Genomic DNA, 57,671 nt, shown 5'->3' on the forward strand with positions numbered 1-57,671 from the left:
AAGTTAAGCTTCAACACGCCGAAAGTAGTTGGGGGATCGCTCCCTGCGAGGATAGGACGTTGCCACGCATTATTCCGGCATAGCTCAGTTGGTAGAGCACCTGACTGTTAATCAGGTTGTCGTCAGTTCGAGTCTGACTGCCGGAGTTATTAGTTAAGAAGTATCAGTTCGTAACTGGTGCTTCTTTTTTTATGCAATATTCTTTGAATATAATTATCAGACCGAAGTTAATCTTGCGAACAGTGACAAGAGCCTAGACATGGTTGTATTAATTTTTATATATTAAAAATAGTTATAATATTATCTTGGTGAATAGGGACAGTTCGTGCTTGGAAGATTATTAATGAGTAGTGATGAAAGGAAGGGCTAATATAATGATAGTGGCGTTTCTTTTTGGAATGGGAATTGGCTTATTACTGGTATGTTTAGGGTGGCAAATATATAAAGGAAATACTAAATATTATCAGCTTTTGTACGGGCAAGTACTTGGGAAAAAGAATAAGGATAATTATATTTCGAAAAATCATAAACGATTCGGTATTTTGTATATTATGTTAGGAATCATTGTTGATGCTATAATTCTTTGGTTCCAATTTAATTAGAAGAATATAGTTTAATTTAAATTAGGTGTTTTCACTAACTAATTAGCATGATATAATAGTACACGTTGATTGATTTGCCGACATAGCTCAGCTGGTAGAGCATCTCCCTCGTAAAGAGAAGGTCGGAGGTTCGACTCCTCTTGTCGGCATAATTAAACTTTACTAGAGATTGATAACCTTTGATATAATGGCATTTTGTCCATGAATATCAAAGGTTATTTTTGTTTATTATGCAATTAATGACCGAAACGGGATTAGATTGAGTAAATAAAAATTAAGTTAGTGGTTAAGATGCTTGCCGCCACCACTAATTACAATTTTTAAGTGTGAGGAAAGAAAACTATTAATAATGATTTTTAGTTATATTTTAGTTATACTAAACATAACTTGATTTCGAAAAGGAGTGTAGCTAAATGGAAATCACAATCAACGGTGAAAAGCATCAATTAGTTGGTAATCCGCCAACGATAGGCGACGAATTTCCTCACTTTAAGGTTTTTGATAAGGATAACAATAAGATCAAAATGAAGGAGCTACTTGGTAAAGTTACCTTATTAAGCGTAGTTCCTGATATTAATACACCAGTATGCAGCATCCAGACTAAGCATTTTAATTCAACAATGGACGAGTTTGACGAGGTTAACTTTTTAACTATTTCAACTAATACCATTGCTGATCAACAGAAATGGTGTGCTGCTGAAGGTGTTAAGAAAATGCAATTAGTTTCTGATAAAGAGGAATCGTTTGGTTATGAATCAAAGTTATTGATTCCAGATGAAGGAATTTTAGCGCGGTCTGTTTGGATTCTTGATAAAGAGGGTAAAGTTGTTTATCGAGAGATTGTTGATGAATTAGTTAATGAACCGAAATATGACCAGGCAATTGCAGCATTAAAAGAGCTATTAAAAAAGTAAAAGACTAAAAAAGCGAGGCTTCATTACATTAAAAGTGTAGTGGAGTCTCGCTTTATGTTAATTCCGTTGTGTTTTTTCCATAAGATTCTTTCCCCATTCAAAGAGGTCGCCCATTGTGTAAATTAGGTCTTTCCCTGTATCGGTTAAGTGATAAGTGACTGATGGCGGAACCGTTCCTTTTGATATACGTTTGAGTAAGCCGTCCTCTTCTAGTTCACGGAGACTTTTTGTTAACATGGTGTTTGTAATTGAACCGATGCTACGCTTTAGTTCGTTATAATGCTGACCATCATTGAGCATCAGGTACCACATTACTGGAATTTTCCACTTTGAGCCAATGATTTTCATTGAGTAAAGAATAGGGCATTGTTTGGGCATGTTTTCGTGAAAATATTTTATTTTTTTATCAAATTCGTTTTGATTCATATTAATCACTCCAAATAAATTTAAAGGAAGAAAAATGTGCGTACTTGTTCTTCTCTTCTCATCAAGATACAATTACTTTTGAACTTAGTCAAGAGGTAAAGGAGTGAATAAAATGCCATTTATCATGTCACGGGTAAATATTAAGATTGCCAAGAATAAGGAACTAATGCTAAAGAAAAGACTAGGGTTAGCGATTGCTAATGTTCCCGGAAAGAGTGAAGAGGTTTTAATGGTCGGTTTTCAAGACAATTATCCACTTTATTTAAGAGGAAATGGCAATGAACCTTTAGCTTATATTGAAGTAAGTATTTTTGGTACTGAAAGTCATATCGGTTACGAAGGACTAAATGCTGACATTACTAAAGCATTTTATGATATTTTAGGTATTCAGCCTGATCACCTATACATTAAATATGATGACATTAGCAGTTGGGGTGTTCAGGGAGAATATATTGATCGGCGAGATTATCTCTAGTAAGATACTAAATTTTTTTCGTCATTAAGGAAGAAAAATGTATATACAGTAAAAAAGAAATCTATAAAATAAAGGAGTTTCAAATTATGAACAAAAAGTATGAACCATTATTTCAACCATATACATTAAATAACGGTGTAGAGATTAAGAACCGTTTAGTTGTTGCTCCATTGACTGTGTATGATGCAGGGCCTGATGGAGAATTAACTCCTGCTTCAAGGAAGTTTTGGCATGACCGCTTTAATGGCTTTGGAATGTGGATAATTCCATTTACAAATGTTCACCCGAGTGGAATTGGTTTTGAATCACCAAATGCCTTTAGTGAAGACCACCTTGAGAACTTAAAAGAATATGCACGAATCTCACATGAACAAGGAGCAAAGGCGGTTATTCAATTAGCCCATGCAGGTGTTCACGCTGATAAGTCAATGACTCGCGGCAACGGTGTGTGGGGGCCAAGTGAGCTACCATATTTTGGTGCTCGTGAGATGACTGATGCGGAAGTTCATGAAATAGTTCATTCATTTGCTTATGCGACTGAACTAGCAATTCGTGCCGGACTTGATGGTGTCGAAATTCACGGAGCAAATGGCTGGTTGATTCAACAATTTGTTTCGGCAACCTATAATCATCGGACAGATCATTGGGGAGGAACAATGGAAAAACGTTTCAACTTCCCACTGGCAATAATTGATGCGGTTGATAAAGTACGGCAAAAGTATAATCGTCCTGATTTTATTGTTGGTTACCGCTTCTCGCCAGAAGAACCCGGGGCGGATGGTTTAACAATGAAGGAGACCCTTGCACTTGTCGATCGATTAGTTGAAAAGCCACTACAATATATTCATATCTCTTTGTGGAACTTCTACAAGAAAGTACGTCGCGGTGGTGATCAGAATATTACTCGGATGGAAGCAGTTCACAACCGAATCAATGGTCGGGTACCATTTATTGGTGTCGGTGACCTCTTTGCAGAAGAAAATGGGTTGAAGGCCTTTAATACTGGTTGGGCCGACTTTTTAGCTGTTGGTGGCGCAGTTGAATTAAATCCCCACCTTGTTCAAATGATTAAAGATGGCAAGGAAGATAAGGTTCAAAGTGAATTTGACTGGAATAAGATGGACCCTTACCGCTTTACACCAGCAATGCTTTATGGAACCTTAGCTGGTAATGCAATGTTTCCAAAGGTTAAGCAGCGATAGAAAGGGTTGAAGATAATGGCAAAGTTAACAATTACGACAGTTACTGACCCGATGATGGGGATGCTGTGGGAGACATGGCCGACAATGAGAAAGATCGAAACACATTATGGTGACCAAATTGACTTTAAATTCATGATGGGACAATTGGTAAAAAACGTGTATGACCTTGTTGATCCTAATGTGGTGCGGATGTATGGTAAAAAAGTTGCCCTTAACCAATACTGGACACGGCTAATGCAGATATATTTACAAGAAGAACGAATTGCTGGAATGCCAATTTATATGGGTGGAAACGAACGCCTCTTTGACGAAGAACACCTTTCATCAATTCCGCTTAACCTTGGTTTTCTGACCATTGCTGGCAATGATTTGAAAAAAGAAAATCAAGTTATCTATGAAATGCAATATGACACTGTTGTTGATGACCGACAAACAAATGATGGTAAATACTTAGCAGCTCTTACTAAAAAGTTTGGAATAGGGCAAGCGGAATTTGAACAACGGTATAATTCGACTGGCATTAGGGACCAGTTGGCGCGATCACAGCAAATTATGCAGCAAATGAATATTGACCGTTTACCAGCTTATATCCTTACCTATAACGGGAAGTCGTTTATCTTAAAGGGCCTTCCTAAATATGGAGATTGGCAAAAGTTGATTAAGCAGGTTACGGATGGCGAGGTAAGTGAACACGGGGTAGAAGCTAATATCAATACTATTAATGCTTTTATTGACCGGCATCCCCACATTTCAAGCCTTGAATTAAAAGAAGCATTTGATGTGGAAGAAAAAGACATTGTCGAATTATTAAAGGAAACTTCATTAGAAAAGAAGAAAGTTAAATCAACTATTTTCTACCGTAAAGCATAACGAAAGGAGGATAAGAGGATGAAACGATTATCACTTCCAACTAAACGGGGGAGTGTTTTAACGGGAGTGCTATTTGATGCTCCCGCGCATGTTATTCCCACCCCCTCGACCGTGGTGATTGCCATCACTGGAATCCATGGGAACTTTTATTCCAATCCTTTTTACGTAAACATTGGAAAAACATTATCAGCGGCAGGAATAGATTTTATCTACGCGCAAACGGCTGATGCTTTTGGTGAATTTCCAACTTTGAATGTCAAAACTGGTGAGCAGGAATTAATTGGCTCGTGGAATGAAGATTTTAATAATACTGATGAAGATATTGAAGCCTATTTGGATTATGCAAGCCAGCAGGGATACCAGAATATTATTTTAGCCGGGCATTCTCTCGGCGCTAATAAAGTTATTTACTACCTATCACGCCACCATGACTCGCGGATTAAACACTTTATTTTCCTGAGTCCAGCTAACTTGGCGTATTTGACCAGTGTCGTAACTGAAGAAGAAAAGAATGAGATTTTAATGCAACGAAAACGCGGTGAAGGTGACCAGCGAATGCCTTTTAATTTGCTTGGCTGGATTCCGGGAACTGCTAACACTGACTATCAGTGGGTTTTTGATAATATCCTGGATAATGTTCATGTCGAACCAGAAAAAGACTTTTCACAAATAAAAGCAATCACCCATAGTGGGGCATTAATGATTGGCGGATATGACCGCTTTACATATGGCGATCCGCAAAAGTTTCTTGAAAATATCAACGATCATATGCAGACTGCAAAGCAAAATAAATTAGTTGTTATCCCTGAAACCGGGCATACTTATCAGCAAAAAGAGCAACAGCTAGCTGATGAACTGCTTAAATTGTTAAAAACATGGGGATACTAGTAATTTTCGGTCTTAAGTAATTAATAATTTTAGTAAATAAAATTTAAAATAATTGTTTGCAATGACTTGTCGACATGATATAATATTTTATGTTGATGAGTTATTCCGGCATAGCTCAGTTGGTAGAGCACCTGACTGTTAATCAGGTTGTCGTCAGTTCGAGTCTGACTGCCGGAGTTTATAAAGATGTTAGCTGTTGGCTAGCATCTTTTTTCTTTTATCACCCTCTTATTATCAAAAAAATTGTATAAAATATGTAATAATAATATACTGAATTATAGTTAGACTGGTATATATTTTGGAGAACGGAGGGTTAATAATGCAATTCAAAAAGGCAATATTATTAGCGACAAGCATATTTACGCTTGGCATTTGTGTTAGTGGTTGTGGTAATGAGTCTAATGCAAACAGCAAGAGTAGCAGTTCCCAAATTTCGTCAGTAAAGAAACAAGAAGCACAGATTGTTGGCTCCTATCGTGACGATGCAGATGGCGCAGCAATTACGCTTAACTCGGATGGTACGGGAACATACGTGATGGCAAATCCTACCAAGGCAGATATTCATGACCAATTAACCTGGAAAAAAGAAAAAAACAATTACATCATTAACTTAAATGATAGTGATTATGATACGCCAATTGATGCACAACTAAATGAAGATAACTTAAGCCTAGTGGGCAATAATGAATGGCCTAACCAGTCGTTTAAGCGAGTTCATGGTGACTTTGACATTGATAATTTCTTAAAAGATCAGCACGCTAAAAATAGTGGTTCAATAACAACTAAAAGCGCCCAGCCTAAAGAATCCTCAACCCATGCCCGGGCAGTCTTGAAAAAGTGGGCCAGTGACCATCATAAAGACACAAGCAAAATCGATAGCTTAAAGGCAACTACAGACTTATCTGAGCCGGATGAGGGCTGGGCATTTGTTGATGATAATGGAACTGAATATGCAATTGTTCGAAATGGTAAAGTTTATCCGCGCCCTGTAATCGATAATGACACTTCGTCAAATTAATTTTCTTAATTTTAAACTTAAATAAATAAAGGATAAATCCTCATATATCCGCTTTCCTTCTCATCAAAAACTTATTATTTAATTGACGAGTTTTTGAAACACGTTTATAATAATACTATTCTGAATTTTATTGTTAAAGTTTTTTAATTTTTAGAATATGTATTCAATTAACGTTTTGCTAGTTGAAAAGTGTAATTATTTGGAGGAATTTTATGAGTAAACAAAGGGATTTGGATACCTCCTTCTTCGGACAACCACGTGGATTGTCAACATTGTTCTTCACTGAAATGTGGGAACGGTTTAGTTACTACGGAATGCGGGCTATCCTTTTATTCTATATGTACTATGCTGTTACTAAAGGTGGTTTGGGAATGGACCAAGCTACCGCAGCATCAATTATGTCAATTTATGGTTCATTAGTTTACCTAGCCAGTGTTGTTGGGGGATGGCTATCCGATCGAGTATGGGGATCGCGGCGAACGGTTTTCATCGGTGGTGTTCTTATTATGTTTGGACACATTGCCTTGTCATTGCCGTTTGGCGTATCAGCACTTTATGTATCAATCGCTTTGATTGTTATTGGTACTGGGTTATTAAAACCAAACGTTTCAGAAATGGTTGGAGGCTTATACAGTCCTGAAGATCGTCGACGTGACTCCGGTTTTAGTATGTTTGTTTTCGGTATTAATTTAGGGGCTGCGGTTGCTCCGTGGGCAGTGCCGTGGGCTGCTAACGGTTTTGGCTTAAACCTCTTCCATGGTGAAATGAACTTCCATGCTGGTTTCTCACTAGCTGCTATCGGTATGTTCTTTGGTTTAGTTCAATACGTTGTCGACGGTCGTAAGTATCTTTCAAAAGATAGTTTATATGCCGAGGACCCAATTGATAAAGAAAGCTTACGACCAGTAATTATCTGGTCAGCAGTGGGAGTAGTTGCTTTAGTAATTATTCTTGGATTGCTTGCTGCAATGGGACAATTAAACATCAATAACATTATTACATTGATTACGATTATCGCTATTGCATTGCCAATCTACTACTTTGTAATGATGCTGAATTCTAAGAAGGTTACAAAAGAAGAAAGATCACGGGTTGTTGCATACATTCCGCTTTTCATCGCTGCTGCAATCTTCTGGGCAATTGAAGAATCTGGGTCTGTTGTTTTAGCCCTCTTCGCTGAACAACGAACGGTCTTACACATTGGCGGCTGGCACTTTGCTGCTGCTAACTTCCAGACTTTAAACCCATTATTCATCATGATCTTAACGCCATTCTTCGTTGCGCTTTGGGATCACTGGAAGAAACAACCAAGTGCTCCTGGTAAGTTTGCTGCCGGGTTAGTCATTGCGGGGCTTTCTTATGTTTGGATGGCTCTTCCGGCAATGATTCACGGGACAACTGCTGGTCGGGTTAGCCCATTCTGGTTAGTTGGTTCATGGTTCATCGTTGAAATTGCCGAAATGCTGATTTCCCCAATTGGCCTTTCCGTAACCACTAAGCTTGCACCAAACGCATTTAAGTCGCAAATGATGAGTATGTGGTTCTTGGCTGACGCTGCTGGACAAGCAGTCAACGCACAGATTGTTAAGTACTACTCATCTGCTACCGAAGTTCCATACTTCTTAATCATCGGGGCAGTAAGTATCGTCTTCGGATTGATTCTTTGCTTGTTTGTTAAGAAGATCCATTCTTTAATGGACGGAGTAGAATAAATTTTATATATTAAGAGATTGAGAGCGTATCTTAATCTCTTTTTTTAGTAAATGGGGTAGATTATGAAAATTGCAGTGAGTAGTGACCTTCATCTAGACTTAAATCACACGAATGTTGACCGGTTTATTACCCAACAAGTAAGATATTTAACTGAACAGAAAATTGATTATTACTTTTTTGCTGGGGACGCATTTAATGATTTTAACCAAACGAAGGCATATTTTACGGAGTTACAGTCACGATTGCCATATACTAAGAGCTACTATCTTGCTGGTAACCATGATATGTTAAAAAATATTTCATATGAGCAGTTAGAAAATTTCCAAGATGATTTGTATTTCCATAATCATTGTGTAGATATTCCGAGAACAAATTGGCGGATTATCGGTAATAACGGTTGGTATGATTATTCATTTTCAACATATGAGGGCCGAGCGGATGAAGTAGCCCGCTGGAAACACGCGTATTGGGTTGATCGAACAATTACACAACCAATGAGTGACCAGCGCCGAATGGAAGTTGTTTTACAGGAAGTCAAAGGGGCATTGACGGAGGCACGGATAGCGCAAAAACGTGTTATCCTTATGACCCATTTTGTACCAATTAAGTTGGCCTTACCGCAGCCGATTATTGAATCCCCGCATCGCCAGCGTATGTGGGAAATGACAATGGCGATGATGGGGAGTAAACATCTTGGCGACTTGATAGCCGGGTTTCCAGAGGTAAAGGAAGTTTTTTATGGCCATCTTCATTATGCTCAACCCCTGATTACGGTGGGAAACGTTAATTATCGCAACCATGCAGTAGGCGTTTGGCGAAAAAGTAATGGTCAATGGAGACAAAAAAGCCTGTTAAATCAATGGATGGAGCGCTTATATATTAAAGACTTAGAACTTTTTTGAAAAAATCATAAAAAATGCTTGCAAAAGGATTGGAAATTAGTTATTATAATAAACGTTGATTGATACGAATTATTTAATCAAGCAACTTCTTGGAGGAGTAGCGAAGTCTGGTTAAACGCGACGGTCTGTAAAACCGTTCCTTCGGGTTCGGCGGTTCGAATCCACCCTCCTCCATCTTTATTATTGGGCTATAGCCAAGCGGTAAGGCAACGGTTTTTGGTACCGTCATGCGCTGGTTCGAATCCAGCTAGCCCAACTGTTATTGAAAGGCTAAGAAAAACGTTTGTTTTTCTTAGCCTTTTCTAGTTCAAAGTTTTATTAAGAATATATGGGAAAAGGAATGATAGTCAATGCCTAAACAAGGTCACTTTGCAAAAAGTACGCGAACCAAACAACTAAATGATTTTAAGGTAAAACGTGGGGCGACTGGCGGAACTATTGATGATGGGCAATTAACTGATTTCCTTGTTGTTCGTTTTGCTTTAACTGCTAAGAAACGAGTTCAGCCTTCATCACGCGAAACAATTCAACGGTTTTTGATTGAAATTTGCGATACTTTGCAAGCTGGTGATGGTGACCTTAACAAAATTATTCCTAACCTATTAATAAGTCTTAATGCACGGGTTCCATGGCAATTTTATCCAGTGATTTTAGAAGAATGGGATTTGCTTCAAGGATTCCTAAAAAAGGAATTACCTGCTGTTCCGCTAAAAAAACGGTTACGAATTAAGCAGGAAATCTCAACTCAGAAATTAAAAGATTTAATTGCAGAATTGTTAGCAAAAAAGATTACGGCAATTACATTCATTAATCAGTCTGAAATAGCCCAAAATAAAAAGGACCAGGTAATGGCGATGATGCTAACAACGATCTATCATGACCAAACGATCGAATGGGTCAAAGTCCGCCTTTTGTTGGCACCTTTTGATTTTAAAATCGCACCTGAACTAGATGAAGAGACGAAGAAATGGCTGCAGACACTGAAAACAAAATAAGAACGTTGACTTTTTTTCTAATTCCTTGGTAGAATTAAATCGTTATTGCGGAGCTGCGGTGGAGCGTTTATCACCATAGCTCTTTTTTTATTTTAATTTGAAGGAGGACGAGTAAAGCAATGGCACAAAAGAATTATTCGCGTATCTACCTAGCAATTGGGTCGCTTGCATTGCTGACGTTTATCGGAATTTTGAATGAAACGTCGATGAATGTTACTTATCCAGAATTATCGTCACAGTTTGGCGTATCGCTTGACGTTATTCAGTGGATTACGACTGGTTATTTACTAATGGTTACAATTACAATGGGGACAACGGCCTACCTATTGCGTCAGTACCAAGCACGCTGGTTGCACTTATTTGCGGTTTCTTTTTTTATCATCGGTGATTTGATGTGTGCTTTAACTGGCAATTTTCCTATTTTATTAGTGGGAAGATTAATCCAAGCAATTGCGACCGGCTTGGCAACCCCAATCATGTTTCACTTAATCTTTACGGAAATTCCGCGAGAACGGATTGGAATGATGACCGGGATGGCTGCGATGGTGATTTCATTTGCCCCGGCTCTTGGTCCAACATATGGTGGTGTCGTTTCAGAGATGTTATCGTGGCGGATGATCTTTTGGATTTTGCTCCCAGTTGTCTTGATTAGTCTTGTATGCGGTCAGCTGTTTATCCGCAATAAGCCTCTTGGTAATGATAAAACGTTTAGTTATGGGAGTTTAATCACCTTGGCAATTGCTCTTATTGGCATAATTAGTGCAGTGTCGTCAATTGGAAAGCAAGGGTTTGGATATCAGTTTTGGCTCTTATTACTGGTAGCGATCCTTTTCTTTGGTGCTTTTATTTATATTAATAATCATGGTAAATCGGAGTTATTTGACTTAAAAGTCTTCAAAGTTGTTCCGTTAAGGCTATCGACTATCACGTATTTTAATTTGCAATTTATTAATATTGGGATTTCGTTAGTTATTCCTATTTATGTTCAATATGTTTTACACTCATCTGCGATTGTTGCGGGACTTATCTTGCTTCCTGGTTCATTAATTGGCGCTTTTATTTCACCACTCGCGGGAAGTTTAGCTGATCGCCTTGGCTTTGCAACACCAGTAACCATCGGTGGGGTCTTGCTAGTTATCGGGACAGGGTGCTTTAGTATTTTTCAGCGCCACTTAACACCATTACTAATAACGCTTTTCTTTGTTATTTTACGAATAGGTTTTAATTTTGCGTTTTCTAATACGATTTCAAATGCATCAATGCTTGTTCAGCCACAAAATGCACCAGACGTAAATTCGATTTTCAACATGGTTCAGCAATTTGCAGGATCACTCGGTACTAGTCTTTTGGCTTCAACAATTGCCTTGTTCCAAAAGGGTAATGACGGGTCATTACTGGGACGTACTTATGCAGGAGGACGGTTTGATTTCATCCTATTAGGCGTTTTGGCAATTATTACCTTACTAACAGTGATTGCTAATTATCGCTTGCAACAAAATAAGCAAAGTGTTTCTAAATAGGTGGTTGAATTAACCTAGTAACAATGCAATAATGTGGCATGATTAATGCTAGTTGGATAAGTTTTTAAAGAAAGCGACTATAAGATAAAATGATACATTCTATCGTTCACTTTATGGTGAGCAACCAAGTTTTCACGTTATTTATTTGTTTAGCCATTGGTTTTTTAATTGGTAACTACAAAATTGCGGGGAAATTTAATATTGGGGCAACAGTTGGAACACTAATCGTTACTTTGATTGTGGGGCAGATTGGTGCATTTCCGCGTAATGAAATGCTTGGAACAATTTTCTTCGGGGCTTTTATGTTTTCAGTGGGCTATCGGATTGGACCACAATTGTTGGTAAGTTTGAAGTTATTTGGGGTCCGAATTTTAATTGCTAGTATCTTTTGGATGTTAGTAGTCTTTTTTGCTGGCTGGAGTTTATTTACTGCCTTTAAGATTGGTCCCGGAATTGCAGCGGGGATTATTTCGGGTTCACTGACGCAATCAGCTACAGTTGCAAGTTCATTACAGACAATTGGATCACTGCCGGTAAGCCAAAGCGTTAAGGCAACCTATGAAGCGCAGTTACCTGTTGCGTATGCCCTAACGTATGTTTTTGGTACCTTAGGGGTAATTATTTTCTTAAGGGATCTAGCTCCTAAGATTTTAGGGATTTCAATTGCCGAGCAAGGGCCGAGAATGGCTGAACGCTATCACTTTCATGCCAAGAATCCTAACCCTACATGGCGGCGGACCTATCAAATCGCTGCTGAATCACCACTTGTCGGTAAGAGACTGGAAGAATTTAATAAGCGTTCAAACTACCGGATTATTGGATTGGCGGCCTTCCATAATGGTAAAATGACTGACCATTTGGAATACAGGCTTCAGGCAGGAGACTTATTAACGGTTATTGGCTATGCAGTTCACTTTGACCGTCTCATGCGGGTGCCAGGATTAACAGAAGTATTAACGCCGACCAATGCGCCTCGTGAACGTGAATTTGTATTGGGAAAATCATTTAAGCCCAGTGAGTTGGCTATTTTACGGCAGCATGGGGTCTTTATCAATATTCAAGATCCGATTAGCGGGAATCAGCAATTAATTAACCAGCTCCGTCCGGGGGATGTTATCTCCTTAACTGGTAATACTTCTCGTACCAAGTCAATTTTGAAAATGATGGGTCGGTGGAAGGCAGCTGATACAACAATGAATTATTCCTTATTTTCTTTAGGAATTGGTTGTGCTTCCCTTTTAGGGATTATCGGGATAAAATTAAACAGTATTCCTTTACAACTAGGCAATGGGACGGCCGCTTTAATCATGGGCTTAATTCTGAGCTCATGGATCGAACGCCATCGCGACCGCAAATCTATTCCAGAAACAGTAACGAGTTTTTTACAAAGTTTTGGGTTAACTCTTTTTGTTGGAAATGTTGGCCTGCAATCAGCACAAGCCTTTACAAGTGCAATTAAGTCGCTGGGCGTTGGGGTGCTGGTTATTGGTGCCATCATATCAATTATGCCGCATCTCTTAACGCTATTTTTTGGCCGATACGTGTTAAAGATGGAACCGTTGGCCTTGATTGGCGCATTGACGGGCTCAGGGACGATTGCAGCGGCGATGAATGAAATTTCGCAAAAAGCGGGACCGGAAGGAGGGGCATATTATGCTGCGGCCTTTACTCCGGCTTTTGTAGTTGGTAATATTGGAATTACGTTATTAGGGCCGATCTTTGTGGCGCTATTATCATAGGCTATCGCTAAGAAAGGGCGTGCAGATTAAATGCAACAATTTTTTACAATTTTAGGTGGAATGGGTACGTTAGCAACGGAGAGTTATGTACGTCTGTTAGATAAGAGAACGCCGATTCACCGTGATCAGGATTATTTGAATTATTTAGTTGTTAACCATGCAACGGTTCCCGATCGAACCACTTGGATTCTCGACCATAGTCAGCCGGATCCTAATGAGGCCCTGATTGAAGACATCAAACAGCAGAGCCTTTTGAATCCTGCATTCTTTGTGTTAATTTGTAATACGGCTCACTACTCCTTTGATAAGTTACAGGCAGCAACGGAGATTCCAATCTTAAATATGCTGCAAGCAACTGTTGACGAAATAAAAAAGATTAAACCAGATGCAAAAAAGGTTGGTCTCTTAGCAACGGAAGGGACATTAGCCGCTAATTTATATGACCCATATATTGAAGCTGCTGGTTATGAAGAGATTAAACCGACACCTGAAATTGCAGAGATGACGGAAGACTTAATTTACCATGATATTAAAGAAGCAGGTCATTCTGACGGTAAAAAATATCATGAATTGGTCCGTAAAATGATTGAAGAACAAGGAGCGGATGTGGTAATTCTGGGTTGTACCGAATTGTCCTTTGCAGAAGAGATGGATCCAGAAACCGAGTATCCAGTTGCTGATTCACAATCAATCATTGTCGATCGCTCACTTGAACGGGCATTAAAATTACGACAAAAGTAACATTAAATATTAACGATAAAAATTAGGAACCAGAGAAAATGACTTCTCAATGGTTCCTAATTTTTGTTAATCCAATGAAAGTATTTCAGTAAATTGGTCTAGGCTGTTAGAATGATGTAAAATATATAGCATACGCAATGTTTAACAAACAATGGCGTAAGGAGGAAAGAGAAATGAGTTCACCTGTCTATATTCAAATTCATAATCAATTAAGAAAAAATATTGAAGATGGCAAGTGGAAAGTTGGTGAGAAAATTCCGGCTGAACGTGAGCTTGCTAATGACTTTAGCGTTAGTCGGATGACCTTGCGGCAAGCAATTCAGGCATTAGTTGACGAGGGGATTCTTGAACGCCGTGTTGGATCAGGAACATTTGTCGCTAACCGGAAAGTTCAGGAAAAGATGTCGGGTGTGACAAGTTTTACTGAATTGATGGATGCCATGGGCAAAAAAGCGGCCAGCAAGACGATTTCCTACCACTTAACCATTCCATCACAAACAGAAGTGGAGAAGCTAAAATTAGGGTCTGACGAACAGGTCCTGCGTATGGAACGAGTACGCTATGGTAACGAGGTACCGATTTGTTATGAAATTGCGACCGTACCAGCCAGCCTTGTCCAGCAATTTAGCAAAGAAGAAATTACCACATCTTTTTATCGGACTTTAGAAGAAAAAGCAAACCTTTATCCGGGACATGCTATTCAGCATATTTCAGCAACAAAGGCAACAGAAAAAATTGCTAGTTACCTACAAATCAAACGGGGAGATGCCCTTTTGCGGATGACACAATTGTCATATCTCCAAGATGGACGACCATTTGAGTATGTTCACACTCAATATGTTGGCTCACGGTTTGAGTTTGTTTTAGAAAAGTAAATTTTAAAGTTTATTAATAATCCGTGTTACAATACTGATTAACAATACTACTTTTGAGAGGAACTATACTAATGAAATTTGATTATCCGGACGATAGCCTTACCCTCCATACCGATGCATATGAATTAAGTATGATGCAGACTTACTGGAAAAAGGGGATGGGGAACCGTCGTGCTGTTTTTGAAGCCTTTTTTCGTAAAATGCCATTTAATAATGGGTATGCTGTTTTTGCCGGCTTAGATCACATCATTCGTTATGTAAAGCAGTTACGTTTTACTGATAGCGATATTGAATATTTGAAGTCCACCCATCAATTTGATGATGATTTTTTAGAGTATCTACGTGATTTTAAATTTACTGGTTCAATCAATAGCTTTGAAGAAGGGGACCTTGTGTTTAATCATGAGCCTATTATTCAAGTTGATGCACCAATCATTGAAGGACAGTTAATTGAAACTGCTATTTTAAATATCCTTAATTATCAAATTATGGTTGCAACTAAGGCTTCCCGAATTAAGTCCATCGTTGGCAACCAAATTGTAATGGAGTTTGGTTCACGTCGAGCACAGGAGTTGGATGCAGCCTTATGGGGGACGCGGGCAGCCTACATTGGCGGTTTTGATGCAACTAGCAATGTTCGTGCGGGTAAGTTGTTTGGCATTCCTATTTCGGGAACGCATGCTCATGCCCTAGTTCAAGTATATATGAATGACTATGATGCCTTTAAAGCATATGCGGAGACGCACCATAATTGTGTATTCCTTGTTGATACTTTTGATACTTTGAAGAGCGGGGTTCCTAATGCCATCAAAGTTGCAAAGGAATTTGGTGATAAGATTAACTTTATTGGTGTCCGCATTGATAGTGGCGATATGGCCTACTTGTCCAAGAAGGTCCGTAAAATGCTTGATGATGCCGGATTCCCCGATGCTAAGATCATTGCATCCAATGGTTTAGACGAAAAGACAATTCAGAATCTCCAAATGCAAGGAGCTAAGATTGATACTTGGGGGATTGGTACTAAGTTAATCACTGCTTATGATCAGCCAACTTTAGGAGTAGTATATAAGCTGGTTGCTATTGAAGATGAAAATGGTAACCTTGTTGACACTATTAAGCTCTCTAATAATGTTGGAAAAATGTCAACTCCTGGTAAGAAGCAGGTATGGCGGATTAATGATCGTGCTGACCGAAAGAGCGAAGGGGATTATATTACTTTAGTAGATGAAGATCCGCGTAAGGAAAAATCACTTAATATGTTTAATCCGAACTTCCCCCTTCAGCAAAAAGATGTTGAAGACTTTACCGCGCGTCCAATGTTGAAGCCTATTTGGCAAGACGGTAAGTTTGTTTATGATGAACCAACACTAGAAGAAAGCCGCCAACACCGCTTTGAGAGTTTGAATGCGTTGTGGGATGAATACAAGCGGGACTTAAATCCGGAAGTATATCCAGTGGACTTATCGCAGAAATGTTATGACAATAAATTAAAACTAATCCATCAAGTTCACGAATATGTTAAATCATTGAATAAATAGAGGTAAGAAACAGTGCGAAAGTGTCAAGAAGAAATAATTAACGCATTGGGAGTTAATGCGCAAATTGATCCTGAAGCTGAGATTGACAAGCGGGTTCAATTCTTATGTGATTTTCTCCAAACTACTAACATGAAGACGTTGGTATTGGGAATTTCTGGGGGACAGGATTCAACATTAGCTGGACGCCTTTCTCAATTGGCAGTGGAAAAATTACGTAAAGAGACCGGAAATGCTGACTACCAATTTATTGCAGTCCGTCTTCCTTACGGTGAACAGGCTGATGAGTCAGATGCGATGTCCGCAATTAATGATTTTATTAAGCCCGATAAAATGATGCGTGTTAATATTAAAGCCGCCACTGATGCAATGGTTAACTCGTTAACTGCGGCTGGCGCGGTAATTAGTGATTTTAATAAGGGAAATATCAAGGCGCGTGAACGGATGATTGTCCAATATGCAATCGCTGGTCAAAATGGCGGTGCAGTTGTAGGAACCGATCATGCAGCAGAAGCGGTAACTGGCTTCTATACTAAATTTGGTGATGGCGGTGCGGATATAACACCGCTTGCCGGACTGGATAAGCGTCAAGGAAAGGCCCTTTTAAAATCCTTAAATGCACCAGCAAAGCTTTATGACAAAACACCGACAGCAGATCTTGAGGAAGATAAGCCAATGCGGCCAGATGAAGAAGCACTTGGTGTCCGCTATGAAGAAATTGATGACTTTTTAGAAGGACGTGCGGTTTCAACAGAAGCAGCAGAAAAGATTGAAAGCTGGTATCGTCGAACACAGCATAAACGTCATTTACCAATTGCTCCCTATGATACATGGTGGAAATAATAAGAATTAATTACGTGAGGAGGCTGGGACGCAACTCAGTCTCCTCAATTTTTAGGAGGATGAAAATGGAAGAGGAAACACTTCAACTTGTTAGCAAACAATTACCTGATATTCGCCCGCAACAAATTAAAGCAGCCCTCGGATTAATGGACGAAGGAAATACTATTCCTTTTATTGCCCGATACCGTAAAGAAATGACGGGAACGCTTGATGAAGTTCAACTACAGGCTATCAGGGATGAATATCACCGTGTAACAACATTACGCGAACGTCAAGCAACGGTCATCAATAAAATTAAAGAGCTTGGCAAACTAACTCCTGCTCTAGAAAAACAAATTAATAATGCAACTGAATTGCAAGAAGTAGAGGACCTTTATTTGCCATATAAGCAAAAGCGGCAAACGAAGGCTCAGCAAGCACGACAACATGGACTTGCACCGTTGGCAAATTGGTTGTTATCGTATCCAGACGATGATTTAACAACTAAGGCCCAAGAATTTATCAATGAGGATGTACCAGATGCTGAGAGTGCATTAGCGGGCGCACATGAGATTCTTGCAGAAGCGATTAGCGAAATGGCGACTGTTCGGGGATGGTTACGAAATTATACAGCCCAGCATGGTCAATTAGAAACCAGTGTAAAGCGCGACGGGGAAGAAAAAGATGAGCTAGGAACCTATAAGCAATACTATGAATTTTCAAGTTCAGTGCAAAAGTTAAATTCATACCAGATCCTTGCCTTTAATCGTGGCGAAAAAGAGGGAATCCTCAATGTAAAAATAACAGTTGATGAGGCACCGATAATGAATTACCTTCATTTTCGCCTTATAAGGACGCAAAAGCAAAATGATGCTACTGAATTTATTGAAGAAGCCTACCAGGATGCCTATAAACGGTTCTTAGGCCCAGCAATCGAACGTGAATTACGGCGGCAATTAACAGAAGGCGCAGATGAACAAGCAATAAAGGTCTTTGGCGAAAACCTTTACCATTTATTGATGCAAGCGCCAATTAAGGGGAAAGTTGTGTTAGGATTTGACCCTGCCTACCGTACTGGTTGCAAGTTAGCCGTTCTTGATGAAAATGGTAAGTTTTTAACTAAAGCCGTTATTTATCCGCACAAGCCAGCTCCAGAAAAACAACGTGCAGCTGCTGAGGGTGAATTTATTGACTTACTAGAAAAGTACCATGTTGAAATGATTGCCATTGGTAACGGAACGGCCAGTCGTGAGTCGGAACAATTTGTAGCTGAAGCGCTAAAAAAGATTGAGCGTCCAATTTATTACGTAATTGTGAATGAAGCAGGTGCCTCTGTCTATTCGGCAAGTAAGGAAGCACGGGATGAATTTCCGGACCTTCATGTTGAACAGCGGAGTGCAATTAGCATCGGCCGGCGACTACAGGACCCGTTAGCAGAATTAGTAAAAATTGACCCACAAGCAGTAGGGGTCGGCCAGTATCAACATGATTTACCGAAGAAAGAATTAAGCGGCGAATTAGAGACAATTGTTGAACGAGCTGTAAACCGTGTCGGGGTTAACCTTAATACTGCTAGTTACCAACTATTAACGCGAATCTCGGGACTAAATAAGACAATTGCCAAAAATATCGTTACTTACCGGGACGAAAATGGCCGCTATACTAACCGTACGCAATTAAAGCAGGTTCCTCGTTTAGGACCTAAAGCTTACCAGCAATCGGTTGGCTTCTTACGGATTATCGACGGTGAAAACCCACTAGATAATACCGATGTCCATCCAGAAAGTTACCAAGTTGCGCAGAAAATCATGGAGGCGGCAGGGATTGATATTAATGATCTGGGAACCCCCGCTGCTGAAAAGAAGTTAAAAGCACTTGATATTAATCAATTTACTGATGACCAGGTAGGGACAGAGACAGTTAATGATATTATTTCATCTTTGCAAAAACCAGGGCGTGACCTTCGTGACTCGATGCCGGCACCATTATTACGTCATGATGTAATGACAATTGAAGATCTTCAACCAGGAATGAAACTTCAAGGAACGGTCCGCAATGTTGTCGATTTCGGTGCCTTTGTTGATATTGGTGTTAAACATGATGGATTAGTTCATGTTTCAAAAATGAGCAAGCAATTTATTCGTGATCCACGGGCAATTGTCGCAGTTGGTGATATTGTGGACGTATGGATTGATGATGTAGATTTGAAACGTCAACGAATTCAATTAACCATGATTGAACCGGAGACGGTCGCAAATGACTAATGCGGAATTACAATGCTTGACCGAACAATGGTCGCAAAAATACTTTGGGCGCGCTTTTGTGCACAAGGTATTTTTTAATAAGCGTTTGAAAACAACAGGTGGGCGGTATCATTTAAGCGATCATCACATTGATATTAATCCGTTAATGTACACAGAATTTGACCTCAATAATCTTCGGCAAGTCGTCCTTCATGAATTATGTCATTACCATTTACATTTACTCGGAATGGATTATCATCACCGAAGCCGGGCGTTTAAGACGCTGTTAGCGCAAGTCGGCGGATCACGATATGCACCGCCTACCAGTAAAGCAAAATATAATGTTAAGAGAAAATGGCATTATATTTGTACGGGTTGCGGCGTTGAAATAGCGCGACAACGGCGTTTTAACACCCACCGTTATGTTTGCCGGCGGTGTGGACACCATTTTATTTTAAAAAATTAAAAAAAGTTGTTGCCAACGAATAGGTATCTTGCTATAATAATATTCGTTGGTTGATATGCGGCCGTGGCGGAACTGGCAGACGCGTAAGATTAAGGATCTTATGGTCGATTATGACCGTGGAGGTTCAAGTCCTCTCGGCCGCACTATAATAAAGCTCTGAGTATCCATACTCGGAGCTTTTTTGTTTTTAAATTTTTATTAATAAACTTTACTTAAATTTTACTTCTTAGCTTGCTATCTCGTTAATGAAAGCGCTATACTTTAGATGTTGTAGTTAGTAACGAGGAGGGATTTATCGATGGATGCAAATATCAAATGGCTTGATGATCCGGAAACGTTTCGGGTTAATCAACTAGCAGCACATAGTGACCACTATTACTATGGTGATTATGATGAATGGCGTCGTGATGATAGCAGGTTTGTGCAAAGTTTAGATGGAAAATGGCAATTTAAGTTCGCTAAAAATCCTCGTGAGCGAGTAAGTGAATTTTATGCCAAGGATTATGACAGTAGCAGCTTTGATACGATTGAAGTACCAAGTGAAATTGAATTAAATAACTATGCCCAGAACAACTATATTAATACCTTAATTCCATGGGAAGGGAAAATCTATCGGCGACCTGCATATGCTCTTAGTCCCGATGATTCTCAAGAAGGATCTTTTAGCGATGGTGATGATAATACCGTTGGCGAGTATTTGAAACGGTTTGATCTTGCCCCTGCCTTGCGTGGTAAACAAATCCGGATTCGTTTTGATGGTGTAGAGCGGGCAATGTACTTATGGCTTAATGGGCACTTTATTGGTTACGCTGAGGATAGCTTTACCCCGTCCGAATTTGATTTGACCCCTTATATTCAGGATGAAGATAATGTTTTAGCAGTAGAAGTTTTCAAGCATAGTACTGCCTCGTGGATTGAGGATCAAGATATGTTCCGCTTTTCGGGGATCTTCCGAAGCGTGAACTTATTAGCTCAGCCCCTTGTTCATGTTGAAGATCTTAATATTCGGCCAACTGTTACTGATAATTATCAGGATGGTATTTTTAACGTTGACCTCCAGCTCCAAGGTGAGAAAACGGGCAATGTTAATATTCGAGTAGTTGATAGTGATGGAAATATCCTCGTTAATGAAACCCATCCTGTTGCCCCAACGGTAAAGGTTCAGGACCAGTTTTTGGAGAATATCCACTTGTGGGATAACCACGATCCGTACCTTTATCAACTATTGGTAGAAATCCGCGATGATGAAGGAAAGCTACTTGAACTTGTTCCGTATCGTTTTGGTTTTCGACGGATTGAAATTAATCAGGATCATGTCGTGCTGTTAAACGGGAAGCGGCTAATTATTAATGGTGTAAACCGCCATGAGTGGAATGCTAAACGTGGTCGGGCGATTACGATGGATGATATGACGAGCGATATTAAGACATTTAAGGAAAATAATATTAATGCTGTGCGAACATGTCACTATCCTGATCAGATTCCTTGGTATTACCTTTGTGATGATAATGGAATTTATATGATGGCTGAAAACAACCTGGAGTCTCATGCTACTTGGCAAAAGATGGGCGCAATTGAACCATCATATAATGTTCCTGGTTCAGTTTCGCAATGGCGCGAAGTAGTAGTTGATCGGGCACGGACTAACTATGAAACATTTAAAAATCACCCATCGATTTTATTCTGGTCGCTGGGTAATGAATCATATGCTGGCGATAACATTGTCAAAATGAACGAATTCTATAAAGAACATGACAATAGCCGTCTTGTTCACTATGAAGGCGTTTGTCACACTCCTGAATATCGTGAGCAGATTTCGGATGTCGAAAGTTGGATGTACTTGCCGCCTAAAGAAGTTGAAGAATACCTGAAGAATAATCCTGACAAGCCATTTATGGAATGTGAATATATGCATGACATGGGAAATTCTGATGGCGGAATGGGTTCATATATTGCATTGCTTGACAAATATCCACAATACTTTGGCGGCTTTATTTGGGACTTTATTGATCAGGCACTCCTTGTTAAGGATCCCGTAAGTGGTCAAGAAGTAATGCGTTATGGTGGTGATTTTGATGATCGTCACTCAGATTATGAGTTCTCAGGGGATGGCTTAATGTTTGCTGATCGGACACCAAAGCCAGCAATGCAGGAGGTAAGATATTACTATGGCTTACACAAATAAACTACGCGTGATATATGGTGATGGCACATTAGGACTTAGCGGTGAAGATTTTCATTACATTTTCAGTTATGAACGTGGCGGACTTGAATCGCTTAAGCTAAATGGTAAAGAGTGGCTATATCGTGAACCAATGCCGACATTTTGGCGCGCAACAACTGATAATGACCGTGGAAACGGCTTTAATATTCGGTCTGCGCAATGGCTTGCTGCTGATGCATTTCATAAGTGTGTTGGGATCAAGCTGACTGTTGATGGTCAGAAATTTGATGAATTGCCGATTGCCCCGATAACTAATGAATTGAGTGATGCGGTATTTGCTACGGACGTTAAGATTGAATATACGTTTGAAACATTGACTATCCCATCAACGACGACAAGTGTGACCTATGAAGTGATGGCAAACGGTGAAATCAAAGTAACCATGCATTATCAAGGGCATAAAGACTTACCAGGGTTGCCCGTAGTTGGAATGCGTTTTGTTATGCCAACGGTGGCGACTGGTTTTGATTATCAAGGATTGTCTGGTGAAACCTACCCCGACCGAATGGCAGGAGCAAAAAAAGGAGTCTTCCATGTTGAGGGGTTACCAGTAACTAAATATTTGGTACCGCAGGAAAACGGAATGCATATGGAAACGAATAGTCTAACAATTACGCGGAATACGACGCAGAATAACGCGGATCATTCTCATGAACCGTTCAGTTTAAAGATTAAGCAAACTGATCGTCCATTTGCTTTCAGTTGTCTTCCATATACAGCTGAGGAATTGGAAAGCGCTACTCATATTGAGGAGCTGCCGCTTGCACGACGGACAGTCTTGGTTATTGCCGGTGCTGTTCGTGGTGTTGGGGGAATTGATAGCTGGGGTGCTGATGTTGAGGAACAATATCATATTCCAGCAGATCAGGATATTGAATTTTCATTTATATTGAATGCACAATAAAGATATAAAAACAGTGTAGCTGAAAGATTCTTTCTCTCAGCTACACTGTTTTTAATTAAGCTCTTTTGTCATAATCCGGCCAAAATACTTCTTGAAGTGTGTACAGAAATAATAGAAGCCATAGATAGTAAGGATACTAAGCCCAAGCAGTGAAATTGCCAACAAAGCAGTAAACCAGCCTGGTTGCTTAAAGTAGAGGGTCGCGGTATTTTTCCCTTTACGTTGGTGGATATAAGGTGCACCAACTGATGAGCGTTGATAGTGTTTTAAACGTTGACCATTAACCGTTAAAACGGATTCCTTGTAGGTAATAATTGGCAAACGAACCTTACCAGCCTTGTCAGCGTTCCAGGTTAATTGAAGCCCGCCATGCGGTAAAACTGTATGGTTGTACTTATGCGCCTCATTAATAATTTGTCCCTCGTAAGCATAGGAACGCACATATTTCTGATTCATATATTTCTTTGGAATGGGGAGATAATCCGGACTTCGCTTTTCAACCATCGTTAGTAGTTGTCCGGGATAAAGGTCGTGAACCGAATGACGGAGGGCGGCCTTATCTTCACTTACCCGGGTGATTGCGCTGAAACTATTCAGAACAATTTCTGAATCGTAACGGGCTGCGCGTTTATAAACGTCGATTGTTGTCGGTGTGAAGACTAGGAAGACCATTAATAACAGGATTCCAGTAGTTAGTTGATTGCTAAGGCCAATTTTTCGCGCTCTTTTTCCAAGGGTCGTTGCGCTGATTCCGACACCAGCAAGCAACAGCGGGTATGCAATGATGGTCAAGCGATTAGGAAATTGCAAAGTGTGACCTAATGCAGGGACTATATTTTGAAGGGTATTCCAAGGGATGAGGGATGAACTTAAGATAAGAATAAGACTACCTAGAATGGTCAGGACAGTGTTAGTAAGTGACTTTTTGAATGTGGCTAAAACGTAAATCAGTTGTAGGCTGAATAAGATCCACATTGCGTAAATTAGGTAATCACGAGTACTGCTGAACATCGATGGGCGTAGGACGTTATCTGCTAAGCTAAAGTCGGCCGGATGTGCGATGTTATTATGCAGGTTAAGCATTAGTAACGCGCCCCAAACGTTAGCCGTTAATATAATAGTTCCCCCAACGGCTTTTAATGTTTCCCACCACATCTTTTTCCGATCAATGGTTAGGATTAACCCGATAATAAAAAATGGTATTAGGGTAACGATAAAGAATAACGAACTGAGCATATGAATTTGAATAATGACCGTCATCAGCGTCATTAGTTGGAGCCAATTAACGGGTCGTTGATGGTCTTGAATCATCCGTATTCCGCAAATTACCATATACGGTGCAAGGGCAGCTCCCCACGCATTCATATTTTGCGCCAGCTCCCACCGTGGCAGCCAGCCGATATTCATATAAATCAAGGCGCATAGAACGGCAATGGTATGATTACTGCGAACACGAATCCCAAGTTGGTACATTCCAATTCCGCCAAGAATATAGACGATGAAGGTTGTGACAATTTGATATTGATACCAGGTTCCGACAATCCCGAGAATAGCTCCGTTTAAGTAAGCAAAAAGGGGACCATAAACAGCATTGATAATCCGCCCGCTTTGTTGAAAACAGTAATTACTTTGAAAATAACTGAAATTGAATTGCTGAATTTGTTTTGCTGCATCATAGAAGCGATTAAAGTGAAAAATGGAATCGGTTCCTAAAATGACACCATGAGATACAAACTGAGGAAACATAATCAAGTATGCCATGGCAACGATAGCACAATATGGCAGCCCCCAATTGATTAGATTAACAATTTTAGATTTCATGTATTGAGTATTAAAGCTTATCCGACTAAGCTTTATAATTCCTTTCATCTGATACTTACTTTAATAATTATACGGCAGAAAATAGAAAGGGGAAACAATCGTCTTGTGGAGGAAAGTATTTCGCTCTGTTTAATTGTTAAGCACCATTAAAATGCGCTATTATAAGATAGTGGCAAAGGGGAGTGAAAAAATGGCAGAATTAGTAATTGTGCGTCATGGGCAAAGTCAAGCCAACCGTGATAATATTTTTACCGGCTGGACTGATGTTCCGTTGACCCCTAAAGGAATTGAACAAGGTGAATTAGTAGGTAAGGAATTACAAAAATTAAATATTCAATTTAGTGATGCCCATACTTCATATATGCAACGGGCGATTATGACAACTAATATTATCTTAGAAGAAATTAATCAATTGTACATTCCAATCCATAAAACCTGGCGATTGAATGAACGACATTACGGCGCTCTAAGTGGACGAAACAAGGCTGAAGTGAAAAAAGAAATTGGTGCCGAACAGCTTCATAAATGGCGCCGCGGATTTAAAGATTTGCCGCCACGATTAAAAGAACGGCAGCATGATCGACGGTATGACCGTTTAGGAGTAAAGATTCCGCTTAGTGAGAGCCTGGAAATGACCTTACAACGGCTTTTACCATACTGGGAAGACTGTATTGCACCGCGATTAATTGATGGTCATAATCAATTGATCGTTGCTCACGGAAGTTCCTTGCGGGCATTGATTAAATATTTAGATGGTATTTCTGATGATGATATTGACAAAGTGGAAGTTCCGAATGGTAAGCCGATTTTATATCGTTTTGATGACCGCCTTAATGTCGTTAAAAAGACTTTTATAACAATGGATGGTGAGATTAATGACAATACACGAATTAGCAAATAATCCAACTTTAAGCGGACAAGTACGTTTGATCGAAAATGTGGTTTACGGTGCGATGGATGGTGAAGCATTGCATTTGTCAATTTTGACCCCATGGACGCAACGTTTTCCCAAGCAATATCAGACGGAACCACGCCCATTAATTGTATTTGTTCAGGGAAGCTCTTGGCGAACACCAACGTTGGGAGAAGAAATTCCTCAGCTAGTCCAGTTCGTTAAAGCAGGATATATTGTAGCAACTGTTCAGCACCGCAGTTCAATTGAAGGACATCCATTCCCCGCATTCTTACAAGATGTTAAGACCGCGATTCGGTTCTTACGGACAAATGCAAAGAAATATGCTATTGATCCGCAAAAAGTTGCAATCTGGGGAACATCATCTGGTGCTAATGCAGCAATGTTAGTTGGCTTAACTGGTGATGATCCTCGCTACAAGGTTGACCTTTACCAAGACCAGTCTGATGCAGTCGATGCAGTCGTTAGCTGTTTTGCACCGATGGATGTTGAAAAGACGTTTGAATATGATTCAAATGTTCCTGGAAATAAATTATTACAGTATTGCCTATTGGGTTCAGATGTATCAAAATGGTCAGAAATTGAGAAACAAATGAGCCCGCTTTACCAGGTAAAGGATGGTCAAAATTATCCGCCATTCCTCTTGTTCCATGGAGATGCAGACAAGGTTGTCCCCTATGAACAAATGGAAGAAATGTATATGCGTTTGCAGGATAATGGAAATTCGGTTGAGGCTTATCGGGTTAAGGGTGCTAATCATGAACGAGACTTCTGGAGTCCAACCATTTATAATACCGTTCAAAAATTTCTTGATGATCAATTTAAATAATTCTATTGACAACTTATTTTTTATAAGTTATGATTTTGATATACTAAGTTAGGAGGAACACGTCATGTTTAACAATCAATACGTTAACGCTACTGTTTGTTGTTGTGGATCGCGTCTTATGCGACCCACTGTTTGGCGTGCTTACTTTTAGTTGAGTAACTGCTAACATAATCGGGAATAAAATGCATAAGGCGCAAATTCAAGTAAGTATTTCTTGAGTTTGCGCCTTTTTTTGTATTCAAAAGGAGATAGATATTATGAAATTCAATACACAGTTAATTCATGGTGGTAATAGTGAAGATCCAACAACGGGTGCTGTTTCAACCCCAATTTATCGCTCATCGACATTTCATCAACATGTATTAGGCGGCGAACCTAAATGGGAATATTCTCGTACTGGTAATCCAACGCGGGCATCCCTTGAAAAGCTAATCGCTGAATTGGAACATGGTACAGCTGGTTTTGCATTTGCATCTGGCTCAGCTGCTATTCACGCTACTTTTTCTTTATTTTCGCAAGGCGACCACTTTGTAGTTGGAAGTGATGTTTACGGGGGGACCTTCCGATTAATCAATAAGGTATTAAAGCGGTTTGGTCTTGAATTTACAGTTGTTGACATGCAAGATCTTAAAGCGGTGGAAAATGCAATTCAGGACAATACCGTTGCCATTTACTTTGAAACACCAACCAACCCCCTCTTACAAATTGCTGATATTAAAGAAATTGCTGCTATCGCAAAGAAGCATGGCGTAAAGACAATTGTTGATAATACGTTTGCGACACCTTATAATCAACAGCCGTTAACTTTAGGGGCAGATATTATTGTTCACTCTGCTACTAAGTATTTGGGCGGCCATAGCGATGTTGTTGCCGGCTTAGCAGTTACTAATGATAATGAGATTGCGGAACAATTAGCATTCCTGCAAAATTCGATTGGGAGTACGCTCGGCCCTGATGATAGCTGGCTGTTACAACGGGGAATGAAAACCCTTGGCGCACGGATGCGGGTTCATCAAGAAAATGCGACGGCGGTTATCGATTTTCTACAAAAGGATGAGCATATCGGTAAGATTTATTACCCAGGATTGAAAAATTTCCCAGGTCATGATGTTGCAGCTAAGCAGATGCGGAACTTTGGCGCAATGATCTCATTTGAACTAAAGGACGGTTTAGATGCCAAAAAATTTGTTGAAAGCTTGCAATTAATTGACCTTGCAGAAAGTTTAGGCGGGATTGAAAGTCTGATTGAAGTGCCAGCAGTAATGACCCATGGATCTATTCCCCGGGAAATAAGATTACAAAATGGAATTAAAGATGAACTGATTCGCCTTTCAGTTGGGATTGAAGATTCAGAAGACATTATTGCTGACTTGCAGCAAGCACTTGAAAAATTAGATTAATTATAGAAGAAGGGGAATAGCGACTTATGTGGGAAATTATCAAGACATCCTTACCACAACTATTAGCGGCGGGATTTAAATATACGATTCCGTTGGCGATAATTTCATTTTTCTTTGGCATAATCATTGCACTAGTAACAGCATTGACTCGTCTTTCACGACAGCGGGGGCCATTCATGATTCTTAAGTGGATTGCGAGCTTTTATGTATGGCTTTTTCGGTCCACGCCACTGTTAGTTCAACTGTTCATTGTCTTTTTCGGGCTTCCTTATTTGAGGATAAAGGGCATCTTGCCGCATGGGATTAAACTAGAGCCATTTACAGCCGGCATTATTACATTTTCTCTTAATACCGGGGCCTATGCTTCAGAGACAATTCGCGCGGCAATCAGTTCAGTACCAAGAGGACAGTGGGAAGCAGGAGCAGCAATCGGAATGACCCGGTTACAAATTCTATGGCGAATTATTCTTCCTCAAGCCTTAAGAGTAGCCTTACCGCCATTATCGAATAGTTTCATTAGCTTGGTAAAGGATACGTCGCTGGCTGCTTCAATCACAATTATGGAAATGTTTGCGGTCAGCCAGCAAATTGCGGCGGGAAATTATCAGCCGTTGCTTATGTATACCTTAGTAGCGATGGTTTATGCTGTTTTTACAACGGTCCTATCTTACCTTCAAGGCTACCTGGAAAGAATTGTTGACCGGCAAGTAAATGCAAATAATAGGTGAGAAAAATGAAATTAACAAATATTAATAAAAGTTTTGGTAATAAAAATGTCTTGAAAAATACCACATTAGAATTTCCAGCTGGTAAGACAACGGTAATGGTTGGACCATCTGGATCCGGAAAGTCAACTATTCTCCGTTCCTTGAACTTGTTAGTAATGCCGGAAAGCGGGCAATATGATTTTGATGAACACCATCTTGATTTTAGTCAGAAGATAAGTAATAAAGATAAGTTAGCAATTCGGCAAGAAACGGGAATGGTCTTTCAAGACTATAATCTCTTTCCGAATAAGACGGTTCTTGGCAATATTATTGAAGGCCCGACGCAAGTTTTGAAACAACCAAAAAAAGAGGCAATTGCGAATGCACACAATCTGCTTACTAAAATGGGCTTAGCAGATTATGGTGATGCCTATCCCAATGAATTATCCGGTGGTCAGGCACAGCGAGTGGCAATTGCACGCGCCTTGGCAATGTCGCCAAAGTATATCTTGCTTGATGAGCCAACATCTGCCCTGGATCCAGAATTGGAACTCAGCGTTTTGCATGTTCTCTTGCAGTTAGCAGCAGAAAAGCAGTCAATGGTAATTGTGACGCATAACATGGTTTTTGCTAAGCATGTTGCTGATAAGATTATTTTTGTAGAAAACGGCGAAATATTATATGACGGTACTCCAGAAGAGTTTTTCGCTCCAGATAATCCTAATGAACGGATTAAAAACTTTATCGCTTCGATGACAATGGAAAATTTAAAATAAAGGAAGTTTAGAATGATGAAATTTTGGAAGAAAGCACTATTAACAGTTGCAGCATTAACACTAGGAACATCAGCTGGAATTAGCAGTATTCATGCGGCATCTTCGGCAGTAAATTCAGAGTTAAAGAATAAGGGTGAATTGACAATCGGTCTTGAGGGAACATATTCACCATATTCATATCGTAAAAATAACAAGCTGACTGGTTTTGAGGTTGACCTTGGGAAGGCAGTCGCCAAAAAAATGGGGTTAAAAGCAAAGTTCGTTCCAACTAAATGGGATTCGTTAGTTGCGGGGTTAGGATCTGGAAAATATGATGTGGTCATGAACAACATTACCCAAACCCCAGAACGTGCTAAACAATACAATTTCTCAACTCCGTATATTAAGTCTCGTTTTGCCTTGATCGTTCCAGCCGATAGTAAGATTAAGAGTTTGAAAGACATTAAGGGCAAGAAGGTCGTTGCAGGAACCGGTACAAATAATGCCGATATTGCTAAGAAGTTTGGTGCAAAACTTGTCCCTAATGGTGATTTTGCCAGCGCCGTGGGGATGATAAAGCAAGGCCGGGCAGATGCAGAAATTAACTCCCGCGAAGCATGGTACGCTTACAGCAAGAAGAATAGTACTAAGGGCCTTAAGATGATTGATGTTTCTAGTGAACAAAAACCAGCCAAAATTTCAGCATTATTCAATAAGAAAGATACTGCTATCCAGTCTTCATACAATAAAGCACTTAAAGAACTTCAACAGGATGGGACTGTTAAGAAGTTATCCGAAAAATACTTTGGTGCGGATATTACAGAATAAAAATACTTTTGCAGTTCATTCGTTAGAGTTAGGCAAAATTTTTAAAAGCGTCCAAGCATTCAGTAATTTTGAATGTTTGGACGCTTTGTTCCATTGTTAATGATGGCGGCGAATTGCCTGACGAATGAGTGGGTGATGGATTGCTAAGAAAATATCATATGTAAAACTTGTTGCTACGTTTAATACCCACACAAACCATTCATTTTTAATGTTAAGGTAAGCAATTGCGAATAAATCACGGATTATTTCGGTAAATAGTTCATCAATAATATCATGATGGTTAAGGGCGGGGTGATAGTGCGCGCTAAAAAGAATAATGAGGATAAAGACAATTATCCAACCGATTAGGTAAGACCAGTTTCGTTTAACAAGCACGATTGGCCGTTGATATTTGTCAACCTGCCCTGTTGTTTTAATCCGAATTCCGCTAAGCTGAAAGAGACCGATTAGGACACCAAGGATTAATAACATTATTGATGCCATGATTTTGCCAAGTGAGCTATCTTCTTTTAAAGTGATAATCATCATTAGCAATGAGTAAGCTGGAATAAGAACCATTTCAAACCGGGTAACTTTTTCGTACTCAAATGTTCCGTGAATAAATTTATAAAGTAACAAAAGTAAAAGAATGGCAATCCCCATTACCAAAACTTCCTTTCTATTTGTTGGCTGATAGGAGTACTTTTGATTTTGCAAAAGGGGTAAATAATATTGAGATAAAAAGAAACTGGAGAAAATAAAGATTTCCCCAGCTTCTGCATCTGTTTGTCAAATGTTAGATTATGCTAATGTTCCCATTGGATCCCATGGCTTTAGAACCACCGGACTCTTAGCGTAGTCCCGCTTTAGATCATCGCTAAGGTATTTTTTATTAATAACGATTTGGTAGCAGTATTTGTCCATCCATGCATCGCTCATTACAAAGTAGCCTTTATGACCGACTTTGTTACCCCAGGAATTTTCGACCTTCCATTTGGTTGGCTTGCCGTCTACAAGGTCAACACCAGTGATAACCATTGCGTGATCCATCATGCTTTCACCATAGTCAAGCGCCTCTGCCTTTGTCATTTCAAGGTCAACATCAAAAAGCTTATCATAGTCATAAGTATTTAGCGCCATGATACCAAGCTTGGTTTCAGAGTATTTGATAACATCAGAGCCGAACCAAACACTCTCACCATTCTTCAACTGCTCAATTGCTAATTGCTTGAATTCATCCATTGGGAGGTTTAAGTGTTTAATTTCTCGTCCGCCAACAACATTACCCAACATATCAATTGTGTATGTTTGATGGTATTTTTTGTCGGCAGTGGGAGCCTGAATAATTGAAATATAATCATCAAGGTTCCAGCCAACATACTTTTCAAAGAATTTTTGAGGTGTTAGGTTTGCATCACGATGGAACTTGTTATCTTTTTTTGTCCGATATTCAAAGTCAAAATGACTAACTGGTTCACCAAATGTGTATGCTAAAATGCGATAATTTTCATTTAGCATCTTTCGGCGTTGTTTATCAATTGCTTCTTCATTAGCGTGGTCTTCATTGATCATTTTTCGTAAGACAACAGCATCGTGCCGGAGCTTATTATTCAAAACTTCATCAATACCGCGGGAGTTTGAGGAATTAAATGATTCTGGCATAGCTGACTTTGGCATTACCCCATACTTACTGATAAGGGCGCAAAGCATATCCCATTGTCCGCCGTCATTTTGGGGTTCATTCATCAACCAAGCAACTTTCCGGCTGTCGGTTGCTTTTTTGGCAGTCTTAATAACGTTTTGGTAGAAGTAATTAGATTTTTCAAACTTATCCCAGAAAAACTGGTAGGCTTGAGAAAGTTCAAAGTTATCCGGCAAATTGAACTTTTGCTGCATATCATGACGCATTGTATTAAGAGCGGCAAACATCCAGCAGCGGCCTGATTGTTTTTGATCAGAAACGTCACCCGTCTTCAAATCAATTGAGAAGTGGGGAGCATTGTCCGCAATTGAATGCCAGTTAAAACTAGCGTTGCGGACCCCGTTTTTAGTGACTGTGTTTTCTAAAACACTGCTGTTAGGGTGGTTACGGTAGTCTTTGTGGAAATTAGCAATATCTTCTTTATTAATGGAAAAGTTCATTTAGAAAATCTCCTTTGTGTTTAAGTTGGTAAGTCGATTAGAAATTAACGAGCATGTAGTACTTTAGGACCGTTTTGTGTACCAACGATGACATCATTAACCCGGTTTAAGAATAGACCGGTCTCAACAATACCTACCATGTGAATCAATTCATCAGCTAAGGACTTTGGATCATCAATTTCACCAAGGTGGAGGTCAATGATGTAGTTATTTTCATCGGTTCGGTACTTTTGGTCGCCGTCCATCCGCCAAGTTGGTTTGTAGCCCTTCTTTTCTAGGCGGTTAAAGACGTGCTGGGCACCAAATGGGATTACTTCAACTGGAAGCGGAAAGGCACCTAGTTTGTGGACAAGTTTGCTTTCATCAACAATCCACATTACTTTGTTAGAAGCATTAGCAACAATCTTTTCCCAGAGGAGGGCACCACCGCCCCCTTTAATCCCTTGGAAGTCATCACTGATCTCATCAGCACCATCAATGGTTAAGTCAATGTGATCAACATCATCAATATCCTTAATTGTAATTCCAAGGTCAGTGGCTTGCTTTGCGGTTCGGCTTGAGGTTGTTACACCGATAATGTCTTTAATCTTGCCTTCTTGTACTTGCTTACCAAGTTCATCAACCATGTACTTAACAGTTGAGCCGGTACCAAGTCCGACAATCATACCGGATTTAATGTATTTAACTGATTCTTTACCGGTTTGTTCTTTTAATGCATTTTGATCCATTGATATTCCTCCTAATTAAAGCGATCAGCGACGGGTAAAAGCTGCTGGTATTCTGGATGTAGTTTAAATTGCGCTACCGCATATGGACACATTAATTTAACAGTGTAGTGCTCTTTATTTGCGTAGTCGACGAACTGGCGAACTAATTCGGCTGCAATTCCTTGACCACGGTAAGCCGGCTGGACAAAAACACGCTCGACAACAACCCGCTTATCCGTGTCGGGAATTTTAGGAAAACTAATCTCGCCAATTAAGGGTTCTTGGTCATCAAACGCAACGATACGCTGGCCATCAACTCGATATTGCATTATAAGCACATCCTTTCATAGATAATTTTCGATAAACTGCTTTTAAAAGTCAAGTTATCAAAGCAATACCATTAACTTATTATCTAGCATATAATAGTATACTGGAATTATTAAGAATAAAACACTATGAGGTGAACGTAATGAAACGTGGATTTAAAATTGTTTCGAGTAAAAAGGACCAAGAAATACATTTGCCCCAGCGTCAAACAACCCGGGCAGCAGGATATGACTTTGAAGCATCAGAAGATTTTGTCCTCCCATCAATCTGGAAGGGTAATTTCTTAAAGGCTCTCTGGCAAGTTCATCAACAAAAAAAGCTAACTGATGAAGAGTTTAAATCTGCTGATTCCTGTTTGAAGCCTTACTTAGTACCAACAGGAATTAAGGCATATATGCAGCCTGATGAATTTCTCTTATTGGCTAATCGGTCAAGCGGTCCATTTAAACGGCGCTTAATTTTACCAAATGGGATTGGGATCGTGGACGCGGATTATTATGATAACGACAGTAATGAAGGAGAAATTTTCTTTCAACTCATTAACTATGGATTACGGGATTATCATATAAAAAAGGGTGAACGAATCGGTCAAGGGATTTTTATGCCTTATTTAATTGCAGACGGCGAAGAACAGCCAACAGCTAAACGAACTGGAGGCTTTGGTTCAACAAAAGAATAATAACTTAGAGAGGGATTGAAGCGATGGCAAAAGTACGTACACAATATGTTTGTCAAAATTGTGGTTATAACTCGCCACGATACTTAGGGCGGTGTCCAAACTGTGGTGAGTGGAATACTTTGGTGGAGGAACAGGTTGAAAACAATACTTCATCAACAGTGAAAAAAGCAACGACAACATTAACCGGACTAGTTGCTAAGCCGCAAAAGATTAATGAAATCGATAGTAAGGAGACTCCCCGGGTTAAAACCAAACTAAATGAATTAAATCGCGTTTTAGGGGGCGGAATTGTCCCTGGATCATTAATTTTGATCGGTGGTGACCCTGGAATTGGAAAGTCGACGCTCCTTTTACAAGTTTCAGGTCAATTAAGCGATGAGCATCATCGGGTCCTTTATGTCTCTGGTGAGGAAAGCGGGTCGCAGATTAAAATGCGCGCTGAACGCTTGAAAGTAGCCGGGGATGATTTTTATGTATATCCTGAGACTAATATGGATAGTATTCGTGATACAATTCGGGAACTAAAGCCGGAATATGTTGTAATTGATTCTGTGCAAACGATGCAAGCAACCGATGTCAGTTCAGCGATTGGTAGTGTTTCACAGATTCGGGAAGTGACTGCCCAGTTAATGCAGATTGCAAAGAGTAATAATATTACGATTTTTGTTGTTGGTCATGTGACAAAGGGTGGCGCGTTAGCAGGACCTAAGATTTTAGAGCACATGGTTGATACGGTATTGTACTTTGAAGGGGATCTCCATCACACTTATCGTATTTTGCGGTCAGTAAAAAACCGTTTTGGTTCAACTAATGAACTGGGAATTTTTGAGATGCATACGAATGGATTGACAGAAGTAAAAAATCCATCGGAAATCTTTTTGGAAGAGCGATTACACGATGCCACCGGTTCGGCTGTGGTTGTTTCATTAGAAGGAACCCGGCCAATTTTGGTTGAAATTCAAGCATTGGTGACACCGACTGTTTATGGAAATGCACAGCGAACCGCTACCGGTCTAAGTCGAAATCGAGTATCATTAATAATGGCGGTATTAGAGAAACGGGCTAACCTAATGCTTCAAAATCAGGATGCATATTTAAAAGCAGCTGGTGGCGTTAAGCTAGATGAGCCAGCGATTGATTTAGCGCTTGCTGTAAGTATTGCTTCAAGCTACCGAGATAAAGGTACTCAACCAACTGATGCTTTTGTTGGCGAGGTCGGCTTAACTGGTGAGATTAGACGGGTAAACCGTATTGAACAGCGGGTTGCCGAAGCAGAGAAGCTTGGCTTTAAGCGAATCTTCATTCCCAAAAACAATTTAAAGGGCTGGAAACCAATGACTGATATTCAAGTGATCGGTGTTTCAACCCTTAAAGAAGCCTTGTATTTAGCGTTAGGTTAAAAATAATTGAATGAAAGGATGGAACAAATGCGGCGTAGAATAATTACTCTCATTTATATTCTAGTTGGCGCGGCAGTGGGATTTTATTATTTACCATTATTATGGGGGATTTTGAATATTAACCTTAATCCGGCATTATTGGTATTTATCGATATTATTATTGGTGCACTTATTTTTTGGCTTTTATCAGTCCCCCTAGTCAGTGTCACGGAAAAAATGATTCAACGAATTGAAAAGGAGCTGACAAAGCGTAGTCCGGTTTACCTTTTCTTCGGGACCTTATTGACGATTGTTGGTTTAATATTAGCCGTTCTTATTTCGATTCCATTGTGGCGAACGAGGATTCCGGTAATTAATAATATTTTACCGATCCTTTTGATGATTACTTTTAGTTACTTTGGTTTTCGGATCGGCACGACTCGTTTAGATGATTGGCGAAAGGCATTTACCCATACTAAAAATAGTAAGAATGATGGTAATAGCGTAATCAAACGGCAAGATGCCAATTATCACCACTATAAGATTTTAGATACAAATATCCTAATTGATGGGCGTATTTATGATTTAGTTAAAACTGGTTTTTTAGAAGGGACATTGCTTGTTCCTAACTTTGTATTGTATGAGCTACAATACATAGCGGATTCGGGTGAAAGCATTAAACGGGTTCGTGGACGTCGCGGTCTTGATATTTTGAATAAGCTGCGAAATGAGAATATTGTCCCGATTGAGATGTACGATGGCGACTTTGAAGATATCCCTGAAGTTGATAGTAAATTAATTGCCCTGGCAAAAAAGGTCGACGGGGTCATAGTAACGAATGATTATAATCTTAATAAAGTAATTCAATTTCAAAATGTGCAAGTATTAAATATTAATAACTTGGCAAAATCACTACGACCACGGGTAATTCCGGGAGAGACGATGACGGTAGTTGTTGTTAAGAAAGGGACGGAACGACAACAAGGAGTCGCTTATCTTGATGATGGAACAATGGTGGTTGTTGAAGATGGTCGCTACTTCATGGATAAACAAATTGAAGTTGAGGTGACGAGTGCCCTTCAAACTGATGCTGGTCGAATGATTTTTGCGCGGCCGCTACACTCCCAACGAGGAATTGATGAACATACGGACACGGAACATCGAGATAACCATAGTAAAAAAGACAATAAAGATAAGAATAAATAGTTGAGAGAGGGTAGGACTAGCTGGTCTAGTTTGCCGCCTTTTCTTCATTGATTAGCTTTAAAATGAAATGAGGCTGGGTTGATTCCCAGCCTTTTAGTATTTACAGATATTTTTTGTTAAGGGGATTATTTCTCACTCTTGGCTATTTTAAACAAAAAAGAAGCAGCCGGGAAAAGCTGCTTCTTAGGGAGTATTACGATAATCTTGGGGGAGATTTCGTAAAAAAAGAAAATATTTTTTTCGGTTACTATTGGGAGGAGTAATTGAAAAATAATAGGTTTCATTGATGTAGTAAAGTTTATCTTTACTACGATATATATACTACCAATAGAATGTGAAGAAAGTATGACCAAAAGTTAAAATAATTCTTGGAAACAAATAAATACTATCCGAAATGCTATTCTAATACGGAATGTGGTAAGATTAACTGTACAATTTAATTTTAAATAATTACTGATTTTAAGGAGCGGATAGACATGCTAACAATTTATAATACGTTAACAAGAAAAAAAGAAGAATTCAAGCCACTGCATCCAGGCGTTGTTAACATGTATGTCTGTGGCCCGACAGTTTATAATTATATTCACATTGGAAATGCGCGCAGTGCGATTGCATTTGATACCGTTCGTCGTTACCTTGAGTTTAAGGGCTACAAGGTAAATTATGTTTCAAACTTTACTGACGTTGATGATAAGATGATCAAAGCAGCGGCAGCACAAGGGATTACGGTTCCCCAGTTAGCGGAAAAATATATAAACGCTTTTATGGAAGATACTGAAGCAATTAATATCGAACCCGCTACCCTTCATCCGCGGGCAACAGAAAATATAAACGAGATTATTAAGTTTATCCGTGGCTTAGTAGATAAGGGATATGCTTATGCTAAGGATGGGGATGTTTATTATCGTGCTCGTAAATTTAAGGATTATGGTCAGCTCTCTGGACAATCGCTTGATGACCTTGAAGTAGGAGCAAGTGAACATGTTAGTGCAGATGAGGTGAATAAAAAGGAAGATCCATTAGATTTTGCATTATGGAAGGCCGCTAAGCCAGGGGAGATTAATTGGGACTCACCATGGGGAAAGGGACGACCGGGTTGGCATATTGAATGTTCTGTAATGTCAACAAAGTATCTCGGCAAGACAATCGATATTCACGCCGGCGGACAAGATCTTGAGTTCCCCCATCATGAAAATGAAATAGCGCAAAGCGAGGCGGAAAATGGTCAAAAGTTCGTTCGTTATTGGATGCATAATGGCTTTGTAACGATTGGTAAAGACAATGAAAAGATGAGTAAGTCTCTTCATAACTTTATTACCGTTCACGATATCATTAAGGAAGTTGATCCACAGGTATTGCGTTTCTTCATGGCAACAACGCAGTATCGTCGTCCTATCCAATATAGTCAGGCAAATTTAACTGATGCCCAAAATAATCTTGATCATATTCAAACAGCTTTTGATAATTTAACTTATCGTGAGCAGGATGCAGGTAATGATGAAGATCAAAACGTTGAAGACCAGCTTAAGACATTCAGGACGCAGTTTATTACGGCCATGGATGATGATATTAATGTGCAAAACGGGATCGCCACAGTTTATGAATTAGTCAAGTACGCGAATGTTTACGCCCAGCAAAAACAGGTTAGTTTAACTGCAATTAAGGCAATTAAAGATGAACTCGCTGAATTAATGAGCATTTTTGGCGTTAAATTGGTAGCAAGCGACAATAAGATTGATGATGAAAAGATAAAACAGCTTATTGAGGAACGGAATCTAGCACGAAAAAGCAAAGACTTTGCGCGTAGTGATCAAATTCGTGATGATCTTAAAAAACAAGGAATTATTCTTGAGGATACTCCGCAAGGCACACGTTACAAAAAGGAATAGAAAGGAATTTTATGGTACAAGCAGATTATCGGCAATTGAATGGAATTGCTCTTGCTTATTTAGGAGATGCTGCTTATGAGGTTTACATCCGCCAGCACTTGCTAACTAAAGGAATTAGTAAACCGACTAAGCTGCAGCATATTGCTACTCATTATGTTTCAGCTAAGGCGCAGGCAGCCCTTATTGATTTGATGAAAGAAGAGGACTTGCTGACAGATGATGAATGGGCGTATTTCAAGCGCGGCCGTAATGCCAACAGTCATACGCACGCTAAAAATACGTCTGTGATGACTTATCGTATTTCTACAGGCTTTGAGGCAGTAATGGGTTACCTTCAATTAGCAGGAAAACAAGAACGGTTAGCCGAATTGGCGCAATGGTGTATTGAACAAGTAGAGGCAGGACGAACAGCACATGAAAAATGAAAATACAGATTTTATCATCGGCCGGCACCCGGCTGTAATGGCATTAAAATCTGACCAAGAAATTAATAAAGTTTTTATTCAATCAGGCTTAAAAGCTGATGCTATCTCACAAATTATTAAATTAGCTAAAGAACGGCGGTTAGTAGTATCAAACGTTCCCAAAAACAAGCTGGATTTGATGACTGACCATCAAAATCATCAGGGGGTCGTACTAGCGGTAGCTGCCTATCAATATGCAACAATTGACGACCTGTTTGACAATGCAGCAAGCCGTAGCGAAGATCCGTTTTTCTTAATTCTCGATGAGCTGGAGGATCCGCATAATCTTGGCTCAATAATGCGGACAGCTGATGCGGCTGGTGTTCATGGAATTATTATTCCGCGGCGTCGGGCAGTTGGATTAACCTCAGTTGTTGCTAAAACTTCAACTGGGGCAATTGAACATGTTCCGGTTGCACGGGTAACTAACTTGGTGCAAACAGCTAAGGAACTGCAAGAACGCGGTGTTTGGCTATTTGGAACAGACATGAAAGGAAAAGACTACCGTACTTGGGATGCGCATGGTGCGGTTGCCTTGGTAATTGGGAATGAAGGGAAGGGGATTTCTTCCTTATTAAAGAAAACTTGTGATGAGATGTTAACCATTCCAATGATTGGTCACGTTCAAAGTCTAAATGCAAGTGTTGCCGCAAGTTTATTGATTTACCAAGGCTTTAATTCACGTCATCCATTAAAATAGTTTGTATTTTATTGCTTTTAAATGGCGGTTCGTGCTAATCTAGGTATTGTGCGGAGGTGGTAGTATGTCCCAGAAAAAAGTTGCATTGGAATGTACAAAGTGCGGTGCGCGTAATTATACGATTACCGCTAACCCTCAACGACAAGAACGATTAGAATTACGCAAATTTTGTAAACATTGCGGTGAGTACACTATTCATCGCGAAAGCAAATAGTGGAGGAAAATATGCACTTAATTCGATTTATTAAGAGTGTTAACCACGAAATGAAGCTAGTTGTATGGCCAACAGCAAAAGAAAATCGTCGCGACACGACCATTGTTGTATCATTGACACTGTTCTTCGTACTATTCTTTGCTCTGTTTGATTGGTTAATTCAGTTAATGATGAAACTCTTTGTTTAACATTAGTAGTCAAATAGAAATTAGTTTGTTATACTAAGTCATAAGGAACTTCGTAGCTATTACGGAGTTTTTTATTTTACTGAAATAATTGATTTTACATTATGATAGGAGGATTCATCGTGGAATCACATGAAAAACGTTGGTATGTGCTTCATACCTACTCTGGTTACGAAAACCGGGTGAAGAGTAACTTGGAATCACGTGCTCAATCAATGGGAATGCAGGATTACATTTTTCGAGTAGTTGTTCCTGAAGAAGAGGTTCGTCAAGTTAAGGACGGTCAAGCAAAAGAAACAGTTGAAAAGACGTTTCCTGGCTATGTTTTAGTTGAAATGGTAATGACTGACCAAGCTTGGTATATTGCTCGTAATACACCTGGGGTAACTGGTTTCTTAGGATCTCACGGTGGTGGATCAAAGCCGACTCCATTGCTTCCTGAAGAAGTTGACCGGATTATGCAACGGATGGGAACTGAAACAACTGTTAGTGATATTGACGTTAAGGAAGGCGATACGGTTAAAGTTATTGCCGGTTCTTTTGCTAATATGACCGCAAAGGTTGTCGAAGTTGATCATGAAAAGCAAAAGATTAAGGCAACAGTTGAGATGTTTGGTCGGGAAACTGCGGCTGAGCTTGGCTTTGACCAAATCGATACATTTTAGTTGATTTTTAAGAAAATTATTGAAAAGCATAAAAAAATGTGGTATGTTTCTCTAGTATGCTATTAACATACTGTGGGAGAGGTAAAACTTACTGCCTCATCATGACCACAACACGGACTAAGGAGGTTTTGTCTCGTGGCAAAGAAAGTAGCTAACGTTGTCAAGTTGCAAATTCCTGCCGGTGCAGCTACACCAGCTCCACCAGTAGGTCCTGCACTTGGACAAGCAGGTATTAACATTATGGGCTTCACTAAGGAATTCAACGCACGGACTGCAGACCAAAAGGGTATGTTGATCCCAGTTGTAATTACTGTATATGAGGACCGTTCATTCGACTTCATTACTAAGACGCCACCTGCTGCTGTCTTACTAAAGAAGGCCGCTGGTGTTGAACATGGTTCCGGTGAACCTAACACAAACAAGGTTGCTTCAGTAACGAAGGACCAAGTTAAGGAAATCGCTGAAACTAAGATGCAAGATCTAAACGCAGCTGACGTAGAAGCAGCTATGCGCATGATTGAAGGTACTGCTCGTAGTATGGGCTTCACTGTTGAAGGCTAATTACTAGCAGTCGGGATGCCTCATGAAAATGATGCACCCACGTGGGAGGTATAACTCCGCTAGACCACATTTGCAAGGAGGAAAACACAAGATGGCTAAAAAACGTGGTAAGAAGTACCAAGACGCGCTCAAGAAAGTTGACAGCAAGAAAGAATACGCTGTTAAAGACGCTGTCCAATTAGTAAAAGATATTGCCTATGCTAACTTTGATTCTACTATCGAAGTAGCATTTAACTTAAACGTTGACACAAAGCAAGCTGATCAACAATTACGTGGTGCCGTTGTTTTACCAAACGGTACTGGTAAGGATCAAACAGTTATTGTATTCGCTAATGGTGAAAATGCTAAGGCTGCACAAGAAGCTGGTGCTGACTTTGTTGGTGACGATGACTTAGTAGAAAAGATTCAAGACGGTTGGCTTGATTTTGATGTTGCAATCGCAACACCAGATATGATGCCTAAAGTAGGTCGTTTAGGACGTGTCCTTGGACCTAAGGGCTTAATGCCAAACCCTAAGACTGGTACTGTTACAATGGATGTTGCTAAGGCTGTTAATGACGCCAAGGCTGGTCAAGTAACTTACCGGACTGACCGTGATGGTAACGTTGCTGTACCATTCGGTAAGGTTTCATTTGATACTGACAAGTTAGTTGAAAACTTGGCTACTTTAGAAGATATCGTGGCTAAGGCTCGTCCAGCTTCAGTACGTGGAACTTACATCAAGCACGCTTCCATTTCTTCAACATTTGGACCAAGTGTTACGCTTGATTTAACTACATTTTAATTTGAAATAATTAAATAAAAAAAGACTTCGGGGAATATTTTCTCGAAGTCTTTTTTTGTGAGGAGAAATATAATGCAGCTAACGAAAAACAGGCCCTCAATGATTTTAATAATAATATTGACAGTTTTATTTGGAATTAGTTCATTAGAAAATGCGGCAGCAAGTGATAAGCGCGATTACCAAATTAAACAGAATGATATTTACGTGAAAATTAACCGTGATGGTAGTGCCGACGTTACTCAACAGGTTCGATATCAATTTACTGGGAATTATCACGGGGTTTTTATCGTCCAAGACACAAAAGGATTGGGGAAAATTAACCAAATTCAGGTAGCTAAGGATAACTTTCCGATATCTCACTTACTTAAAAGACCAGAATTATATTTTACCCAAGCAGAAAATGTGGGGCAAAGTGATCAAATATTATCGTTAAATGATTATTTAAAGTATAACGATGTTTTCTTCCAACCGAATACTGACGCTGATGGAGAAAAGGCACAGGGAGACTATCGGATAGTCAGCTCCGTCCCTGATAAAGCGAAAACACAAGTTATTACTTATCATTATCATTTAAGTGCAGTTGCTAAGCGATACCTTGATACAGGTGAGATTAATTGGAAAATTATTGGGCGTAGCTGGGAACGTAAATTACAACAAGTTAGGATTACAATTGAAATGCCAACAGCAAAGGGGAAACAATCCTTGTGGGTTCATGGTGCTAAGTATGAACACAGAGTATGGGATAAACATACTGCCACTATAAGATTGACAGCAGCAGATGTTGACCAATACCTTGAGATTCACCTGCTTTTTCCTAAACAGGCAATTGATAAGGCACCTTTACATGCTAGCAAACAGCTCGCAATTGCTCAAAAGCAGGAACAAAAAATTGCGGGTGTTGAACAGTTCTTTATCGAACGGCACCCAGCAAATTATTTAATAGTAGCGATTATTTTAATGCTTCCGTTTGGCATTTATGGACTTTATTGGTTAATTCGTAATCGCCAGAATTTAATTAAACGTGACCATGTTAGTGAACATCTTCATCGGTTTGACCTTCCTTCCTTACCACCAGTACAGGCTGCTTCAATTTACCAATCAAGCTTAAGAGAGAATACGGGAATGATTCTCTTAGCAACTGAATTAGCTGCTCTTCAATTAGCGGGAAACATTAAAGTTGAGGGAGAGCTAATAAAGTGGGAAAAAGGAACTGCTGATGATTCAAAATTTATCTACTTTTTAACGCATAATTATGGTGATGAGAATAATCAAGTATCATTAAAGCAAGTTAAGAATGATGAGAATAACACCCTTTATAACCATTGGCTCAGTGCTAAGGACGAATGGAGTAGTTTAGGCGAAAAAGATAATCCAGCTAAAGCCAGTTTTGATAATTTCTCGTGCGTTTACTTTTTAGGGGTAGCGTTTATTGCTTTTTTGTGTTCGGGATTAGTTACTAATGGTTTTAGTATTGGCCTTCTTATCCGTGCTTTAACGCGGGTAAGCGAAATAATGATAATTGGGTTCATGCTGAGTGTTTGGCAACCGTTTGAAAAGATTGAGAAGCTGCTTTTTAAAAAATACGATTTTAAAATAAGTTGTTGCTTATATAGCTATGTCCTAGGAATAATTGTTTGTCTTCTTCTTTTTGCTGTGGATAGTTTTAGCCATAGTAGTATTGGTATTTTTGGACTCAGTTTTAAGACTATTTCTCAACCTGTAATTGTTGGCATTTTAATATGCGGGCTGGGCTTACAGGCATTGAATATGTTTGTTGATTATCGCTATGTTTCTTACAGTAAAAAGCAGTACCAAGATTTGGTTGAAGTACTGCAATTTAAGCAAATGATCCATGATATCGGCCGGTTTAATAAAAAGCAGCTGCCAGATCAAACATTATGGGGAGAATATTATGTATATGCAACAGCAGTCGGTGAGACGAGTGAATTTATAAAGGGATTAGAGAAACAATTTGGGATAAATTTAGTCGAGGAAAATCTAAATCACCAATTGCAAGGCATTTTTGCAAATGAATGGGGAATTCAGCACTTTGCTAACAGCATAATTAGCAATAGCGAGGCGAAGGCAGTTAATAATAGTGAAAGTTCGTTTGATAGTTCATCAGGCGGTTGGGGCTCTTCTGGCGGTGCAGGTGGCGATTCTGGTGGTGGCGCCTTTTAACAAATGATCGCTGAAAAATTATTATCGAGTTTTTGCTTAATTTTAAATTAGCCACTTCACAATCAAGTATTGTTATGCTATATTATTAACCGATGATAATTTGATTAAAGAAAAATTAGAAAATATCATCAAAAGTTAAATATTATTAAGGAGTGACGACAATGACACAATTCAAATTTTCAAAACGTGTTCCAGCAGATGGTACGGATGCGGTTGGCGCAATTTTAAAAGCAGCGGCGGATCCAAAGATTATTTCCTTTGCTGGTGGATTGCCGGCACCCGAATTATTTCCTGTTAAAGAGATGAAAGCTGCTGTTGACAAGGTCTTTGATGAACATGGACAAGAGGCGATGCAGTATGGTGCCGCTAAAGGGGTTACTGCATTACGTCAGGCAATTCAACAGCATGTTAAAGAAAAAGAAAATGTTGATTCGGAATTGGACAATGTCTTAGTTACAACTGGCTCTGAACAAGCATTAGATTTAGTAGGGAAGGCATTTGTCAATCCGGGTGATACGGTTTTAGTTGAACAACCAACATATTTATGTGCATTAGATGTTTTCAGGTCTTATGGTGCTGAATTTGCTAGTGTTGAAATGGATGAAGACGGGATGAAGATGGATGCGTTAGAAGAAGCATTAAAGACTCATCCAAATACTAAATTAGTCTACACAGTTCCAAACTTCCAAAACCCGACTGGAAGGACAATGGTTGAAGAACGCCGTAAGAAGCTTGCTGAATTAGCAGAAAAGTATGATGTTTATGTCTTAGAAGATAATCCATATGGTGAGATTCGTTTTGCTGGTCAGCATGTTCCTGCAGTTAAGTCTTTCGATAAATCCGGCCATGTATTTTATATGAGTACTTTCTCGAAGACCTTAGCACCAGGTTTCCGTTTAGGCTGGGTAGTTGCTGATAAGGATGTCGTTAATAAGTTGACTGTCCTCAAGCAGTCAGCAGACCTCCATACTGATAATCTAGGTCAGTATGCGGTGGCGCAATTCTTAGCTGACAATGACCTTGATGCTCACGTTAAAGAAATTAGCGATTTATATGGTAAACGTAAGGACTTAATGTTAGCCGGTATCAAGAAATACTTCCCTGAAGGTGTGACATACACTGATCCAGAAGGTGGAATGTTCTTATGGGTTGAAGTTCCAGGGGTTGACGATACCGTTGAATTATTTAAGGAATGTCTAGAACATAATGTTGCATTTGTTCCTGGCGATCCATTCTTTGCCGGTGCGCCACAGCCTGGTGCTTTCCGCTTGAACTACTCCAATATGAAAGAAGATCAAATTGAAGTTGGGTTGAAGCGCCTTGGTGAAGCATTAACAGCTGCCGTTAATAAATAGGATTATTCAGCCATTAATAAATATAAATCCTAAAAATAAGTGAAAGGTTGTGGAATATTTTCCGCAATCTTTTTTTTGTTACGGAAAATAAAACGAAATAATTGTCATTAAAACCGTGAAGGACCTGTACTTTAAGTTATTTTTGCTTATAATTATATTAATTGCTGAAAAGTTTTAAATATTCGGGTTTCAAGCTATCTGATGTAGATAGTAATAAGCATTATCAGAAAGTTTTTAAGGGAAAAGGAGTTTTTGATAATGTCATTGATTGATTTTACGAATGCTGGGATGGCAACAGCGGTTATTTTTATTTTAATGTTTATGTTTACGGTGTCCTTCTTGGTCAGTTTCCTGTTTTGGTTAATATATCATCAGAACATGAAAAAGGGATAAGTAACGATGCTGGCATTAATCTTCACATTAATTTGGGGTACCGCCCTTTTTATTTTTTGTTTTATTCATTGATTAGTCTTTTGTTTCGGATGATTTCATATCCGCATGACTTTCATCAATTCGCGGGAAACCAAATACCGAATGAGATTGACCATGATTTGCGTTATTTTGTAATCGTCCCTTGTTTTAATGAGGCGGCAGTTATTCAACGAACCTTAAAACATTTGCTGAAGTTTAAGCAGTTTGAAATTGTGGTTGTAGACGATGCTAGTAGCGATGAGTCAGTCGCACAGATTAAGCGGGTTGCTGATTCGCGAGTGCATCTTTTACAGCGGTATGTGCCCAATGCCCATACTGGTAAGGGGGACGTATTAAACTTCGCTCTTGATTACATTTGCCAAACCGCGATTCGTCAACATCTTTCTTTTGAAAAGGTTATTATTGGGGTTATAGATGCCGATGCTCAACTCGCTGATAACGCATTACAGCGGCTGAATGCATATTTCTCTTCGCCACAGACTAATGTTACCCAAATGCGTGTTAAAATGTATCCCCGTTTTAAGAATCAATTACAGGTTTTACAAGATATTGAGTTTTTTAGTATTAATCATATGGCCCAGATTATGCGAATGTATACTAGGACAGTTGGTTTAAGCGGAAATGGTCAATTCTTTCGCCTTCAACCGATTATTACGGAGATCGGATTGCATCCATGGGGAAATGCACTCTTAGATGATTATGAACTGACAATAAAAATGATGTTAAAGCGCATATATGTGGATTATATGACGGATACATATGTTTACCAGGAAGCTCTAACGTCGACTAAACGCTTTATTCGTCAACGAAGCAGGTGGGTTCAGGGTGATCTGAACTACCTTAAATACCTGCCTAAAGTTGTTAGTAGCCGGATCCTAAGCCGAACGCAGAAACTTGGAATCTATTATTTTTTACTTCAGCCGTGGCTTAATTTTCTAGCCGATATAGCGATTATTGTTTTAACAACAATTGCGGTGACGCATTGGCATGTTCTTTATGGAAAACTACCACCGATAACGTTTGTGATTGTAATGGTTGGATTAGCTGGATTTTCCTTGTTTTGGGGGATTATCTTCGGTTTATTTTATCGTCATGACCTGTTTCATTATAATGAACCGCGCATAAAACAACGACGGTTAGTTCTCCTGCCAATTGGAATTTCATATATGTATGTTATTTTATTTTTTAGCATTATCATAGCTTTTTGGCGGTGGTGTTTTCATCAGAATTCATGGATTAAAACAGAGCATGGGAAAAATGTTTCTTAAATTTATCAAATTCAAGGATTGTGTGGGAGAAAATAGTGGAAAAGATAAAAGTAATGACTGTATTTGGGACTCGTCCAGAAGGTATTAAGATGGGACCGGTAGTGAAGGCGTTAGAACATGATGACCGTTTTGCATCAGTAGTAGTTTCAACGGGTCAACATGCTGAAATGCTTCAACAGGTTTTAGATGTTTTTCAAATTACCCCTGACTATGATTTGAAAATAATGCGACCGCGGCAAACGCTAACGGGAATCACGATAGAAACGATGACAAAGCTAGAACCAATTATAAAAAAAGAGCTGCCGGATATTGTGTTGGTGCATGGCGATACAAGTTCAGCCTATGCTGCTGCCTTGGTAGCTTTTTATAATCGGATTGCCATTGGTCATGTTGAAGCAGGTTTACGGACATGGGATAAATATTCGCCATATCCAGAAGAAATGAACCGTCAGATGATTGATGACCTTGCTGATCTATATTTTGCCCCTACCCAGACAAGTGCAGAAAACCTGGCAATGGGAAATCACCGTCAAGGGATAACCGTCACGGGAAATACGGCAATTGACGCATTGAAATATACGATTAATCGTTCTTACCATCATCAGGTTTTAGACGAAATTAAACCAGAAAACAAGGTAATTCTACTTACAATGCATCGGCGGGAAAATTGGGGACAGCCGATGGAAGAAACCTTTAAGGCTATTAAAGCAGTAGTAGACCAAAGAGATGACATTGACGTAATTTATCCTGTCCATCTTAATCCTAAAGTACAAACAGTTGCACAAAAGATTTTAGGAAATGATAGCCATTTTCACTTAATTTCACCATTAGATGTTGTTGATTTTCATAATATTATGAGTAAAGCATTGCTGGTGATGAGCGATTCTGGTGGGGTTCAAGAGGAAGCACCGGCGCTCCACAAACCGGTACTGGTTTTACGTAATACGACTGAACGCCCAGAAGGAGTAGAGGCAGGGACGCTTAAATTGATTGGTAACCAGTATAATAATGTTGTTAAGGAATTGTCATTATTATTGGATGACCAGGTCGAATATCAAAAAATGAGTTCCGCTAAAAATCCTTATGGGGATGGTAATGCTAGTGAACGAATCTTAAATGCAATTGCTGAATGGGCAAATAAAATATAAAAATCCCTTTACAGGACTTTCGTAAATATGTTAAACTATGAAAGTTGATTAAATATGACTCTGCCTAAGACTCAGGTGGCGAAAGCCTTAATCGTATGCCTGCCGAGGAAGAAATGAAAGTTCCTTCTCTATGTCTGCGGTCATAGGGATTTTTTATTAAATCCGATCAAAAATACATTGCAGGAGGTGAAAATTCATGAGTGAAGCAGCTATTGCTAAAAAGGCTGAAATCGTTAAGCAAACTTCTGATATGCTTAACGCAGCCCAAAGTGCTATCGTTGTAGATTACCGTGGTTTAACTGTTGCTGAAGTTACTGACTTACGTAAGCAACTTCGTGACGCTGGTATCAAGATGTCAGTTATCAAGAACAAGATTCTTGATCGTGCTGTTGAAGGTACTGATTACGAAGAACTTCGTTCAACTTTTGTTGGTCCAACTGCTGTTGCCTTCTCTGACGAAGACCCAATTGCTCCAGCTAAGATCTTGAAGAAGTTCGCTGATGACCACGACGCTCTTGAAATCAAGGGTGGTTTCATCGAAAAGAGTGTTAAGACTCTTGACGAAATCAACGAATACGCAAATATGCCAGGACGCGAAGAACTGTTGTCAATGCTTGCATCTGCATTGCAAGATCCAATGCGGAAGATTGCTCGTGCAGTCAAGGCCGTTGCCGACAAGGAAGACGAAGCCGCATAATTGCCGTATATCAATACAATACAAAATTAAAATTAATTACCTAAATATTGGAGGAAATAAACATGGCTTTTGATAAGGATGCTATCATTGCTTCATTAAAAGAAGCATCAATCTCTGACCTTAACGACTTAGTTAAGGCTATCGAAGAAGAATTCGACGTTTCTGCTGCTGCTCCAGTTGCAGTTGCAGGTGCTGCTGGCGGCGACGGTGCTGCTAAGGACAGCTTTACTGTTGAATTAACTGAACCAGGTTCAGCTAAGGTTAAGGTTATTAAGGCTGTTAAGGACATTACTGGTCTTGGTCTTAAGGACGCTAAGGACCTTGTTGATGGCGCTCCATCAGCTATTAAGGAAGACGTTAAGGAAGACGAAGCTAACGACATCAAGGAAAAGCTTGAAGCCGCTGGTGCTACTGTTACCCTTAAGTAGTCAAGTTTCATTAAAAACAAAAAACAGGTTGAGTTTAACGACTCAGCCTATTTTTTTGTTCTAAAATAACACTCTTACCTATTTTGATTATTTTATTGCGACAATTAGTTATTAATAAGCCTGTTATCCATTAAAGTAACAAAAGACTAGAAAATATTACCCAATTATTTAGTTTGAAGGTGTGGAATGATGTGTATTTTCGCTGTCAATTGTCCGGTAACCAAAGTAGAATTGAATAGCAGCGATAGCAATATTAACCCAATTCATGGCAATAAACCAGCCATTAATTGCGCTTGCGTCATGTGAAACACCGTAGTAAACCCAAAAACCAATAACAATTGCACAAACATTGATCCAAGCAAAGGTCTTTTGCAGTATTTGATTGTTAAGTTGGAACCACATCCAGATAACGTTAATAACAAACCAAATGGCTAAGATCCAAAAAATAACATTAAATAACATAGGACATCTCTCCTTAAGAGTAACGATAAATTGATGTAGTTAACATCAATCTAGATTGACAAGAAATTTTTGCTTATCATACCTAATCAATGTAGTTAGCAGTCGCGGTTAATCAAGGATGGGTAAAAAAGAAAGCTAATTCTTGGAAAGCTGTTGCTTAGCATCTTCATACCCATCAACATAGTCTTGAAGTGCATGCATTTTGCCTCTAACAAACTTATTGAACGAGTTAATTACTTTTTGCGGATACTTACGAAAGGGTTCTAATGCTTTATAATCTTTAACGGCACGATTGTATCCCTTTTGGTAGGCATTAGTAGGGACACTGTCTGTCGGATGTTCTCTCTTTTTCAACATTATTATCACCTCTTTTGTTGCCCTACCATGATAGTAACAAGGTTATAAAAACGTTTCCAATAATATGGTATAAAAATATAAATATTAGACGTTAAAAGAAAAGCTGGTTAAAACTGTTGGGTATAGTTTTTAACCAGCTTTTTATCAATTAATTTTCTTTACCTTTTAGCAGTTCAGTAATTTCTTTGAGGTATTTAACTTCCTCACTTGGTTCTTCAGCCTTTTTCTCTTCTTTTTTACGGAAAGTGTTGATTGCTTTAACCATTAAAAAGACAACAAAGGAGATAATCAAGAAATTGATGACGGCATTTAGAAAACTTCCGTATTTAAATTGGGCATCACCAACGGTCCAAACCAGATTTGATAGGTCAATTTTGCCAACAAATAAACCAATAAGCGGATTGATCAGGTTGTTGACCAATGATTTTACAATAGAGGTAAAGGCAGCCCCCACAATAATACCAACTGCCATATCGATTACATTACCCCGCGCGATAAACGCTTTAAATTCTTTTAACATAAAATATTCTCCTTCTAGTAATGCGAGGGAGAGACAACTACAACTATATTTTAGCAAAACTAATTAATAAATTGGGGCGATACGGGCGGGTAAATATTACTTTTAAATTTTTTTAAATAAATTATTGCATATTATATTATGTTTGTATATTATATTACGTATAATATAGTGTAAGAAAAAGGAGGGGGCAAGAATGAAGATTCAAATAACGGCAGATTTGCTTGACGGTATGGTTTTAGCAATTCTTGAACACCAAGACTATTATGGTTACGCATTAACTCAACGAATGCAGTCAGCCATTACTATTTCTGAGTCGACGATGTATCCGGTTTTGCGGCGATTAAAAAAAGATGGTTATTTAACAACCTACGACCAGCCTTATCAAGGACGTAATCGTCGCTATTATCAAATAACATCAGCTGGCAAGGAGCATTTACAACGGGTTCGCAAGCTCTGGACCGATTATAAAAATAGTTTAGATAGAATCTTTTATGCAACAGGTGAGGGGGAAAATAAAGATGAATGAACGTCAGAAATATATTAATGATTTGGCCGTAAACCTAAGTCAGTTGACTGATGAAGAACGAAATGATGCTTTAGAATTTTATGATGAATATATTGCAGATGCTGACCTTGATACACGAACGGCGATTGAAGAAAAATTAGGAACGCCTCGGCAGTTAAGTCATAAGATCTTAGCCGATTATTCGATTAAGGCTAATAATGAAGCGGTAAAGGATGGGCACCCTGCTTCACCTCATTCTAGCTGGCGCGTATTTTGGTGGGTATTGGTAGCAATCATTACTTCGCCAATAACTTTTGGACTAGGGATAGCGTTGTTAGGGCTATTATTGGCAGTAGGCGGAGTTGCCATCGGTTTAATTATTGGTGTTGTTGGTGTTGCTTTAAGTATTGCCGCAGTGGCTGTCGCTTCTCTCTATATTGGGATTGGCTTAATTACTACCGTTCCGTTTAGCGGGCTGTTCTATGTTGGGGTAGGATTGACACTTGTCGGTTTATTCCTAGTTTGTTTGCCACTGTGTTACTGGTTTATCCGGATCGTTATTCAAGGTATTGCAAACTTTGCTAAGTTCATTTATGCAAAGGTGCAGGCAAGGAGGGAGAAGTAAATGAAAAAAGTATTTAAAATTGGCTGGATTGTATTAGTTTTAGGGGTAATTATGCTTGGTATTGGCTATTTTAATAACGGTGATAAGGCGGTTTATTTTGAGAACAATCGACCAGCAATTCTTCATTCATCCACCAAAAAAATAAGCACTAATAAGCATTTTGAACGAATTGATATTACAGCTTCAACAGCCAATGTGGTAATTCGTGAAGGGAAAAAATATCAAGTTACTTATTCTGGGATAAGCAATCATGCGCCTGCAGTATCTGTTCATAATAATGTCGCTTCAATTCGACAAACCGGTGAGTTCCCGTTTATGGTTAATTTTAACCACTATGGTCTTCATCAAGACTTAATTACTGTGACGGTTCCGCGTGATCAGGCATTAGCTGGCCGCATTCACTTAGAAAGCGGCAACTTGTCAGTGTCCAATGCTAAGTTAGATAATGTTGACGTTGATGTTGATTCAGGAAATGTTGAGTACCATCAAGTTACATTACGAGGTGGCAATACTAAGATCGAATCCGGTAACTTTACCGGGCGTAATCTAACGGTTCAGGGACACTATACCGTTAACAATCAGTCTGGTGATAATACGGTTACGAATACAACTGTTGATGGCTACTTCCTCAAGACTGATGCTGGTGATAATGAGCTTAATGGTGAAGACAAAGGTGAAGAGACATTACATCAAAATGATAATGCGGAAAATGTCCTTCGATTATTAACTCAATCTGGTGATAATGAAGTGAATTAGTCAAAACGTCATTTTTAATAGAAAATAATAAATCCCCCAACATCTTATTTTCCAGATGTTGGGGGATTTTAGTAGGAGAAAAGTCTTATTTTAATTATGCTCTATGCTTTAGATTAGTTTTCTTCAACGCCAGTACCATCGTAGCAACGTTCAAGTAATTCCTTAAGTTGACTAACAAGTGGTTCAACTGGGTTAGTAGTAGTACATTGATCTTCGTAGGCTAAGCGAGCAAGATCATCAACAGCCTTATCGAAGTCTTCACGTTTAACACCATTGTCCTTAAGGCTTAACTTAACACCACATTGGTGAGCAAGTTCGATAACTTTCTTAGCATATGCTTCAGCTAATTCTTCATCAGTGTTACCTTTTAGACCAATGAAACGTGCGATGTCAGCGTAGTCCTTAGTTGCGTGGTAAGTCTCATAGTGAGGCCAGAGAGCAAGCTTTTGTGGACGCTTGGCATTAAAGCGGATAACTTGTGGCATTGCAATGGCAATAAGTAAACCGTGAGGAAGACCGAATGCTCCACCCATCTTGTGGGCAAGGGAGTGGTTAATACCTAAGAATGCTTGACCAAATGCCATTCCGGCCATTGTTGAGAAGTCGTGCATCTTACGACGAGCTAACTTATCACCTTGAACTGACTTAGGAAGGTTTTCCATAACACCCTTGATTGTTTGGAGAGACCAACCACGAGTGTAATCAGTTGCCATTACTGATACGTATGATTCAGTTGCGTGACATAAAACGTCAAGTCCAGTCCAGGCAGTAGTAGTTGCGGGAACAGTTTCAACGAATTGAGAGTCAACGATCGCAATGTTTGGAGTTAATGCGTAATCGGCAAGTGGGTACTTAACATGAGTTTCTGAGTCAGTGATAACCGCAAATGGAGTAACTTCTGAACCAGTACCTGAAGTAGTAGGAATACCGATAAGTTGTGACTTAGTAGGCTTCTTGATTTGGTAAGCACGCTTACGAATATCAAGATACTTTTGCATAACGCCGTACCATGAAGTTTCTGGGTGCTCGTAGAACATCCACATAGCCTTTGCAGCATCCATTGGTGAACCACCACCAAGGGCAATAATTGTATCAGGCTTGAAGTCGTTCATCATGGCAACACCTTTTTCAACAGTGTGAGTTGATGGATCTTCTTCAACATCGTCAAATACTAAGAAGGCAGTGTTGTTTTGACGTTGACGTAATTGGTCGATAACTCGTTGAACGTAACCACGCTTGCTCATTCCAGGACCGGTAACGATGAATGCCCGATCAATGTTTGGAATATCTTGCAATTCTTTTAGTGAGTTGCGTTGAAAGTATACTTTTGGGGGGATCTTAACCCATTGACGGTTTTCACGCCGCTTTGCAATTGTTTTGATGTTTAAGAGGTCCCAATCAGTAACGTTGTGAGAAATTGAGTTGCTACCGTATGAACCAGTACCTAAAGTAAGGGATGGTGTCATGTTGTTGTAAATGTTACCGATACCACCAATACCAGATGGTGAGTTAACGATAATCCGTGAAGCACGCATTTCAAGACCGTACTTAGTAGCTAAGTCATCATCAAGGGTGTGGATAGCAGCAGTGTGTCCTTCACCACCGTAGTGTAATAATTGAGCACAGATGTCAAAGGCATTTTCGTGGGAAGTAGCCTTGTACATTGTTAATACTGGTGAAAGCTTTTCAGCTGAAAGTGGGTACTTGTCACCAACACCTTCATATTCAGCAATAATAACCTTAGTATTGTCAGGAACTTTGATTCCACACATGTCGGCAATAGCGTTTGCTGAACGACCAGCGATTGGACCACGAACTTGATGACGGTCTGGGTCGATGAAGCCATCAGTAAACTTGTCAATTTCATTTGGCTTCAAGAAGTAACAGTTCCACTTTTGGAATTCTTCCTTAACCTTGTCGTAAATTTCTTCATCAACAACTACAGAGTTTTCAGTAGCACAAATCATACCGTTATCGAATGTCTTGGAAAGAACAATATCGTAAACAGAACGTTCGATGTTAGCGGTCTTTTCGATGTAAGCCGGACCGTTACCAGGACCAACACCAAGGGCAGGGTTACCAGAACTGTAAGCTGCCTTAACAAGAGAAGGACCACCAGTTGCTAAAATAGTAGCAGTATTAGGGTGTTGAAGTAATGCAGTAGTGTTTTCACGACTACTTTCAGGAAGCCATTGAATCATGTTCTTTGGGGCACCAGCCTTTTCAGCGGCTTCTTGAAGAATCTTAGCAGTCTTGATAGATGACTTCATTGCTTGACGGTGGAATGAGAAGATGATTGTATTCCGCGTCTTAGCACTGATGATTGACTTGAAGATAGTAGTGGAAGTTGGGTTAGTAACAGGAACGATTCCGGCAATGATACCAAGAGGATCAGCAATCGTGATAGTTTGATCTTCATCGTTGTCTTCGATAATACCAACAGTCTTATCGTGACGGATGTTGTTCCAAATATATTCACTTGCGTAGATGTTCTTGATAGCTTTATCTTCGGCAATACCACGACCAGTTTCATTAGCAGCGTCAACAGCTAAATCCATATGGTGTTCTTCAGCAGCAAGGGCCATTGCTTGACAAATTTTGTCAACTTGCTCTTGTGAGTAGTAACGTAATTGTTCGAAAGCAGCTTGGCTCTTAGCCATTAAATCGTCAACTAGCTTTTGAGCATTTTGCTTTTTCTCTTCAGCAGTTAATTCTTTCTTTTCAACTTGTTTCTTGTTGTTAGCAGGCATAATTGAAATCTCCTTTTTCAATTCTTTTTCTTTGTTAACTTTTGAACATGTATAATATTACTACATTTTTTTGGTTTGTAAATACCTTTGTGAACGTTTAAACAATGGTTATTTTTATTGAATTCGCTTACATTGTTGTAGGGATAAAGTTGATATAACAGTAAAAAATATTGGTATTATTTTTAAATGACCTGATAAGTAAATTATCCAAAATCAGATCAATTGATTTAGATTTCACAATAGCAAATTAATAATAATATTTTAGGAAAAAGGATCCTTTGTTTGAATAATCTTTAATTAAAAATAGGATTTAAATGCTATCAAGTGGAATCTTACAGCAGGATTTATTATAATTCTTGGCTCTGTACTTTTGGGATTATTTGCTGGGTTGCTATCTGCTGGAATAACGTGGAAGAATATTAAAAAAATTAACTGATACTTAAGAAAAAGCGTGATCAAAATATTCGTAATTACATCTTAGTATATAAAAATGGGGACTCCAGAGTTCAACATAGTTGAGCTCTGGAGTCCCCATTTATAAATTGCATTATTTAAGCAATTAAAGTTTATTTTTCGATTTAATCGCGAGCATTAATATCTTTTCCCGCATTTGGATCTTTAACGTCATAATCGCTATCATTCATTGCTTCAACGGCTCCCATGCGATATCCATTACCGACTTGGCTAAAAAAATCATGGTTAGAAGTTGAAGTTGAAATACCGTTCATAACAACTGGGTTAACGTCAGAAGCAGTATCAGGGAAGAGCGGGTCTTGACCAAGATTCATTAAAGCCTTATTAGCATTATAACGAATAAAGGTTAATACATCGTCTGTCCAGCCAACTTGATCGTAAAGAAGGTGAGTATACTTTTCTTCATTATCATAAAGTTCATAAAGGAAGTTATACATCCAGTCTTTCATATCTTGTTGTTGCTTTTCAGTCAGATCCCGCATTCCTACTTGGAACTTGTATCCAATGTAAGTTCCGTGAACAGATTCATCACGAAGAATTAATTTGATGATTTCAGCAACGTTGTTTAACTTGTTGTGTCCAAGATAATATAGAGGAGTATAGAAACCAGAATAGAATAAGAACGTTTCAAGGAAAACATTAGCTACTTTTTTCTTGAGTGGATCTTGGCTTGGATCAAGATACATATTAGCAATCTTCACAGCCTTGTTTTGCAAATATTCTTCCGTATCAGACCATTCAAAGATTTCTTTGATCTGTTCAGGGGTATTAAGAGTAGAGAAGATTGTGGAATAACTCTTAGCATGAACTGATTCCATGAATTGAATGTTATTAAGAACGGCTGTTTCATGAGGAGTCTTAACATCCTCTTTAAGGGCAGTCAAACCAGCTTCTGACTGAACAGTGTCAAGAAGGGTTAATCCACCGAAAACGTGGCCAACAGTCCATTGGTGATCATCATCTAATTCACGCCAGTCATCCATGTCATTAGCAACAGGAATTCGGGTATCAAGCCAGAATTGTTCTGTTAACTTTTCCCATGTGGCTTTATCGATCATGTCCGAAACTTCATTCCAGTTGATTGCATTATATTGAGTTACAGGTTTAAATTCTTCCAGTTTCATTGATTGAGCTCCTCCAAATACGTTGCTCTTGGTAAGTGGTGTTTTTTACCAAAAAGCCATTTGTATACATAATATCAAGTTTACCAGTGCCCAACATTTAAATCAAATTTCAATGGGGCTTAGATTACACAGCTTTCACATTGGTTAGCACCAATCTCATCGCTATCATCAGTAAACGTCCGAATATAATAAATTGATTTAATACCACGCTTATAAGCATAGTGCCGTAAGATGTTTAGGTCACGGGTAGTCATTTTATCTGTCCGTCCATCTTTCCATTCATAAAGCCCGGCAGGAATCGTTGAGCGCATAAAGAGCGTCATTGAAAGTGACTGGTCAACGTGTTGCTGAGCAGCGGCATATGTATCAATTACTTTCCGC

At 39.3% G+C, this 57,671-nt stretch carries 58 protein-coding genes, 6 tRNA genes and 1 other annotated feature (1 of these 65 running past the window's edge); of the genes, 52 read left to right on the forward strand and 12 right to left on the reverse strand.

Translation table 11 applies throughout. The features are described 5' to 3' along the window. Positions 1-73: 73 nt before the first annotated feature. The 3 genes from IEU90_RS09190 (at position 74) to tpx (ending at position 1,516) form a co-directional block, all read left to right on the forward strand. A tRNA-Asn gene (locus IEU90_RS09190) sits at positions 74-146 on the forward strand. A gap of 532 nt (positions 147-678) precedes the next feature. Beyond that, positions 679-751 (forward strand) — tRNA-Thr (locus IEU90_RS09195). Between the two features lie 264 nt (positions 752-1,015). Continuing rightward, positions 1,016-1,516, forward strand: coding sequence for a thiol peroxidase (gene tpx / locus IEU90_RS09200; RefSeq protein WP_153710773.1), 501 nt, complete (start codon positions 1,016-1,018; stop codon positions 1,514-1,516). A gap of 57 nt (positions 1,517-1,573) precedes the next feature. Here tpx and IEU90_RS09205 read toward each other — a convergent pair whose 3' ends face one another. Next, entirely contained in the window at positions 1,574-1,942 is a 369-nt protein-coding gene (locus tag IEU90_RS09205) for a winged helix-turn-helix transcriptional regulator (RefSeq protein ID WP_153710772.1), read from the reverse strand. A 112-nt stretch (positions 1,943-2,054) separates the two neighbouring features. Here IEU90_RS09205 and IEU90_RS09210 point away from each other — a divergent pair, with 112 nt between their 5' ends. The 22 genes from IEU90_RS09210 (at position 2,055) to IEU90_RS09315 (ending at position 23,074) form a co-directional block, all read left to right on the forward strand. Continuing rightward, positions 2,055-2,417, forward strand: a complete 363-nt coding sequence (locus tag IEU90_RS09210; RefSeq protein ID WP_153710771.1) for a phenylpyruvate tautomerase MIF-related protein — start codon at positions 2,055-2,057, stop codon at positions 2,415-2,417. A gap of 86 nt (positions 2,418-2,503) precedes the next feature. Next, on the forward strand, positions 2,504-3,619 hold the full coding sequence (locus IEU90_RS09215; RefSeq protein WP_153710770.1) for an NADH-dependent flavin oxidoreductase: 1,116 nt from the start codon (positions 2,504-2,506) through the stop codon (positions 3,617-3,619). Positions 3,620-3,634: 15 nt separating this feature from the next. Next, entirely contained in the window at positions 3,635-4,489 is an 855-nt protein-coding gene (locus IEU90_RS09220) for a DsbA family protein (RefSeq protein WP_153710769.1), read from the forward strand. Positions 4,490-4,507: 18 nt separating this feature from the next. Next, on the forward strand, positions 4,508-5,377 hold the full coding sequence (locus IEU90_RS09225; protein ID WP_188358046.1) for an alpha/beta hydrolase: 870 nt from the start codon (positions 4,508-4,510) through the stop codon (positions 5,375-5,377). 104 nt (positions 5,378-5,481) lie between these two features. Continuing rightward, positions 5,482-5,554, forward strand: a tRNA-Asn gene (locus tag IEU90_RS09230). A 142-nt stretch (positions 5,555-5,696) separates the two neighbouring features. Further along, the gene (locus tag IEU90_RS09235) at positions 5,697-6,395 is read left to right on the forward strand and encodes a lipocalin/fatty acid-binding family protein (protein ID WP_153710768.1); all 699 of its coding nucleotides are present in this window, start codon (positions 5,697-5,699) and stop codon (positions 6,393-6,395) included. Positions 6,396-6,607: 212 nt separating this feature from the next. After that, the gene (locus IEU90_RS09240) at positions 6,608-8,107 is read left to right on the forward strand and encodes a peptide MFS transporter (protein WP_153710767.1); all 1,500 of its coding nucleotides are present in this window, start codon (positions 6,608-6,610) and stop codon (positions 8,105-8,107) included. A 63-nt stretch (positions 8,108-8,170) separates the two neighbouring features. Then, positions 8,171-9,010: a metallophosphoesterase gene (locus IEU90_RS09245; RefSeq protein ID WP_153710766.1), complete on the forward strand. Its 840-nt coding sequence runs from the start codon at positions 8,171-8,173 to the stop codon at positions 9,008-9,010. A 91-nt stretch (positions 9,011-9,101) separates the two neighbouring features. Further along, a tRNA-Tyr gene (locus IEU90_RS09250) sits at positions 9,102-9,184 on the forward strand. A 10-nt stretch (positions 9,185-9,194) separates the two neighbouring features. After that, a tRNA-Gln gene (locus IEU90_RS09255) sits at positions 9,195-9,266 on the forward strand. A 94-nt stretch (positions 9,267-9,360) separates the two neighbouring features. Further along, positions 9,361-10,005, forward strand: coding sequence for a ribonuclease H2 subunit B (locus IEU90_RS09260; protein WP_153710765.1), 645 nt, complete (start codon positions 9,361-9,363; stop codon positions 10,003-10,005). A 119-nt stretch (positions 10,006-10,124) separates the two neighbouring features. Beyond that, positions 10,125-11,525 (forward strand): MFS transporter, encoded by a 1,401-nt coding sequence (locus tag IEU90_RS09265; RefSeq protein ID WP_153710764.1) that lies wholly within the window; start codon positions 10,125-10,127, stop codon positions 11,523-11,525. Between the two features lie 89 nt (positions 11,526-11,614). Then, complete coding sequence (locus IEU90_RS09270) at positions 11,615-13,264, forward strand: aspartate-alanine antiporter-like transporter (RefSeq protein WP_188358047.1); 1,650 nt, start codon at positions 11,615-11,617, stop codon at positions 13,262-13,264. A 30-nt stretch (positions 13,265-13,294) separates the two neighbouring features. After that, positions 13,295-14,005: an aspartate/glutamate racemase family protein gene (locus tag IEU90_RS09275; protein WP_153710762.1), complete on the forward strand. Its 711-nt coding sequence runs from the start codon at positions 13,295-13,297 to the stop codon at positions 14,003-14,005. A gap of 173 nt (positions 14,006-14,178) precedes the next feature. Next, a complete protein-coding gene (locus IEU90_RS09280) occupies positions 14,179-14,880 on the forward strand; it encodes a GntR family transcriptional regulator (RefSeq protein ID WP_188358048.1) in 702 nt (233 codons plus the stop codon). Between the two features lie 71 nt (positions 14,881-14,951). After that, a complete protein-coding gene (locus tag IEU90_RS09285; RefSeq protein WP_188358049.1) occupies positions 14,952-16,418 on the forward strand; it encodes a nicotinate phosphoribosyltransferase in 1,467 nt (488 codons plus the stop codon). A 12-nt stretch (positions 16,419-16,430) separates the two neighbouring features. After that, on the forward strand, positions 16,431-17,258 hold the full coding sequence (gene nadE / locus IEU90_RS09290) for an NAD(+) synthase (protein WP_182602276.1): 828 nt from the start codon (positions 16,431-16,433) through the stop codon (positions 17,256-17,258). A gap of 65 nt (positions 17,259-17,323) precedes the next feature. Further along, a complete protein-coding gene (locus tag IEU90_RS09295; RefSeq protein ID WP_153710759.1) occupies positions 17,324-19,501 on the forward strand; it encodes a Tex family protein in 2,178 nt (725 codons plus the stop codon). Continuing rightward, positions 19,494-19,946 (forward strand): SprT family protein, encoded by a 453-nt coding sequence (locus tag IEU90_RS09300; RefSeq protein ID WP_153710758.1) that lies wholly within the window; start codon positions 19,494-19,496, stop codon positions 19,944-19,946. The genes IEU90_RS09295 and IEU90_RS09300 overlap by 8 nt, the downstream gene beginning before the upstream one ends. Before the next feature lie 57 nt (positions 19,947-20,003). After that, positions 20,004-20,089 (forward strand) — tRNA-Leu (locus tag IEU90_RS09305). Positions 20,090-20,244: 155 nt separating this feature from the next. Next, a complete protein-coding gene (locus IEU90_RS09310; RefSeq protein ID WP_153710757.1) occupies positions 20,245-22,131 on the forward strand; it encodes a glycoside hydrolase family 2 TIM barrel-domain containing protein in 1,887 nt (628 codons plus the stop codon). After that, on the forward strand, positions 22,115-23,074 hold the full coding sequence (locus IEU90_RS09315; RefSeq protein WP_188358050.1) for a beta-galactosidase small subunit: 960 nt from the start codon (positions 22,115-22,117) through the stop codon (positions 23,072-23,074). The genes IEU90_RS09310 and IEU90_RS09315 overlap by 17 nt, the downstream gene beginning before the upstream one ends. A 51-nt stretch (positions 23,075-23,125) precedes the next feature. On the opposite strand, the gene IEU90_RS09320 is transcribed toward IEU90_RS09315, so the two are convergent. Beyond that, on the reverse strand, positions 23,126-24,895 hold the full coding sequence (locus IEU90_RS09320) for a putative glycosyltransferase family protein (protein WP_153710779.1): 1,770 nt from the start codon (positions 24,893-24,895) through the stop codon (positions 23,126-23,128). 151 nt (positions 24,896-25,046) lie between these two features. Here IEU90_RS09320 and IEU90_RS09325 point away from each other — a divergent pair, with 151 nt between their 5' ends. From IEU90_RS09325 to IEU90_RS09350, 6 genes are all read left to right on the forward strand, one after another. Continuing rightward, on the forward strand, positions 25,047-25,796 hold the full coding sequence (locus IEU90_RS09325; RefSeq protein WP_153710755.1) for a 2,3-bisphosphoglycerate-dependent phosphoglycerate mutase: 750 nt from the start codon (positions 25,047-25,049) through the stop codon (positions 25,794-25,796). Then, the gene (locus IEU90_RS09330; protein WP_188358051.1) at positions 25,771-26,637 is read left to right on the forward strand and encodes an alpha/beta hydrolase; all 867 of its coding nucleotides are present in this window, start codon (positions 25,771-25,773) and stop codon (positions 26,635-26,637) included. The genes IEU90_RS09325 and IEU90_RS09330 overlap by 26 nt, the downstream gene beginning before the upstream one ends. A gap of 257 nt (positions 26,638-26,894) precedes the next feature. Then, positions 26,895-28,037, forward strand: a complete 1,143-nt coding sequence (locus IEU90_RS09335; protein ID WP_153710753.1) for a trans-sulfuration enzyme family protein — start codon at positions 26,895-26,897, stop codon at positions 28,035-28,037. Between the two features lie 26 nt (positions 28,038-28,063). After that, positions 28,064-28,765, forward strand: a complete 702-nt coding sequence (locus IEU90_RS09340) for an amino acid ABC transporter permease (protein ID WP_188358052.1) — start codon at positions 28,064-28,066, stop codon at positions 28,763-28,765. A gap of 5 nt (positions 28,766-28,770) precedes the next feature. After that, the gene (locus IEU90_RS09345) at positions 28,771-29,520 is read left to right on the forward strand and encodes an amino acid ABC transporter ATP-binding protein (RefSeq protein WP_188358053.1); all 750 of its coding nucleotides are present in this window, start codon (positions 28,771-28,773) and stop codon (positions 29,518-29,520) included. A gap of 15 nt (positions 29,521-29,535) precedes the next feature. Further along, on the forward strand, positions 29,536-30,327 hold the full coding sequence (locus IEU90_RS09350) for an amino acid ABC transporter substrate-binding protein (RefSeq protein ID WP_153710778.1): 792 nt from the start codon (positions 29,536-29,538) through the stop codon (positions 30,325-30,327). 96 nt (positions 30,328-30,423) lie between these two features. Here the strand turns inward: IEU90_RS09350 and IEU90_RS09355 are convergent, their stop codons facing one another. The 4 genes from IEU90_RS09355 to IEU90_RS09370 form a co-directional block, all read right to left on the reverse strand. Continuing rightward, entirely contained in the window at positions 30,424-30,969 is a 546-nt protein-coding gene (locus IEU90_RS09355; RefSeq protein WP_153710750.1) for a hydrophobic protein, read from the reverse strand. A gap of 138 nt (positions 30,970-31,107) precedes the next feature. After that, positions 31,108-32,448 (reverse strand): C1 family peptidase, encoded by a 1,341-nt coding sequence (locus IEU90_RS09360; RefSeq protein WP_153710749.1) that lies wholly within the window; start codon positions 32,446-32,448, stop codon positions 31,108-31,110. A gap of 44 nt (positions 32,449-32,492) precedes the next feature. Further along, a complete protein-coding gene (rpiA, locus tag IEU90_RS09365) occupies positions 32,493-33,176 on the reverse strand; it encodes a ribose-5-phosphate isomerase RpiA (protein ID WP_153710748.1) in 684 nt (227 codons plus the stop codon). An 11-nt stretch (positions 33,177-33,187) separates the two neighbouring features. Continuing rightward, positions 33,188-33,484 (reverse strand): GNAT family N-acetyltransferase, encoded by a 297-nt coding sequence (locus tag IEU90_RS09370; RefSeq protein WP_153710747.1) that lies wholly within the window; start codon positions 33,482-33,484, stop codon positions 33,188-33,190. A gap of 140 nt (positions 33,485-33,624) precedes the next feature. Between IEU90_RS09370 and IEU90_RS09375 the strand changes: the two genes are divergently transcribed. From IEU90_RS09375 to rplL, 18 genes are all read left to right on the forward strand, one after another. Continuing rightward, positions 33,625-34,161, forward strand: a complete 537-nt coding sequence (locus IEU90_RS09375) for a dCTP deaminase/dUTPase family protein (RefSeq protein ID WP_153710746.1) — start codon at positions 33,625-33,627, stop codon at positions 34,159-34,161. 23 nt (positions 34,162-34,184) lie between these two features. Next, positions 34,185-35,561: a DNA repair protein RadA gene (gene radA / locus IEU90_RS09380; protein ID WP_153710745.1), complete on the forward strand. Its 1,377-nt coding sequence runs from the start codon at positions 34,185-34,187 to the stop codon at positions 35,559-35,561. Between the two features lie 18 nt (positions 35,562-35,579). Next, entirely contained in the window at positions 35,580-36,746 is a 1,167-nt protein-coding gene (locus tag IEU90_RS09385) for a PIN/TRAM domain-containing protein (RefSeq protein WP_153710777.1), read from the forward strand. 476 nt (positions 36,747-37,222) lie between these two features. Continuing rightward, positions 37,223-38,635 carry a cysteine--tRNA ligase gene (gene cysS, locus IEU90_RS09390; protein ID WP_188358054.1) on the forward strand — a complete coding sequence of 471 codons (1,413 nt, stop codon included), beginning with the start codon at positions 37,223-37,225 and terminating at the stop codon, positions 38,633-38,635. A gap of 11 nt (positions 38,636-38,646) precedes the next feature. After that, positions 38,647-39,060 (forward strand): Mini-ribonuclease 3, encoded by a 414-nt coding sequence (locus IEU90_RS09395; RefSeq protein WP_153710743.1) that lies wholly within the window; start codon positions 38,647-38,649, stop codon positions 39,058-39,060. Beyond that, complete coding sequence (gene rlmB / locus IEU90_RS09400) at positions 39,050-39,799, forward strand: 23S rRNA (guanosine(2251)-2'-O)-methyltransferase RlmB (RefSeq protein WP_153710742.1); 750 nt, start codon at positions 39,050-39,052, stop codon at positions 39,797-39,799. Before IEU90_RS09395 ends, rlmB begins: the two co-directional genes overlap by 11 nt. Positions 39,800-39,863: 64 nt before the next feature. After that, positions 39,864-40,013, forward strand: coding sequence for a 50S ribosomal protein L33 (gene rpmG, locus IEU90_RS09405; protein WP_153710741.1), 150 nt, complete (start codon positions 39,864-39,866; stop codon positions 40,011-40,013). Positions 40,014-40,024: 11 nt separating this feature from the next. Further along, the gene (gene secE / locus IEU90_RS09410) at positions 40,025-40,201 is read left to right on the forward strand and encodes a preprotein translocase subunit SecE (RefSeq protein WP_003666294.1); all 177 of its coding nucleotides are present in this window, start codon (positions 40,025-40,027) and stop codon (positions 40,199-40,201) included. A 119-nt stretch (positions 40,202-40,320) separates the two neighbouring features. Next, positions 40,321-40,863, forward strand: coding sequence for a transcription termination/antitermination protein NusG (gene nusG / locus IEU90_RS09415; RefSeq protein ID WP_163705319.1), 543 nt, complete (start codon positions 40,321-40,323; stop codon positions 40,861-40,863). Positions 40,864-40,998: 135 nt separating this feature from the next. Then, entirely contained in the window at positions 40,999-41,424 is a 426-nt protein-coding gene (rplK, locus tag IEU90_RS09420) for a 50S ribosomal protein L11 (RefSeq protein WP_163705318.1), read from the forward strand. Between the two features lie 91 nt (positions 41,425-41,515). Next, a complete protein-coding gene (rplA, locus tag IEU90_RS09425; protein ID WP_029507891.1) occupies positions 41,516-42,208 on the forward strand; it encodes a 50S ribosomal protein L1 in 693 nt (230 codons plus the stop codon). Between the two features lie 72 nt (positions 42,209-42,280). Further along, positions 42,281-44,389, forward strand: coding sequence for a DUF2207 domain-containing protein (locus tag IEU90_RS09430; protein WP_188358055.1), 2,109 nt, complete (start codon positions 42,281-42,283; stop codon positions 44,387-44,389). 161 nt (positions 44,390-44,550) lie between these two features. Then, the gene (locus tag IEU90_RS09435; RefSeq protein ID WP_153710738.1) at positions 44,551-45,744 is read left to right on the forward strand and encodes an aminotransferase-like domain-containing protein; all 1,194 of its coding nucleotides are present in this window, start codon (positions 44,551-44,553) and stop codon (positions 45,742-45,744) included. A gap of 258 nt (positions 45,745-46,002) precedes the next feature. Continuing rightward, positions 46,003-46,137 carry a hypothetical protein gene (locus tag IEU90_RS11450; RefSeq protein WP_259395043.1) on the forward strand — a complete coding sequence of 45 codons (135 nt, stop codon included), beginning with the start codon at positions 46,003-46,005 and terminating at the stop codon, positions 46,135-46,137. A gap of 89 nt (positions 46,138-46,226) precedes the next feature. Further along, a complete protein-coding gene (locus IEU90_RS09440) occupies positions 46,227-47,444 on the forward strand; it encodes a glycosyltransferase family protein (protein ID WP_229723664.1) in 1,218 nt (405 codons plus the stop codon). Between the two features lie 35 nt (positions 47,445-47,479). Next, complete coding sequence (gene wecB / locus IEU90_RS09445) at positions 47,480-48,592, forward strand: non-hydrolyzing UDP-N-acetylglucosamine 2-epimerase (protein ID WP_308738386.1); 1,113 nt, start codon at positions 47,480-47,482, stop codon at positions 48,590-48,592. A 45-nt stretch (positions 48,593-48,637) separates the two neighbouring features. After that, positions 48,638-48,756, forward strand: a sequence feature (ribosomal protein L10 leader region). A 32-nt stretch (positions 48,757-48,788) separates the two neighbouring features. Beyond that, the gene (rplJ, locus tag IEU90_RS09450; RefSeq protein WP_153710736.1) at positions 48,789-49,289 is read left to right on the forward strand and encodes a 50S ribosomal protein L10; all 501 of its coding nucleotides are present in this window, start codon (positions 48,789-48,791) and stop codon (positions 49,287-49,289) included. A 62-nt stretch (positions 49,290-49,351) separates the two neighbouring features. Beyond that, positions 49,352-49,717, forward strand: coding sequence for a 50S ribosomal protein L7/L12 (gene rplL / locus IEU90_RS09455; protein ID WP_153710735.1), 366 nt, complete (start codon positions 49,352-49,354; stop codon positions 49,715-49,717). 168 nt (positions 49,718-49,885) lie between these two features. Here rplL and IEU90_RS09460 read toward each other — a convergent pair whose 3' ends face one another. From IEU90_RS09460 to mscL, 3 genes are all read right to left on the reverse strand, one after another. Beyond that, a complete protein-coding gene (locus tag IEU90_RS09460; protein WP_153710734.1) occupies positions 49,886-50,179 on the reverse strand; it encodes a hypothetical protein in 294 nt (97 codons plus the stop codon). Positions 50,180-50,314: 135 nt separating this feature from the next. Then, positions 50,315-50,536: a hypothetical protein gene (locus tag IEU90_RS09465; RefSeq protein WP_153710733.1), complete on the reverse strand. Its 222-nt coding sequence runs from the start codon at positions 50,534-50,536 to the stop codon at positions 50,315-50,317. Positions 50,537-50,684: 148 nt separating this feature from the next. Then, complete coding sequence (gene mscL, locus IEU90_RS09470) at positions 50,685-51,056, reverse strand: large-conductance mechanosensitive channel protein MscL (protein ID WP_153710732.1); 372 nt, start codon at positions 51,054-51,056, stop codon at positions 50,685-50,687. Positions 51,057-51,249: 193 nt separating this feature from the next. On the opposite strand from mscL, the gene IEU90_RS09475 reads away from it, so the two are divergent. The 3 genes from IEU90_RS09475 to IEU90_RS09485 are packed head-to-tail and all read left to right on the forward strand — an operon-like array spanning position 51,250 to position 52,942. Further along, positions 51,250-51,582, forward strand: a complete 333-nt coding sequence (locus IEU90_RS09475) for a PadR family transcriptional regulator (protein ID WP_153710731.1) — start codon at positions 51,250-51,252, stop codon at positions 51,580-51,582. Further along, positions 51,575-52,186: a DUF1700 domain-containing protein gene (locus IEU90_RS09480; protein ID WP_153710730.1), complete on the forward strand. Its 612-nt coding sequence runs from the start codon at positions 51,575-51,577 to the stop codon at positions 52,184-52,186. Before IEU90_RS09475 ends, IEU90_RS09480 begins: the two co-directional genes overlap by 8 nt. Beyond that, positions 52,187-52,942 (forward strand): DUF4097 family beta strand repeat-containing protein, encoded by a 756-nt coding sequence (locus IEU90_RS09485; protein ID WP_153710729.1) that lies wholly within the window; start codon positions 52,187-52,189, stop codon positions 52,940-52,942. It begins immediately after the preceding gene. A 113-nt stretch (positions 52,943-53,055) separates the two neighbouring features. Here IEU90_RS09485 and adhE read toward each other — a convergent pair whose 3' ends face one another. The 3 genes from adhE to nrdE form a co-directional block, all read right to left on the reverse strand. After that, entirely contained in the window at positions 53,056-55,692 is a 2,637-nt protein-coding gene (gene adhE, locus IEU90_RS09490; RefSeq protein ID WP_153710728.1) for a bifunctional acetaldehyde-CoA/alcohol dehydrogenase, read from the reverse strand. 578 nt (positions 55,693-56,270) lie between these two features. Further along, positions 56,271-57,290, reverse strand: a complete 1,020-nt coding sequence (gene nrdF / locus IEU90_RS09495) for a class 1b ribonucleoside-diphosphate reductase subunit beta (RefSeq protein ID WP_188358056.1) — start codon at positions 57,288-57,290, stop codon at positions 56,271-56,273. A 119-nt stretch (positions 57,291-57,409) separates the two neighbouring features. Then, positions 57,410-57,671, reverse strand: the 3' end of a protein-coding gene (gene nrdE / locus IEU90_RS09500; RefSeq protein WP_153710726.1) for a class 1b ribonucleoside-diphosphate reductase subunit alpha. The gene runs 1,910 nt beyond the window's last position; only the last 262 of its 2,172 coding nucleotides appear in the window; the start codon falls outside the window, past its right edge — the gene reads right to left on this strand; it ends in the stop codon at positions 57,410-57,412.

It is taken from the genome of Limosilactobacillus caviae, from assembly GCF_014635905.1.
Taxonomy (GTDB): domain Bacteria; phylum Bacillota; class Bacilli; order Lactobacillales; family Lactobacillaceae; genus Limosilactobacillus; species Limosilactobacillus caviae.

Bases quoted from the DNA above. Each gene is read 5' to 3' on its own strand.
- tpx (WP_153710773.1), top strand. From the start codon at position 1,016: ATGGAAATCACAATCAACGGTGAAAAGCATCAATTAGTTGGTAATCCG.
- IEU90_RS09205 (WP_153710772.1), bottom strand. From the start codon at position 1,942: ATGAATCAAAACGAATTTGATAAAAAAATAAAATATTTTCACGAAAAC.
- IEU90_RS09210 (WP_153710771.1), top strand. From the start codon at position 2,055: ATGCCATTTATCATGTCACGGGTAAATATTAAGATTGCCAAGAATAAG.
- IEU90_RS09215 (WP_153710770.1), top strand. From the start codon at position 2,504: ATGAACAAAAAGTATGAACCATTATTTCAACCATATACATTAAATAAC.
- IEU90_RS09220 (WP_153710769.1), top strand. From the start codon at position 3,635: ATGGCAAAGTTAACAATTACGACAGTTACTGACCCGATGATGGGGATG.
- IEU90_RS09225 (WP_188358046.1), top strand. From the start codon at position 4,508: ATGAAACGATTATCACTTCCAACTAAACGGGGGAGTGTTTTAACGGGA.
- IEU90_RS09235 (WP_153710768.1), top strand. From the start codon at position 5,697: ATGCAATTCAAAAAGGCAATATTATTAGCGACAAGCATATTTACGCTT.
- IEU90_RS09240 (WP_153710767.1), top strand. From the start codon at position 6,608: ATGAGTAAACAAAGGGATTTGGATACCTCCTTCTTCGGACAACCACGT.
- IEU90_RS09245 (WP_153710766.1), top strand. From the start codon at position 8,171: ATGAAAATTGCAGTGAGTAGTGACCTTCATCTAGACTTAAATCACACG.
- IEU90_RS09260 (WP_153710765.1), top strand. From the start codon at position 9,361: ATGCCTAAACAAGGTCACTTTGCAAAAAGTACGCGAACCAAACAACTA.
- IEU90_RS09265 (WP_153710764.1), top strand. From the start codon at position 10,125: ATGGCACAAAAGAATTATTCGCGTATCTACCTAGCAATTGGGTCGCTT.
- IEU90_RS09270 (WP_188358047.1), top strand. From the start codon at position 11,615: ATGATACATTCTATCGTTCACTTTATGGTGAGCAACCAAGTTTTCACG.
- IEU90_RS09275 (WP_153710762.1), top strand. From the start codon at position 13,295: ATGCAACAATTTTTTACAATTTTAGGTGGAATGGGTACGTTAGCAACG.
- IEU90_RS09280 (WP_188358048.1), top strand. From the start codon at position 14,179: ATGAGTTCACCTGTCTATATTCAAATTCATAATCAATTAAGAAAAAAT.
- IEU90_RS09285 (WP_188358049.1), top strand. From the start codon at position 14,952: ATGAAATTTGATTATCCGGACGATAGCCTTACCCTCCATACCGATGCA.
- IEU90_RS09295 (WP_153710759.1), top strand. From the start codon at position 17,324: ATGGAAGAGGAAACACTTCAACTTGTTAGCAAACAATTACCTGATATT.
- IEU90_RS09300 (WP_153710758.1), top strand. From the start codon at position 19,494: ATGACTAATGCGGAATTACAATGCTTGACCGAACAATGGTCGCAAAAA.
- IEU90_RS09310 (WP_153710757.1), top strand. From the start codon at position 20,245: ATGGATGCAAATATCAAATGGCTTGATGATCCGGAAACGTTTCGGGTT.
- IEU90_RS09315 (WP_188358050.1), top strand. From the start codon at position 22,115: ATGGCTTACACAAATAAACTACGCGTGATATATGGTGATGGCACATTA.
- IEU90_RS09320 (WP_153710779.1), bottom strand. From the start codon at position 24,895: ATGAAATCTAAAATTGTTAATCTAATCAATTGGGGGCTGCCATATTGT.
- IEU90_RS09325 (WP_153710755.1), top strand. From the start codon at position 25,047: ATGCGCTATTATAAGATAGTGGCAAAGGGGAGTGAAAAAATGGCAGAA.
- IEU90_RS09330 (WP_188358051.1), top strand. From the start codon at position 25,771: ATGACAATACACGAATTAGCAAATAATCCAACTTTAAGCGGACAAGTA.
- IEU90_RS09335 (WP_153710753.1), top strand. From the start codon at position 26,895: ATGAAATTCAATACACAGTTAATTCATGGTGGTAATAGTGAAGATCCA.
- IEU90_RS09340 (WP_188358052.1), top strand. From the start codon at position 28,064: ATGTGGGAAATTATCAAGACATCCTTACCACAACTATTAGCGGCGGGA.
- IEU90_RS09345 (WP_188358053.1), top strand. From the start codon at position 28,771: ATGAAATTAACAAATATTAATAAAAGTTTTGGTAATAAAAATGTCTTG.
- IEU90_RS09350 (WP_153710778.1), top strand. From the start codon at position 29,536: ATGAAATTTTGGAAGAAAGCACTATTAACAGTTGCAGCATTAACACTA.
- IEU90_RS09355 (WP_153710750.1), bottom strand. From the start codon at position 30,969: ATGGGGATTGCCATTCTTTTACTTTTGTTACTTTATAAATTTATTCAC.
- IEU90_RS09360 (WP_153710749.1), bottom strand. From the start codon at position 32,448: ATGAACTTTTCCATTAATAAAGAAGATATTGCTAATTTCCACAAAGAC.
- rpiA (WP_153710748.1), bottom strand. From the start codon at position 33,176: ATGGATCAAAATGCATTAAAAGAACAAACCGGTAAAGAATCAGTTAAA.
- IEU90_RS09370 (WP_153710747.1), bottom strand. From the start codon at position 33,484: ATGCAATATCGAGTTGATGGCCAGCGTATCGTTGCGTTTGATGACCAA.
- IEU90_RS09375 (WP_153710746.1), top strand. From the start codon at position 33,625: ATGAAACGTGGATTTAAAATTGTTTCGAGTAAAAAGGACCAAGAAATA.
- radA (WP_153710745.1), top strand. From the start codon at position 34,185: ATGGCAAAAGTACGTACACAATATGTTTGTCAAAATTGTGGTTATAAC.
- IEU90_RS09385 (WP_153710777.1), top strand. From the start codon at position 35,580: ATGGAACAAATGCGGCGTAGAATAATTACTCTCATTTATATTCTAGTT.
- cysS (WP_188358054.1), top strand. From the start codon at position 37,223: ATGCTAACAATTTATAATACGTTAACAAGAAAAAAAGAAGAATTCAAG.
- IEU90_RS09395 (WP_153710743.1), top strand. From the start codon at position 38,647: ATGGTACAAGCAGATTATCGGCAATTGAATGGAATTGCTCTTGCTTAT.
- rlmB (WP_153710742.1), top strand. From the start codon at position 39,050: ATGAAAAATGAAAATACAGATTTTATCATCGGCCGGCACCCGGCTGTA.
- rpmG (WP_153710741.1), top strand. From the start codon at position 39,864: ATGTCCCAGAAAAAAGTTGCATTGGAATGTACAAAGTGCGGTGCGCGT.
- secE (WP_003666294.1), top strand. From the start codon at position 40,025: ATGCACTTAATTCGATTTATTAAGAGTGTTAACCACGAAATGAAGCTA.
- rplA (WP_029507891.1), top strand. From the start codon at position 41,516: ATGGCTAAAAAACGTGGTAAGAAGTACCAAGACGCGCTCAAGAAAGTT.
- IEU90_RS09430 (WP_188358055.1), top strand. From the start codon at position 42,281: ATGCAGCTAACGAAAAACAGGCCCTCAATGATTTTAATAATAATATTG.
- IEU90_RS09435 (WP_153710738.1), top strand. From the start codon at position 44,551: ATGACACAATTCAAATTTTCAAAACGTGTTCCAGCAGATGGTACGGAT.
- IEU90_RS11450 (WP_259395043.1), top strand. From the start codon at position 46,003: ATGTCATTGATTGATTTTACGAATGCTGGGATGGCAACAGCGGTTATT.
- IEU90_RS09440 (WP_229723664.1), top strand. From the start codon at position 46,227: ATGATTTCATATCCGCATGACTTTCATCAATTCGCGGGAAACCAAATA.
- rplJ (WP_153710736.1), top strand. From the start codon at position 48,789: ATGAGTGAAGCAGCTATTGCTAAAAAGGCTGAAATCGTTAAGCAAACT.
- rplL (WP_153710735.1), top strand. From the start codon at position 49,352: ATGGCTTTTGATAAGGATGCTATCATTGCTTCATTAAAAGAAGCATCA.
- IEU90_RS09460 (WP_153710734.1), bottom strand. From the start codon at position 50,179: ATGTTATTTAATGTTATTTTTTGGATCTTAGCCATTTGGTTTGTTATT.
- IEU90_RS09465 (WP_153710733.1), bottom strand. From the start codon at position 50,536: ATGTTGAAAAAGAGAGAACATCCGACAGACAGTGTCCCTACTAATGCC.
- mscL (WP_153710732.1), bottom strand. From the start codon at position 51,056: ATGTTAAAAGAATTTAAAGCGTTTATCGCGCGGGGTAATGTAATCGAT.
- IEU90_RS09475 (WP_153710731.1), top strand. From the start codon at position 51,250: ATGAAGATTCAAATAACGGCAGATTTGCTTGACGGTATGGTTTTAGCA.
- IEU90_RS09480 (WP_153710730.1), top strand. From the start codon at position 51,575: ATGAATGAACGTCAGAAATATATTAATGATTTGGCCGTAAACCTAAGT.
- IEU90_RS09485 (WP_153710729.1), top strand. From the start codon at position 52,187: ATGAAAAAAGTATTTAAAATTGGCTGGATTGTATTAGTTTTAGGGGTA.
- adhE (WP_153710728.1), bottom strand. From the start codon at position 55,692: ATGCCTGCTAACAACAAGAAACAAGTTGAAAAGAAAGAATTAACTGCT.
- nrdF (WP_188358056.1), bottom strand. From the start codon at position 57,290: ATGAAACTGGAAGAATTTAAACCTGTAACTCAATATAATGCAATCAAC.